This window comes from Pseudomonas aegrilactucae, from assembly GCF_019168305.1.
GTDB classification, from domain to species: domain Bacteria; phylum Pseudomonadota; class Gammaproteobacteria; order Pseudomonadales; family Pseudomonadaceae; genus Aquipseudomonas; species Aquipseudomonas aegrilactucae.
Map to the genome: position 1 here is coordinate 1 of NZ_JAHTBI010000052.1, position 41,052 is coordinate 41,052.

35 protein-coding genes and 1 pseudogene are annotated in these 41,052 nt (G+C 65.8%); 9 read left to right on the forward strand and 27 right to left on the reverse strand.

Features of this window, described 5'->3' with window-relative positions; translation table 11 throughout:
- Window positions 1–47 precede the first annotated feature (47 nt).
- From purT to KUO17_RS15290, 5 genes are all read right to left on the reverse strand, one after another.
- Complete coding sequence (gene purT / locus KUO17_RS15270; protein ID WP_217976380.1) at window positions 48–1,229, reverse strand: formate-dependent phosphoribosylglycinamide formyltransferase; 1,182 nt, start codon at window positions 1,227–1,229, stop codon at window positions 48–50.
- 71 nt (window positions 1,230–1,300) lie between these two features.
- Window positions 1,301–1,768: a 7-cyano-7-deazaguanine/7-aminomethyl-7-deazaguanine transporter gene (locus KUO17_RS15275; RefSeq protein WP_217976381.1), complete on the reverse strand. Its 468-nt coding sequence runs from the start codon at window positions 1,766–1,768 to the stop codon at window positions 1,301–1,303.
- A gap of 64 nt (window positions 1,769–1,832) precedes the next feature.
- Window positions 1,833–2,045: a DUF1289 domain-containing protein gene (locus tag KUO17_RS15280; protein WP_217976382.1), complete on the reverse strand. Its 213-nt coding sequence runs from the start codon at window positions 2,043–2,045 to the stop codon at window positions 1,833–1,835.
- A complete protein-coding gene (locus tag KUO17_RS15285) occupies window positions 2,045–2,569 on the reverse strand; it encodes a gamma carbonic anhydrase family protein (RefSeq protein WP_217976383.1) in 525 nt (174 codons plus the stop codon). The genes KUO17_RS15280 and KUO17_RS15285 overlap by 1 nt, the downstream gene beginning before the upstream one ends.
- A gap of 40 nt (window positions 2,570–2,609) precedes the next feature.
- Window positions 2,610–3,209 carry a CoA pyrophosphatase gene (locus tag KUO17_RS15290; RefSeq protein WP_217976384.1) on the reverse strand — a complete coding sequence of 200 codons (600 nt, stop codon included), beginning with the start codon at window positions 3,207–3,209 and terminating at the stop codon, window positions 2,610–2,612.
- 131 nt (window positions 3,210–3,340) lie between these two features.
- Here KUO17_RS15290 and KUO17_RS15295 point away from each other — a divergent pair, with 131 nt between their 5' ends.
- Window positions 3,341–3,895 carry an NUDIX hydrolase gene (locus tag KUO17_RS15295; protein ID WP_217976385.1) on the forward strand — a complete coding sequence of 185 codons (555 nt, stop codon included), beginning with the start codon at window positions 3,341–3,343 and terminating at the stop codon, window positions 3,893–3,895.
- 28 nt (window positions 3,896–3,923) lie between these two features.
- Window positions 3,924–4,481 (forward strand): L,D-transpeptidase family protein, encoded by a 558-nt coding sequence (locus KUO17_RS15300; protein WP_217976386.1) that lies wholly within the window; start codon window positions 3,924–3,926, stop codon window positions 4,479–4,481.
- Window positions 4,482–4,514: 33 nt separating this feature from the next.
- Here the strand turns inward: KUO17_RS15300 and KUO17_RS15305 are convergent, their stop codons facing one another.
- The 12 genes and pseudogenes from KUO17_RS15305 to KUO17_RS15360 form a co-directional block, all read right to left on the reverse strand.
- On the reverse strand, window positions 4,515–5,162 hold the full coding sequence (locus tag KUO17_RS15305) for a general secretion pathway protein GspN (RefSeq protein WP_217976387.1): 648 nt from the start codon (window positions 5,160–5,162) through the stop codon (window positions 4,515–4,517).
- A complete protein-coding gene (gene gspM, locus KUO17_RS15310; RefSeq protein WP_255263602.1) occupies window positions 5,159–5,551 on the reverse strand; it encodes a type II secretion system protein GspM in 393 nt (130 codons plus the stop codon). Before gspM ends, KUO17_RS15305 begins: the two co-directional genes overlap by 4 nt.
- Window positions 5,548–6,648, reverse strand: a complete 1,101-nt coding sequence (locus tag KUO17_RS15315; RefSeq protein ID WP_217976388.1) for a type II secretion system protein GspL — start codon at window positions 6,646–6,648, stop codon at window positions 5,548–5,550. Before KUO17_RS15315 ends, gspM begins: the two co-directional genes overlap by 4 nt.
- Window positions 6,645–7,232: a prepilin-type N-terminal cleavage/methylation domain-containing protein gene (locus tag KUO17_RS15320; protein WP_217976389.1), complete on the reverse strand. Its 588-nt coding sequence runs from the start codon at window positions 7,230–7,232 to the stop codon at window positions 6,645–6,647. The genes KUO17_RS15315 and KUO17_RS15320 overlap by 4 nt, the downstream gene beginning before the upstream one ends.
- On the reverse strand, window positions 7,229–7,594 hold the full coding sequence (locus KUO17_RS15325) for a type II secretion system protein (RefSeq protein ID WP_217976390.1): 366 nt from the start codon (window positions 7,592–7,594) through the stop codon (window positions 7,229–7,231). The genes KUO17_RS15320 and KUO17_RS15325 overlap by 4 nt, the downstream gene beginning before the upstream one ends.
- Window positions 7,591–8,031, reverse strand: a complete 441-nt coding sequence (gspH, locus tag KUO17_RS15330; RefSeq protein WP_217976391.1) for a type II secretion system minor pseudopilin GspH — start codon at window positions 8,029–8,031, stop codon at window positions 7,591–7,593. The genes KUO17_RS15325 and gspH overlap by 4 nt, the downstream gene beginning before the upstream one ends.
- Window positions 8,032–8,033: 2 nt before the next feature.
- Window positions 8,034–8,468: a type II secretion system major pseudopilin GspG gene (gene gspG, locus KUO17_RS15335; protein ID WP_217976392.1), complete on the reverse strand. Its 435-nt coding sequence runs from the start codon at window positions 8,466–8,468 to the stop codon at window positions 8,034–8,036.
- Between the two features lie 13 nt (window positions 8,469–8,481).
- On the reverse strand, window positions 8,482–9,684 hold the full coding sequence (gene gspF / locus KUO17_RS15340; protein WP_217976393.1) for a type II secretion system inner membrane protein GspF: 1,203 nt from the start codon (window positions 9,682–9,684) through the stop codon (window positions 8,482–8,484).
- 3 nt (window positions 9,685–9,687) lie between these two features.
- On the reverse strand, window positions 9,688–11,136 hold the full coding sequence (locus tag KUO17_RS15345; protein WP_217976414.1) for a GspE/PulE family protein: 1,449 nt from the start codon (window positions 11,134–11,136) through the stop codon (window positions 9,688–9,690).
- 5 nt (window positions 11,137–11,141) lie between these two features.
- A pseudogene (gspD, locus tag KUO17_RS15350) lies at window positions 11,142–13,078 on the reverse strand (type II secretion system secretin GspD).
- A gap of 22 nt (window positions 13,079–13,100) precedes the next feature.
- Window positions 13,101–13,526 carry a pilus assembly protein PilZ gene (locus KUO17_RS15355; RefSeq protein ID WP_217976394.1) on the reverse strand — a complete coding sequence of 142 codons (426 nt, stop codon included), beginning with the start codon at window positions 13,524–13,526 and terminating at the stop codon, window positions 13,101–13,103.
- Window positions 13,523–15,163 carry a bifunctional UDP-sugar hydrolase/5'-nucleotidase gene (locus tag KUO17_RS15360; RefSeq protein ID WP_217976395.1) on the reverse strand — a complete coding sequence of 547 codons (1,641 nt, stop codon included), beginning with the start codon at window positions 15,161–15,163 and terminating at the stop codon, window positions 13,523–13,525. The genes KUO17_RS15355 and KUO17_RS15360 overlap by 4 nt, the downstream gene beginning before the upstream one ends.
- Window positions 15,164–15,392: 229 nt before the next feature.
- On the opposite strand from KUO17_RS15360, the gene KUO17_RS15365 reads away from it, so the two are divergent.
- Window positions 15,393–17,459: a PhoX family protein gene (locus KUO17_RS15365; protein ID WP_217976396.1), complete on the forward strand. Its 2,067-nt coding sequence runs from the start codon at window positions 15,393–15,395 to the stop codon at window positions 17,457–17,459.
- 23 nt (window positions 17,460–17,482) lie between these two features.
- Here KUO17_RS15365 and gspK read toward each other — a convergent pair whose 3' ends face one another.
- On the reverse strand, window positions 17,483–18,448 hold the full coding sequence (gspK, locus tag KUO17_RS15370) for a type II secretion system minor pseudopilin GspK (protein WP_217976397.1): 966 nt from the start codon (window positions 18,446–18,448) through the stop codon (window positions 17,483–17,485).
- A gap of 142 nt (window positions 18,449–18,590) precedes the next feature.
- Between gspK and tatA the strand changes: the two genes are divergently transcribed.
- From tatA to tatC, 3 genes are read left to right on the forward strand one after another with little or no spacing between them, the layout of a single operon-like run.
- Window positions 18,591–18,803: a twin-arginine translocase TatA/TatE family subunit gene (tatA, locus tag KUO17_RS15375; RefSeq protein WP_217976398.1), complete on the forward strand. Its 213-nt coding sequence runs from the start codon at window positions 18,591–18,593 to the stop codon at window positions 18,801–18,803.
- Complete coding sequence (gene tatB, locus KUO17_RS15380; protein ID WP_217976399.1) at window positions 18,803–19,090, forward strand: Sec-independent protein translocase protein TatB; 288 nt, start codon at window positions 18,803–18,805, stop codon at window positions 19,088–19,090. Before tatA ends, tatB begins: the two co-directional genes overlap by 1 nt.
- Entirely contained in the window at window positions 19,087–19,830 is a 744-nt protein-coding gene (gene tatC, locus KUO17_RS15385) for a twin-arginine translocase subunit TatC (protein WP_217976400.1), read from the forward strand. The genes tatB and tatC overlap by 4 nt, the downstream gene beginning before the upstream one ends.
- A gap of 98 nt (window positions 19,831–19,928) precedes the next feature.
- On the opposite strand, the gene KUO17_RS15390 is transcribed toward tatC, so the two are convergent.
- Window positions 19,929–20,240, reverse strand: coding sequence for a YqfO family protein (locus tag KUO17_RS15390; protein WP_217976401.1), 312 nt, complete (start codon window positions 20,238–20,240; stop codon window positions 19,929–19,931).
- A gap of 4 nt (window positions 20,241–20,244) precedes the next feature.
- Window positions 20,245–24,144: a phosphoribosylformylglycinamidine synthase gene (gene purL / locus KUO17_RS15395; RefSeq protein ID WP_217976402.1), complete on the reverse strand. Its 3,900-nt coding sequence runs from the start codon at window positions 24,142–24,144 to the stop codon at window positions 20,245–20,247.
- Between the two features lie 236 nt (window positions 24,145–24,380).
- Between purL and mltF the strand changes: the two genes are divergently transcribed.
- Entirely contained in the window at window positions 24,381–25,841 is a 1,461-nt protein-coding gene (gene mltF / locus KUO17_RS15400) for a membrane-bound lytic murein transglycosylase MltF (RefSeq protein ID WP_217976403.1), read from the forward strand.
- Between the two features lie 108 nt (window positions 25,842–25,949).
- Here the strand turns inward: mltF and tadA are convergent, their stop codons facing one another.
- Both tadA and KUO17_RS15410 read right to left on the reverse strand, forming a co-directional pair.
- Complete coding sequence (gene tadA, locus KUO17_RS15405; protein ID WP_217976404.1) at window positions 25,950–26,432, reverse strand: tRNA adenosine(34) deaminase TadA; 483 nt, start codon at window positions 26,430–26,432, stop codon at window positions 25,950–25,952.
- Window positions 26,432–27,814 (reverse strand): multicopper oxidase family protein, encoded by a 1,383-nt coding sequence (locus KUO17_RS15410; protein WP_217976405.1) that lies wholly within the window; start codon window positions 27,812–27,814, stop codon window positions 26,432–26,434. Before KUO17_RS15410 ends, tadA begins: the two co-directional genes overlap by 1 nt.
- Before the next feature lie 216 nt (window positions 27,815–28,030).
- Between KUO17_RS15410 and KUO17_RS15415 the strand changes: the two genes are divergently transcribed.
- A complete protein-coding gene (locus KUO17_RS15415) occupies window positions 28,031–30,937 on the forward strand; it encodes a membrane-targeted effector domain-containing toxin (protein ID WP_217976406.1) in 2,907 nt (968 codons plus the stop codon).
- A gap of 122 nt (window positions 30,938–31,059) precedes the next feature.
- The gene (locus KUO17_RS15420; RefSeq protein WP_217976407.1) at window positions 31,060–33,990 is read left to right on the forward strand and encodes a membrane-targeted effector domain-containing toxin; all 2,931 of its coding nucleotides are present in this window, start codon (window positions 31,060–31,062) and stop codon (window positions 33,988–33,990) included.
- Between the two features lie 133 nt (window positions 33,991–34,123).
- On the opposite strand, the gene KUO17_RS15425 is transcribed toward KUO17_RS15420, so the two are convergent.
- The 5 genes from KUO17_RS15425 to KUO17_RS15445 form a co-directional block, all read right to left on the reverse strand.
- The gene (locus KUO17_RS15425) at window positions 34,124–35,548 is read right to left on the reverse strand and encodes a gamma-aminobutyraldehyde dehydrogenase (RefSeq protein ID WP_217976408.1); all 1,425 of its coding nucleotides are present in this window, start codon (window positions 35,546–35,548) and stop codon (window positions 34,124–34,126) included.
- Window positions 35,549–35,675: 127 nt separating this feature from the next.
- Window positions 35,676–37,007, reverse strand: coding sequence for an APC family permease (locus KUO17_RS15430; protein WP_217976409.1), 1,332 nt, complete (start codon window positions 37,005–37,007; stop codon window positions 35,676–35,678).
- A 10-nt stretch (window positions 37,008–37,017) separates the two neighbouring features.
- On the reverse strand, window positions 37,018–38,175 hold the full coding sequence (locus tag KUO17_RS15435; protein WP_217976410.1) for an iron-containing alcohol dehydrogenase: 1,158 nt from the start codon (window positions 38,173–38,175) through the stop codon (window positions 37,018–37,020).
- Between the two features lie 248 nt (window positions 38,176–38,423).
- Window positions 38,424–39,881 (reverse strand): gamma-aminobutyraldehyde dehydrogenase, encoded by a 1,458-nt coding sequence (locus tag KUO17_RS15440; protein WP_217976411.1) that lies wholly within the window; start codon window positions 39,879–39,881, stop codon window positions 38,424–38,426.
- Window positions 39,882–39,918: 37 nt separating this feature from the next.
- Window positions 39,919–40,833 carry a LysR family transcriptional regulator gene (locus KUO17_RS15445; protein WP_217976412.1) on the reverse strand — a complete coding sequence of 305 codons (915 nt, stop codon included), beginning with the start codon at window positions 40,831–40,833 and terminating at the stop codon, window positions 39,919–39,921.
- Window positions 40,834–41,052 lie beyond the last annotated feature (219 nt).

Consider the following 41,052-nt stretch of genomic DNA (forward strand, 5'->3'; position numbering starts at 1 on the left):
GCATAACCCTGTGGGAGCTGGCTTGCCAGCGAAGGGGCCAGTGAAATCTACAGCTCTACGTTGACTGCCTGCGACGCCCGGGTCGCCTTGGCCCGCGCTGCTTCGACCGACTCGTCGCGCGCCAGGCACACGCCCATGCGACGCTGACCATTGACCTCAGGCTTGCCGAACAGGCGCAGGGCCGTATCCGGCTCGCTCAGCGCTGCGCCCAGGTTGGCGAACGCAGTCTGCTGCGAGGTGCCTTCCACCAGAATCACCGCCGACGCCGAAGGCCCGAACTGGCGAATCAGCGGGATCGGCAAGCCCAGGATCGCCCGCGCATGCAGCGCGAACTGCGACAGGTCCTGGGAAATCAGGGTCACCAGGCCAGTGTCATGCGGGCGCGGCGAGACTTCGCTGAACCACACCTGATCGCCCTTCACGAACAGCTCGACGCCAAACATCCCGCGACCGCCCAGTGCTTCGGTGACCGCCTTGGCCACCCGCTCCGACTCGGCCAGCGCCTTGAGGCTCATGGCCTGCGGCTGCCACGACTCCTGATAGTCACCCTTCTCCTGGCGATGCCCGACCGGCGCGCAGTAGGTGGTGCCACCGACATGACGCACGGTCAGCAGGGTGATCTCGTAGTCGAAGTCGATGAAACCCTCGATGATCACGCGGCCCTTGCCGGCACGCCCGCCTTCCTGGGCGTAGTCCCAGGCGTGCTGGATGTCATCGACACTCTTGAGCAGGCTCTGGCCCTTGCCCGACGAACTCATGACCGGCTTGACCACGCACGGGAAGCCCAGGTCTTCGACGGCCTTGCGGTAGTCTTCGAAGGTGTCGGCAAAGTGGTACGGCGAGGTCGGCAGGTCCAGCTCTTCGGCGGCCAGGCGACGGATGCCTTCGCGGTTCATGGTCAGCTGCGCGGCGCGAGCGGTCGGCACCACCGTGAAGCCTTCGGCCTCCAGTTCCACCAGGGTGGCGGTGGCGATGGCTTCGATCTCCGGCACGATGTAGTGCGGCTTCTCGGCTTCGATCACCGCGCGCAGCGCAGCACCGTCGAGCATGTTGATGACATGGCTGCGGTGCGCCACCTGCATGGCCGGGGCATCGGCGTAACGGTCCACGGCAATCACTTCAACGCCCAGGCGTTGCAGCTCGATCACCACTTCCTTGCCCAGCTCGCCACAGCCACACAGCAGTACACGGGTCGCGGTCGGCGACAAGGGGGTTCCGATACGGGTCATCTCAGGTCCTCAGAGGGAAGGAATCCAGGGCCGCCCCAGCACGGTGCAACCCGGTGAAAAGAAGCGCCATTTTACATGGCGCAGGCGTTCTTGCGTGCACGCCAGGCCATGGCCAGCCACACCACGGTGACGCCGGCAAACTTCGAGCCCAGCGCCGTGCCGACCACCGCCGGTGTCAGCGCGCCGATCATGCCGAAGAAAATGAAGGTGTCCAGCGGGATGCTCAATGCCGAACTCAGCCACAGACGGTCGTGCAGCGGTCGCCGGGTAATGCTGAACACCAGCCAGTCGATCAACTCCGACACGGCGAAGGCGGTGGCACTGGCCAGGGCGATGGCCGGCTCCGAAGTCACGTACGAGAGCACCAGCGCGCCCAGCATCGCCAGCAGCGCGCCATGCCCGAAGCGGGTCTGCACCATGTCGCGCAGGATGAACACCAGCCCGCCCCAGGCGGACCAGATCACGTCCAGGTGCGGCGCGCTGGAAAAGGCGTAGTTGATCAGCACCACGCTGGCGATGTAAGCAATCAGAAAGAACATAGAAGCACCGATGGGCAAGCCGTACAGGGTACTTGAGTGCCCCGGCACGGCCAAGCCCGAGCTATCAGCCGGCGGCCTTGCCGACCGACAGCACCAGCCCGGCGGCCACCGCGCGTTCATGGCACAGCACCAGCACCTGGCGCCGCTCGCTGTTGTCCATGCGGCCCCAGCGGGTGATTTCAGTGGCGCTGCGCTGGCAGCCGGTGCAGATGTCCTGCTCGTCCAGCGCGCAGATGTTCACGCAGGGCGAGGACACGGGGCGTTCAGGCTGGCTCATCAATCCTCCTGCGGGGCCAGGTCGCGGGCATAACGCTGGGCGTTGTGCACGTAGTGGGCGGCGCTGGCCTCGAGCAGTTGCTGCTGCGCCGGGGTCAGCTCGCGCACGACCTTGCCGGGCGAACCGACCACCAGCGAACCGTCGGGGATCTCCCGGCCCTCGGGCACCAGCGCATTGGCGCCGATGATGCAATGCTTGCCGATGCGTGCGCCATTGAGGATCACCGCACCAATGCCGATCAGGCTGTAGTCACCGACCGTACAGCCATGCAGCATGGCGTTGTGACCAACGGTCACGCCCGTGCCCAGGGTCAGCGGCCAGCCCATGTCGGTGTGCATTACCGCGCCATCCTGCACGTTGCTGTTCTCGCCAATGTCGATCAGCTCGTTGTCGCCGCGCAGCACCGCGCCAAACCAGACACTGGCACCGGCCTGCAAGCGGACCTTGCCGATCAAGGTGGCAGTGGGTGCCACCCAGCTCTGTGGGTGGGTCTCGACCCGCAGGTCGCCCAGACGATACTTCATGCGTGGTTCCTCACGGTCAGGCAATGGCGGGTGGGCCCGCTCAGGTTCTTGTGCTGCGCTCAGGCGGCTGATGCAGGCTGATGCGCGCATCGTAAAGCACGTTGACCAGTTCGACGATCATGATCGCCGACAACCCCCAGATCTTGTACTCGCCGAAGCGATAGCTGGGCACATACCAGCTACGCCCCTGGTAGTCGATGCGGTGGGTATGGTCGCGCGGGTCCTGGCGGAAGAATTCCAGCGGCACGCTGAACACCGCGGCGATCTCGGCATCGTTGGCGTGATACTCGACATAGTCGGGGATCAGCCCGACAAACGGCGTGACCTTAAGCCCATGCAGCGATACCAGCGGGCTCAACGGGCCGATGATCTCCACCAGGCCTGGCGGCAGGCCGATCTCTTCCTCGGCCTCGCGCAGCGCGGTGAACACCAGGTCAGGGTCTTCCGGGTCGCGGCGCCCGCCGGGGAACGCCACTTCGCCACCGTGGGTCGAGAGCCCCTTGGCGCGCAGGGTCAGCACCAGCTCGGGCGCTTCGCTGCGGGTGATGGGCAACAATACGGCAGCCTCGGGGAAACGTCGATCGGTCTCCAGGGTGGCCGGCGTATGACTGCTCATTCGGCGAAGTAACTCGTCCAGCATGGTCTCTCTCGTTCTGTCAGCTTTCTGCATCATGCACCAAAGGCGCAGCCCGCCCAAGCCCCCGCGACGATCACGCTTGCGGGGCTGCGCACAGTGGCGCGAAGATAGGCGCAGTCATCAGGAAGATAAGCATGAAATACTGCAGTGCGTGCGGCAACCCGGTCATTGAGCGCATTCCCGAAGGCGACAACCGCCCGCGCCATGTCTGCGATCATTGCCAGACCATCCATTACCAGAACCCCAACATCGTTGCCGGTGCGCTGCCCAGCCATGGCAGCCAGGTGCTGCTGTGCCGGCGCGCCATCGAGCCGCGCCGCGGCTACTGGACCTTGCCCGCCGGCTTCATGGAAAACGGCGAGACCCTGGAACAGGCGGCACGTCGCGAAACCGACGAAGAGGCCTGCGCACGCCTGGGCGCGATGAGCCTGTACCAGCTGTTCGACCTGCCGCACATCAATCAGGTGCACGTGTTCTTTCGTGCCGAACTTGCCGACCTGGCGTTTGCCGTGGGCGTCGAGAGCCTGGAGGTGCGCCTGTTCGAGGAACATGAAATCCCATGGGATGAGCTGGCTTTCAGGACCGTCAGTCGTGCCCTAGAATGCTACTATCTGGACCGCCAGGTGCAGCACTATCCGGTACGCACCGAGTGCCTGTCGCCGATGGCCGAGTCACCCACTTCAACGTAGACGTCGCTACTTTCAGGGATACCGTTTCATGCGCTGGTTGCTTGCCCTCTTCTGCCTCGGTGTGGCCTCGGTGTCCCAGGCGGCGTTTACCGAAACCATCCTCCGCAAGCCGGCCAGCCAGGTGGCGCCTGCCTCCCTGACGCCGGCGCCGGCCAGCGCATCGCTGATCGACAAGGTGCTGGTGCTCAAGTCCGAGCGACGCCTGCAACTGATGAGCGGCACCACCTCGATGAAGAGCTACCGTATCTCCCTGGGCAAGCAACCCAAGGGCGCCAAGTTGCGCGAGGGTGACAAGCGCACGCCCGAGGGCCTGTACTGGCTGGACTGGCGCCAGGTGTCGGACCGCTACAACCTGGCCATCCATGTGTCCTACCCCAATGTCAGCGATTCGGCCCGGGCGCGGCGCGAGGGCGTGCCGCCGGGCGGCATGATCATGATTCACGGCACCCCCGACAGCGAGGAATACCCCGAGGCGCTGTTCCATACCCTGGACTGGACCGAGGGCTGCATCGCCATGACCAACCGCGACATGCGCGAGGTGTGGAGCCTGGTCAATGACGGCACGTTGATCGAGATCCGGCCCTGACCCATCAGTGGCGAAGGGGCCCTGAGGGTCCCCTCACCATCTGAAGGTTCTGCGCAATTGCTCACTCCCCTGTGCCAGCCACTGCCCCCCCACCAGCACCGGGTACACCGCCGCCCCCTGCTCTACTTGCCCCTCCAGCGTCGCACCCGCAATACCCGCCTGCAGCGTGACCTGATGCTGCCCCGCCAGCCCCAGTTGCGCCAGCACCTTCAGGCCCTCACTGCACTCGACGCGTACCTCGCCACGCCCCAGTGCCAACGACCAGGGCGCCACCAGCGCCAGATCATCGGCCCACACCTGCCCCGCCGCCGTGCGGCAACGCCGGCCAGCACCGCGCACCTGCAACTGCCCTTGCCATTCACCGCTCAAGCGATAGCCCACTGCCACGCTGCGGGTCGGTCCCGAAGGTATCAACGTGGCCTGCCACGCCCACGGCCAGCCGGCCAGCTCGATGCTCCAGCGCTGTGCCTGATACCCCGCCTGCACCTGTGCGGCCCACGGGCGCACGCGCCAGCTCAGCGGCCCGACGGCCCCCACCCGCACGGCCTGGCCCCGCCACACGCTACCCGACACGCCTTCGACCGGCCACGGCACCGCCTTGGACACCCAGCGCGCCGGCAACCCCGCCAGCAACGTCAGGCCGAACACCAGCGCCATCCAGGCCACGCCCCTGACGCTCATCGCGCCAGCACCAGGTCGAAGCTCAAGCCCTCCTCGGCCTGCTCCAACCCCCATTGCAATGGCCGCGCACCGTCCCGCTGCAAGGCCTGCAACCAGTCCTGCAGCACGCGCTCGTCAGCTACCCGCCCCTGCACCTGCCAACCCGCCTCGGCCGGCTGTACCTCGCGCACCACGATCTGGCGCGCCGCCGCCGACTGCTGCAACGGCTCGACGCCGAGTGCCACACCGGCCTGCAACTGCGCCGCCGAGGCGGCCAGCGCCTGCCACTGCGTATGTTCGCGCCACTGCGCCAGCCCTTCGCGCAGCGCCAGGCTCAACACCAGCAGCGCAACGCTGACCCAGGCTGCCGGCATCAGCCAGCGCCGCTGCCTGTCTACGTCTACGTTCATGCGCCTGCTCCCAGTTCAAACACCAACCGCAGTTCATCCGTCGCCGGCTCAACCGTTACCTGTGCCCCCGCATTCGCGGCCATCGCCGCCCACGGCGTATCCGCCGGCATCGGCAGGCCGTGCAAATGCAGGCGCCAGCGCACCCCGTCAAACCGCGCCAGGCGCAGACGCCAACCGGGCCGGGCCTGCAGCCACTGCGCCATGGCCGCTTGCAACTGGTCGAGCTGGCGCAGCCGCAGGGTGTGTTCGTCCTGCACCTGGCGCTGGCGCTTGAGTACCTGCGCCGCAGCACGCGCCGAACTCACCGGCCCGGCAACGGCGGCCACCTGCGCCTGATACAGCGCACTCTGGCGCCATTGCAGGCCCAGCCACAGGCCGCCCCACAGCAATGCGAGCACTGCGCACCCCGCCAGCAGACGCTGCTGCCCACGTGCCAGGCGAGGACGCAGGCGCGGTGCTCGACGCAGTTCCAGCAGGCTGGCCAGGCGCTCCAAGGGTGCCAGCCGCGCAGGCCAGGGCCCCTCCAGTGTTTCGATCGCAAGGTCGCGCCAGGGCATCGGCAGGCTCGCCCCCAGCGCCGTCGGCCAGGCCAGCCACAGCTGGCGCGCATCCGCCGTGCTGCCCTTGTACAGGCTCAACTCCGGCGCCCGGCGCCAGCACCAGGCGCTACCCGGCGCGGCGTCGGGCAGCAACTGGAACTCCGCCCAGCAACGTTCGACCTTCAACCCCCAGCCCTGGCAGTGCGCCAGCCACTGCGCCAACGGCTCGCGCCCGACGCTCACCAGTTCCAGGCGGCCCTGCTGACGCGACACACACCCGGTGTGGATGGCCTCTGGCGCCTGCAACACGCGGTCCTCGAGCAGCAGCGGCCACTCTTCACGCTTGAGCCCAGGGGGTGCCGGCAGGTGGAAGTGAGCGCAGTCGCTACCCGGCAGAATCAGCGCCACGCGCGCGCCCTGCACCTGCGGTGGCCGGCCATCGCCCGAGCGCAGCACCTCGCCATCACAGGCCAGCAACCAGCGCCAGCCGTGGGCATCGGGACGCACCAGCAACCAGTGCCGTGGCGGGCGTCGGCGCCAGCGTCGAAGATCAGTCATTGACCCTCCGGCAAGACGAACGTACAGACATAGGGGTCTCCATCACGCTGGAATTCAAGACGCACGCCGCGATCCGGCTGGGACCGTTCGGCAGAAGGCCAGGCCAGCCAGCGGCTGCCCTGGCGAAAAGTGAACACCGGTGCCGACACGCCGGCCAACTGCTCGCGCAACACCCACTCGGTACGCGCAACCGCATACAGGTCGGCCGATGTCTCCAGCAGCAACTGTGAAGTCCGCCGGTCGTAACGCAGGCGCTGACGCTGCAGGCGCGACCCTCCTTCAGCCGCAGGCCAGGCTGCCAGCGCCACCCACTGCAACTGCAGATCGGCAGGCTGCCAGTCCAGCCAGGCCAGCGTCAGCGGCAAGCGCTGCTCATGCAACTGACGCAGCACCGTGGCGTCGAAACGTCGCTCCAACGCCAGGCAAAAGCTCAGCACCGACGTTGCCTGCGGCCCCTGGTCGAGGCGCTCGCGCACCGTCAGCCAGCCATTCACCAGCGCGGCCAGCAGCACCCCGAGCACGGCGGTCAGGGCCAGCGCCACCAGCAGCTCGAGCAAGGTCAGGCCCTGTTGCCGACGCCTCATGGGCGTACCAGAAAGATACGGTACTGGCCCAGCGACTCGCGCCCATCGCGGTCGGCAAACAGCAGCAGCTCGCCGCGGCGCAGGTTGCGCACGCCGGTCGCACCCAGTTGCAAATGCCAGTGGCAGGTACCCGGACCCTGGCGCAGTTCGCCACGACTCTGGGCGTGCGCAGGCCAGTACTGCTCCACCGCAAAGCGTGCTTCCAGCTCGCGGGCGCACAGGGTGCCGAGGCGATGCTGCTGTACGGTCTGCTGCACCGCCAGGCGCTGGCGCAGCACCTGGCTGGTGATGATCGCCATGGTCGCGGCGATGCCCAGGGCCACGGTCACTTCAAGCAGGGTGAACCCGCGCTGGGCCTTCATGGCACGACCGAGATGTGCAGGCCGGCCTCGCGCTGCCACTGCCAGCGCTGCGCGCCCTCAGCCCAGCGCCAGTTCAGTAACGCGGGTGCGGCCAGGCCCGAAGGCGTGAAGATCACCCGCGGCGCAGGGCTGGCCGGCCAATCCGCACGCAGCCCGGCGGGCCAGTCGCCCAGGGCTACAGGATCAACGCGCCACTGGCCGCCTTCGACCTGTTGCACGAACTCGGGCCGCTGGCCATTCCAGCGCAGGCCACGCACCTGCCCACTGTGCAGCGCCAGCCCGGCCTGCGCGCGTGCCGCCGCAGCCAGGCGCTCAAGGGCTTGCTGCATGGGCGCCTTGACACTGTCGAGCGAGGCCACCGCCAGCCCGGTCATCAGCCCGGCAATGGCAATCACCACCAGCAACTCCAGCAAGGTAAAACCGCGCTGAGCCGGCATGCCTACAGGTCCCAGTTACCGATGTCGGCGTCGATGCCCTCACCGCCTTCCACGCCGTCGGCGCCCAGCGAGTAGATGTCGATGCGCCCGTGCTGCCCCGGCACACGGTACTGGTAGGGCGAGGCCCACGGGTCCTGCGGCAGGCGCCGGATGTAGCCGTCTGCACGCCAGCTGCGTGGTATCGGCTCCGCCTGCGGCTTGCTCACCAGTGCCGACAGGCCCTGCTCGGCGGTGGGAAAGCGCAGGTTGTCGAGGCGATACATGTCCAGCGCCTGCTCCAGGCTCGACAGGTCGGCCATCACTTTCTGCTTCATGGCCTTGTCCTGGCTGCCCAGCACGCTGGGCGCCACCAGTGCGATCAACAGGCCGATGATGAAGATCACCACCATGATTTCCATGAGGGTGAAGCCGCGCTGGCGGGAACGTCGGGTATGCATGGTAAGGCTCCTTTTAAAGTGTCAGGCCCTGATTGAGCTGCATGATCGGCAACAGCACCGCCAGCACGATGAACAGCACTACCGCGCCCATGACCAGGATCATCAGCGGTTCGAACAGTGCCATCACCGTGTCGACCTGGCGGGCAAAGGCGCGCTCCTGGTTGTCCGCCACGCGTTCAAGCATGTCGGGCAAGGTGCCGCTGGCCTCGCCACTGGCCACCATGTTCAACAGCATCGGCGGGAACTGGCCGCTGGCATCCAGCGCACGGTGCAGGCTGACGCCGCTTTGCACATCGCTGCCGACCTTTTCCAGGGCCAGGCGAATACGCCGGTTTTCGAGGGTGGCCGTGGCCACCTGCAGGGCTTCGAGCAACGGCACGCCACTGCCGGCCAGAATCGCCAGGCTGCGTGACAGCCGCGCGCTTTCCAGCACCCGCAACAGCGCGCCGATACGCGGCAGGCGCAATAACAGGTCATCGCGGCGCAGGCACCAGCGTGGCTGGCGCAACAGGCGCGCGGCCAACAGCGCCAGCAGCGCGCCGGCGCCCAGCAGCCAGGGCCCGACCAGCACCAGCGACTCACTGGTGCCGATCAGCAGCCGGGTCACCAGCGGCAAGCTTTGCCCTGAATGGGCGAACTGCTCGGTAAGCCTGGGCACCACAAAACTCATCAGGCCGACCACCACCGCCAGCGACACGCCCATCAGTACGCACGGGTAGATCAGGGCGGTACGCGCCTTGTGCTGCTGGCGCTGCACCTGCTCCAGGTGCTCAGCCAGGCGTTCGAGCACCTGGGCCAGGCGCCCGGAGCGCTCGCCGGCCTCGACCAACGCGCAGTACAGCCCGGTGAACAGCCCGCCCTGGCGTGCCAGGCTGCGGGCCAGCCCCAGGCCTTCGGCCAGCGCGCCGCGCACCCCCACCAGCAGGTTGCGCAAGGCGGGCTCCACCAGTTGGCGCTCCAGCGTGGCCAGGGCATCCACCAGCGCAATGCCGGCGCCGGTCAGGGTCGCCAGTTGACGGGTCAACTCGCATAACTGGGCGCGGCTCACGCGCTGGCGCCGCGGCTGTACGCCAGCGCCGTGCTGCGCCTGCAACTGACGCGCGAACAGGCCCTGCTCGCGCAGCAACTGGCGCGCATGGCGTTCGCTTTCGGCCTGCAGGCTGGCCTTGTGGGTACGCCCGGCCAGGTCCACGGCCTGGTATCGATAGGTCGGCATGGGTCAGCCCTGCACCGCGCGAAGGACTTCGGCAAGGCTGGTCTCGCCCCGCTGCAGGCAGCCGCTGGCCATGCCGGCCAGGCTCAGGCGCCGGCCTTGCAGATGCGCCTGCATCGCCACTTCGCTGGCGCCGTCGTACAGCAGGCCGATCAGCCCCGCATCCAGCTCGATGAACTCGTACAACCCCAGCCGGCCGCGATAGCCACTGCCCTGGCACTGCGCACAGCCCACCGCGTGATAACTCTGCTCCAGCGCCGCCAGCTCCGGCCACAGTGCCCGCTCGGCAGGTTGCAACGGCTGCGCCGTGGCACAACTGCACAGCCGCCGCACCAGGCGCTGGGCCATCACCCCGCGCAGGCACGAGGCAATCAGAAACGGCTCCACGCCCATGTCGCGCAGGCGCGTCACCGCGCCCACCGCGCTGTTGGTGTGCAGCGTCGAGAGCACCAGGTGCCCGGTCAGGCTGGCCTGCACGGCAATCTGCGCAGTCTCGCGGTCACGGATTTCGCCCAGCATGATCACGTCCGGGTCCTGGCGCAGGATCGCGCGCAAGCCACTGGCGAAGGTCAGGCCGGCACGCGGGTTGATCGCGGTCTGGCCGATGCCGGTGATGGCGTACTCCACCGGGTCTTCGACGGTGAGGATATTGCGGCTGCCATCGTTCAGGCTGTTGAGGCTGGCGTACAGCGTGGTGGTCTTGCCGGAGCCTGTGGGGCCGGTGCTCAGCACGATGCCGTTGGGCCGCGCAAGGCAGGCGCGCAAGCCGGTCTCGACGTCGCTCGGCATGCCCAGGTTACCCAGCGACAGCAGGCTGGCCTGCTTGTCGAGCACACGCATCACCACGCGCTCGCCATGAATGCCGGGCAGGGTCGAGACCCGCACGTCCACCTCGCGGCCACCCGAGCGCAGGGTGATGCGACCGTCCTGCGGCTGACGTTTTTCGGCGATGTCCAGGCGTGCCATGACCTTGATCCGTGATACCAGCATGGCCGACAGCGCACGCGGCGGGCGCAGCACTTCACGCAGGTGACCATCGACGCGCAGGCGCACCACCAGGCTCTGTTCGAAGGTTTCGATGTGGATGTCCGAGGCCTGCAAGCGCAGGGCCTCGCCGAACAGGCCATTGATCAGGCGGATCACCGGGGCCTCGTCGTCGCTTTCGAGCAGGTCCTCGACCCGGGGCAGTTCACCGATCAGGCTGTCCAGGTCGACCTGCTCGCCGATGCCTTCGATCAACGCCGCCGTGGCGCTCTCGCCGGCCTGGTACAGCTGGCCCAGGCGGTTGTCGAAACTGGCGCTGTCCAGCTGGCATACCTCCTGCGGCTGGCCATGCACGCGCAGCAGCTCGTGCAACTGGTCGCTGTCGGCGTCCTCGCGCAGCCACAGGTTCCAGCCATCGGCGCCCGGCGCCATGGCCAGGCCGCTCTGGCGGGCCAGGCGGTAGGGCAGCAACGGCATCACCAGGTGCCCTCGTCCAGGCGCTGGCGGCTGGCCGGGAACACCCGCAGCAATTCGCCGCCGTCGGCAAGGTCGGGCAAGGCCAGCGGTGTGCCCTGTTGCAGGTTGCGGTACTTCTCGCTGCTGAGGCTGGCCAGGCTTGCGCCGTCACGCATGATCTTCGGGCGGATGAACACCATCAGGTTCTGCTTCACGCCCTGGCTGCCGGACGAGCGGAACAGCCGGCCGATGCCTGGAAGGTCCCCCAGGAACGGCACCTTCTGATTGCTCTCGGTCACCTGGTCGCTGATCAGCCCGCCGAGGATCACCAGGCCGTTGTCCTCGACCATGACCTTGGTCTTGATCTCGCGCTTGTTGGTGATCACGTCGCTGGCCGAGGCGGTGTCGGCGATCGACGACACCTCCTGCACGATGTCCAGGCGCACGGTGTTGTCGCTGTTGATCTGCGGCTTGATGCGCAGCTTGACGCCCACTTCCTTGCGCTCGATGGTCTGGTAGGGGTTGGTGTTGTCCTGGGTCACGGAGCCGGTGACGAACGGCACTTCCTGGCCGACCAGGATCGACGCCTCGGCGTTGTCCAGGGTCAGCAGGGTGGGCGTGGACAGCAGGTTGAAGCCGCTGTTGCTCTTGAGTGCATTGACCAGCATGGCGAAGTTGAACCCGCCACCGAAGTTGCCGATGCCGGCGGTCACGCCGTTGACCCCGGACAGCAGCTTGCCCAGCGCGGCGTTGTCGTCACCGGCGACCGCGCCGGCAATGCCGGTGATGCTGGCGCCACCGGTACCGAAGTTGACCGCGCCGGCGCCGAATTTCTCGCCGGCGAACAGCCACTGCACACCCAGCTCTTCGGCACGCGAATCGGACACCTCGGCGATGATCGCCTCGACCACCACCTGGGCACGGCGGATGTCCAGTTGCTCGACGATGTTGCGGTAGGCCGCCAGTTCGCTGTCGGGGCCGACCATGACTACCGCGTTGGTGCCCTCTTCGTACTCCAGGCGAATACCCGACAGGTTGACCGGGGCCGGCGCCTTGGCGCCCTTGTCGCCTTCGGCCACTGGCGCTGCCGCCTCCTGGCTGAGGCTGCGCAGCACCTTGACCACCTCGGCGGCGTTGGCATGGCGCAGGTAGATCACCTGGGTGTTGGAACTGCGCAACGCATCGCCCGGACGATCCAGTTGCGCCAGCAACGCACGCACCCGTTCGCGGCTGTCGGCACTGCCGCGCACCAGCAAGGCGTTGCTGCGCGGGTCGGCGACCACCTGGGCGCTGTCGGCGCCCTGCTCGCGGGCCAGCAGGCGGCTGATCAACTGGCTGGTGTCGCTGGCGCTGGCATGCTGCAGCGGCATCACCTGCAACGGCTCTTCGCTGACCTGATCGAGCTGGCGCAGCAGGCTGTCGATACGCTCCAGGTTGCTGCGCCAGTCGGTGACCACCAACAGGTTGGCGGCCGGGTACGGAGTGATCACGCCGACACGCGGGTCGATCAGCGGCTTGAGGATCGCCAGCATCTGCTCGCTGGCGGCATTGCGCACATTGAACACACGGGTGGCGATGCCGTCGCTGCCGGCCTGGGCCTTGCGCCCGTCCTCGACCGGTACCGGCTCCAGGCGCGCGGCCTGGTCGGGCACGATCTTCACGCTGCCGTTGGGCAGGTCGACGGCAGCAAAGCCCTGGGCGCGCAACTGGGCCAGAAAGATGTCGTAAATGGCCTCGCTGTCATGCCGATCGACGTGCGCACGGTGACCTTGCCCTTGACCCGCGGGTCGACGATGAAGGTGGTACCGGTGATGCGCGACACACTGTCGATGAACTCGCCCAGTTCGGTGTCGACAAAATTGACCTCGTACAGCGGCGTGTCGTTTTCATCCAGCGCCAGCGGCTCGGGCTCCTCGGCCCAGGCCAGGTTGAGCCCCAGGGCCAGCACGCCGGCCATGCAGAGTCTTGCGATCATCACTTCATCCTTGGCGCTTGAAACCGGTCACGGCAGGCCGTGGCGGCCAGGGCAGGCGCTCGCGCCGCCCCTGGTTGTCGAAAATCAGGCCTTCTTCATCGATGTCCTGCAGCACGATACCGGGCGCCAAGCGCTGGCCGCGCGCGAAGGTACGCACCGCCTGGCCATAACGCAGCACCACCACCGTGGCGCTTGCCGGCACGGCCTTGAGCCCGCCCAGGTACTGCACCGGCAACCCGGTCAGCGGCAGCGCGCCGCTGGCGGGCGGCGCCTGCCAGTGGCCCGGCAGCAGCCCGGGCACGGCCTGCGTGGCAACCTGCTCGGCCGGCGCCGGCAGCGGCGCACGGCTGGCCAGCAGCACACACTGCGCAGCCAGCCAGCCGGCCAGGCTCAACAGCACGGCGGTGAACACCCGCGACGGCGTGATCAACTCGGCAGCCCGCGCGGGTGCCAGCCGGGATGGCCTTGCACGTAGCGCACTTCGGGCAAGGCCATCGGCGGCAACTGCCAGCCCTGCGCCTGCCGTGCCAGCCAGGCTTCGACCCGCTGCCACAATGGCTCGCCGGACTCGTTGCTGAACTGCAGGCCGAACGTGCGGCACTGCCCCTCCAGCGCGGCCACCCCGGACACACGCTTGCCCGAAGGGCTGTAGCTGACCTGCCAGGGTTCGCCGAACCAGCGTGGCAGGTCCTGGCTGTTGTCCAGCAGCAGGGGGGCACCGAACAGTTGCTCGGCGGCGTTTTCCAGCACCTGCTGAATCTGGCGAGCCGGCACCTGCACCACCGGTGCCGGGTAGCTGCCGGTAAGGCTGATCAGGTGCTCGCGGGTGATCGGTTGCCCCGCCGCCAACGGGCTGTCGTAACGTAACCCCGGCAGCAGCACTGGCGCCGAACTGCCCTCGGCCAGCGCCTGCTGCAGCAGGTTGTCCCAACTGCCGCCACGCGTATCGCGCCGCCACAACGCTTGCGGGGCACGCGCCAGCGGCTGGTCGAGCCAGGCCGCATGCCCGGCGCGTTGCTGCTGCAACTGGCTGCGCAGTTGCCCCGCACGGGCCTGACCGCTGGCGCTCAGGGCGTGCTCGAACGCCGGGTGAAAACGCGCGATGAACTGCCAGCGCCCGTCATGGCGCTGGCAGTTCAGCTGGAACACGCCGCTGGCGCGGCTACCGGCCAGCAGCACCGGCACCTGCCTGCCACTGGCCTGCAGCACATTGATCGGCGCAGGCCACAGGTCCTGGCCGCGGGCGCACAGCACCAGGTCGGCGTCGCTCAGGCGTTCGGCCAGCCACAGGCCGGGGCCGGTGCCGACATCGGCCAGGGCCACCACCAGGTCGGCCTCGCGTCGTGCCTGCTCGAAGGCCGGCAGCAGCGATTGATACCACTGTTTGAGCGAGGCTTTCTGGTCCTGGGCGTAGGGGTCGGTCACCCCCACCACCGCCACCTTGATGCCGGCGCGGCGCACCACCGTAAAGGCCGGCGTGCCCAGCGCCTGGGCCTGTGCCGGGGCGAGGCCGGCGCCGAGCACGGCCTGGCCGTACTGGCGATAGAGGCCCGCACACTGCTGCGGCCACAGCACGCGCTCATCACTGCTGACACGCACTTCGCTGCCGAGCAGGTGGCTGCCCTGCACACCGCTGGCGCCCTGGGTCAGGTAGGCCAGGCCGCTGCCGTTCCAGCCCTGGCCGTTTTCCAGGGTCAGGCAATTGTCGTGGCCCGCCGCTTCGCGCAGTTGCTCGAGCAAGGCACCGAGCACCGCGTAACCGCCGGTGTGCACGCCCTCGCTCAGGCTCGCATCGAGCAAGGGGTTGAGTTCGGCGCGCGGTTGCCGGGCGCTCGCCCCGCTCATCCACGGCGCCTGGCCCAGGTGGCTGACCGGCCCCAGTCGGGTGGCGGGCACTACCGGCGTACCGGGCTGACGCGCATCCAGGGTGTCGCCGAAGTACAGCAGGTCGACCCCGGCACTGTGCCCGGCAGACGGCATGCCCAGGCTGGAACAGGCCGTCAGCAAGGGCGCCACGGCGCCGACGCCCATCCACCCCAACACCTCTCGTCTGCGCATGCTCGCCATCTGCTCCGTGGTCCTCGGGCTTGTCTGTTGTCGGACCCGGATAGTGCGGCGGCGGGATTACAGTTTGATGGCAGTTATTCGACAGGACCTGCAAAACCCCATTCAAATCAATTGGTAAGCAATAGCGGTGTGACAGGTCTTTTCACAAAACTGCCAATCAATCATCACACTTGGGCTCTAGAGTGCCGGTTTCCGTAGAAGCCACTTCACTTAACAAGGATATGAAGAGATGAGTCGAGACACCGGCGACAATCTGGACCGCAACACCAGTGGCAACCTGCCAATGGCGTCTGTCCTGGATGCCTACCTGAGCCGCCGCAGCGTGGTACGCGGCAGCCTCGGTGCCGCGATCGCGATGATTGCAGGGACAGGCCTGAGCGGCTGCTTCGACAGCGGCGGCGGGTCGGACAACGATTCCAAGCCACCGGTCACCCCCGAACCGGTCACCCCCGAAGAGCCGAAGCTGAAACTGGGCTTCAACTCCATCCCTGGCTCGCGCACCGACGCCTGTGTCGTCGCCGCCGGCTACAGCGCCTACGTGCTGGCCCCCTGGGGCACCCCGCTGAACAGCCTGGCCAACCCGTGGAAAAGCGACGGCACCAATACCTCCACCGACCAGGCCAACTCGATGGGCATGCACCACGACGGCATGCACTTCTTCCCTATCAACGGCAGCTCCGATGACGGCCTGCTGGCGATCAACTTCGAATACATCGACGCCGACGCACTGCACCCGGCCGGTCCCACCGTGGACGGCAGCGGCAATCGCCCGGTCGAGGAAGTGCGCAAGGAAATCAACGCCCACGGCGCTGGCGTGGTGCGCCTGAGCAAGGTCAGCGGGCGCTGGCAGGTGGTCGACAACGACCCGCTCAACCGCCGCTTCACCACCGCCACCGTGATGGACCTGGCCGGCCCGCTGCGCGGCAGCGACCACGTCAAGACGGTGTTTTCCACCGCCGGCACCGAGGCCCGCGGCACCAACAACAACTGCGGCAACGGCTACACCCCGTGGGGCACCTACCTGACCTGCGAAGAGAACTGGCCGGGAATTTTCGTCAACACCAGCGCTAGCGTACCGGACGATCAGCGCCGCATCGGCGTGAGCACCAGCGCGGGCAACTACAAATGGGAAACGGCGGCGAACGATCCCAGCGAAGTGGACGGCGAGTTCACCCGCTTCATCCTCAACCCCACCGGTGCCAGCGCCACCGATGACTACCGCAACGAAGCCAGCACCTACGGCTACATCGTCGAGATCGACCCGTACGACGCCAGCACCCGCGCCACCAAGCGCACCGCACTCGGGCGTTTTCGCCACGAAGGCTGCTGCCCGGCGCTGCCGGTGGCCGGCAAGCCGGTGGTGTTCTACATGGGCGACGACTCCAAGAACGAATACCTCTACAAGTTCGTCTCTACCGCCCTGTGGGACAGCGCCGACGCCACCCCGAGCAACCGCCTGGCCACCGGTGCCAAGTACATGGACGACGGCAAGCTGTACGTGGCGCGCTTCGACGCCGACGGCAGCGGCCACTGGCTGCTGCTCGACGTGGCCACCAGCACCACCGGCGGCTCGACCCTCGGCGCGCTGTACACTGACTTGCCGGGCATCATCCTCAACACCCGCGGCGCCGCCGACGCAGTGGGCGCCACCCCGATGGACCGCCCGGAATGGACCACGGTCAACCCGCTCAACGGCGACGTGTACCTGACCCTCACCAACAACGACTCGCGTACTGCAGCCAACGTCGATGCTGCCAACCCGCGCGGGCCGAACAAGCACGGGCACATCATCCGCTGGCACGACAGTGACGATCACCTGACCTTCACCTGGGACATCTTCGTGTTCGGCGCCAACGCCGCAGCCACCGCCGATATCAACCGCTCGGGCCTGAGCGAACTCAACCAGTTCGCCAGCCCCGACGGCATGAGCTTCGATAGCCGCGGGATTCTGTGGTTCCAGACCGACAACGGCGAGTCGACCCTGACCAGCTACACCAACGACCAGATGCTGGCGGTGATCCCCACCGACCTGGTAGACGCCAATGGCAAGCAGGTGCCGGTCAACGCGCAGAACCAGGTGGACCTGCGTCGTTTCTTCGTCGGCCCGAACGGCTGCGAGGTCACCGGGATCGCGTTTACCCCGGACAACAAATCGATCTTCGTGAACATCCAGCACCCGGAAAACTGGCCGTCCACCGATGTCGCCACGGCGGTCACGCCAGCCGGCACCCCGGTGCGCCCACGCGCATCGACCGTGGTCATCCAGCGCAACGATGGCGGTGAAATCGGCGTGTAAGCTGCCCCGATGAACCGTTGCCCTTACCAGGGCAGCGGTTCACGCCGGGTCACCCGCACCTGCTGGGCCGGCACCCGCGCATGCCATTGCACCACACCGCGGGCGTGCACCTGGTACTGGCTGCGCAGCACACGAGCGTCCTGCTCGATCTCCAGCTGCAACAGAAAATGCCCGCTGTTGAGCAGCAACCCCTCACTCAAACGTTCGAACGTCGCATCATCCAGCGCCCCCAGCGCCTGGCGCAATGCGCCGGCATCGCGGTAGCCATCCGCCGGCCGCGCGCTGACGATGCGCGTCAACAGGGCACGACTCAGCCCCCCTTCGTAGAGTGCCTCGAGCAACGGCAGTTGATCGAGCGTCAGCGCGTTGGCATTGAGCCGCCAGCCGGTGGTCTCGGGCAGCGCACACAGCTGCGGGTAGCGCGCCTGGCGCTGCGGGTCGGGCTGCAGCAGCAGGTTCAGTTCGCTCATGTCGAGCATCAGCTGATTGGCCGCCAGGCGCGGGGGGGCCTGGCGCAGGTAGTGATCATTTTCAGCGCCGTTCAGGCGCGCCTGGTGATCGCTGTCGATCCAGTCGGCCAGGGCGTGGGTCATCTGCACTGCGGCCATGTCGCCACCGAGCAGGTACTGCAGTTGGCGTTCGGCTCGCTCGGCGTCGTCGCCGGCCAGGCTGTTGACGTTGAAGCAGGTGTGCAGGTCGCGAATGCGCAAACGGGCCGAACCACCGATAAAGGCATAGGGCAGCGGCTGCCCGCGCAAGGCTTGCCAGAACAGCGGGCTGGCACGCCAGGCCGGGTCTTGCAGGGCCTGTTCGGCAAACGCCAGTGCGGCCCGCTCCATCGCCCGCGCCTGCACGCGCTGCTGCACCAGGCGCACCCCGTCGACCTGCGCGCGGCCCTCCTGCACCAGCCAGGCCAGGCCACCGGCGAGCATCGCCAGCACCACCAGTACCATCAGCAATGCCGCGCCTTGCTGTCGCTTGCCGCCCATCGTTGCCTCACCTTGTGCCAAAGAGGGGCCAGTCAACACGGCGGATGTTTCAGGCACATGGCAAACGCGCTCGGCGTCACCGTTGCGTCATAAAGCGCAGGCAGGATAAAGCCTTCTTTTTCATAACCTTGGAGTGCTCCACATGGGCGGTATCGGAATCTGGCAACTGGTGATTGTGCTGCTGATCGTGTTCTTGCTGTTCGGCACCAAGCGCCTCAAGGGGCTGGGCTCGGATGTGGGCGAGGCGATCCAGGGCTTTCGCAAATCCATGGGCAACGGCTCCGAGGCAGAGGCCCAAGACAACCCCGTGCCAGTACAGCAGGTGCAGCAGGCCCACCAGGAGCCGCGTAGCTGATGTTTGAAATCGGCTTCACCGAGCTGTTGCTGGTGGGCGTGGTGGCGCTGCTGGTGCTCGGCCCCGAACGCCTGCCGGTGGCAATGCGCACCGTTGGCCGCGGGCTGGGCCAGGCCAGGCGTGCGATGGGCGCGCTGCGCGCCCAGGTCGAGCGCGAGCTGGACACCCAGGCACTGAGCCAGGAACTCGACGCCCAGCCGCTGCGCCAGCTGGAACAGGAGCTGCGCCAGGGCGTCAGCCTGCACGCGCCGGCCGCACCCTCCCCCACCCATGGACCGTCCTCATGAGTGTCGCTGAAACCGGCATGCCGCTGACCGCCCACCTGACCGACCTGCGTCGGCGCCTGGTGCGCTGCCTGCTGGCGATCGCCCTGGTGTTCCTGGGGCTGTTCCCGTTTGCCCAGGTGATCTATACCGCCGTGTCCGAGCCGTTGCGGCGTTACCTGCCCGAAGGCGCGAGCATGATCGCCACCAGCGTGACTTCGCCGTTCCTGGCGCCGTTCAAGCTGACGTTGATGGCCGCGCTGTTCATCGCCATGCCGGTGCTGCTGCACCAGGTGTGGGGGTTCGTGGCGCCGGGCATGTACCGCAGGGAGCGGCGCATTGCCTTGCCGTTGCTGGTGTCGAGCATCGTGCTGTTCTACGCGGGCATGGCCTTTGCGTTCTTCGTGGTGTTCCCGATGATGTTCGGCTTTTTTGCCAGCGTGACCCCGGACGGGGTGGCGATGATGACCGATATCAGCCTGTATCTGGACTTCATCCTGGCGTTGTTCCTGGCGTTCGGGCTGGCGTTCGAGATACCGGTGGCGACGTTTATCGTGGTGTGGGCGGGGGTCACGGATGTGGCGACATTGCGCAAGAGCCGGCCGTACGTGATCGTCGGCTGCTTTGTGGTGGGGATGCTGCTGACGCCGCCGGATGTGTTTTCACAGACGCTGCTGGCGGTACCGATGTGGATTCTGTTTGAAGTGGGCTTGCTGGCGTGTGTGGGGGTGCAGCGCAAGCGGGAAGAAACTGTTGTGGCCTGATTGGCCCCTTCGCTGGCAAGCCAGCTCCCACAGGGTTTTGCATCGCACATAGAACCCTGTGGGAGCTGGCTTGCCAGCGAAGAGCACAGCCCTGCCAATCAGAAATCAGCGAGCTGCCAGACCTCGTACGCCGGGGTCTGGTAGGGGTGGCTCGCCTTCAGGGCCGCAACCACCGGCCCCACCAGCGCATCCTCCACCACCAGCTCGACCCGCCATTCCTCGACCTGCTCGACCACGCCATGCTGCCCGATGAACGGCTGGCTGCCGCTCAACGGACGGAACTGGCCCTGGCCTAGCACCTGCCACGCACAGCTGTCATAAGCGCCGATGCGTCCGCCACCCGCGGCGAACACAGCGCTCTTGACCTGCTCCACGTGGCTGGGCGGCACGAAGAAGGCGAGCTTGAACACGCCCTCAGTTCACCCACGCCCGCGCATTGCGGAACATGCGCATCCAGGCGGCATCTTCGTTCCAGTCATCCGGGCGCCACGAGTTCTGCACGGCGCGGAACACACGCTCAGGGTGCGGCATCATGATGGTGACGCGACCGTCGCGGCTGGTGAGGCCGGTGATCCCGCGCGGCGAACCGTTCGGGTTGGCCGGGTAGGTCTCGGTAACCTTGCCGTGGTTGTCGACGAAACGCAGCGCCACGCAACCGGACAGATCGGCTTCGAGCAGTGCATCTTCGCTGGCGAACTCGGCATGGCCTTCGCCGTGGGCGATGGCGATCGGCATGCGCGAACCGGCCATGCCCTGCAGGAAGATCGAGTTCGACTCCTGCACCTGCACCATGGCCACCCGCGCCTCGAACTGCTCGGAACGGTTGCGCACGAAGTGCGGCCAGAACTCGCTGCCCGGGATCAGTTCGTGCAGGTTGGACATCATCTGGCAACCGTTGCACACGCCCAGGGTGAAGCTGTCGGCACGCTCGAAGAAGCCCTGGAAGGCGTCCCGTGCGCGGCTGTTGAACAGTGCCGACTTGGCCCAGCCTTCACCGGCGCCCAGCACGTCACCGTACGAGAAGCCGCCACAGGCCACCAGGCCCTTGAACGCATCGAGGTCGACGCGACCGGCGAGGATGTCGCTCATGTGCACGTCGATGGCATTGAAGCCGGCACGGTCGAACGCCGCGGCCATTTCCACCTGGCCGTTGACGCCCTGCTCGCGCAGGACCGCCACCTGCGGGCGCACGCCCTTCTTGATGTACGGCGCGGCGATGTCCTGGTTGACGTCGAAGGCGAGCTTGACGCTCAGGCCCGGGTTGTCTTCCTCGAGCAGCGCGTCGAACTCCTGAGCGGCGCAGTCGGCGTTGTCACGCAGACGCTGGATCTGGTAGCTGGTCTCGGCCCACTGGCGTTGCAGCAGGCGACGGTCGCCCTTGAACAGCACTTCGCCGTTGAGGCTGATGGCCACGTCGGCGCTGTTGACCGGCTTGCCGATCACTGCCACGCAGTCTTCGCCAAGGCCGGCAGCGCTGAACTGGGCCAGCACGTCCGGGGTAGCGTCCTGGCGCACCTGGATCACCGCACCCAGCTCTTCGTTGAAGAGGATGGCCGCAGCTTTTTCACGCTTGCCGGTCAGGGTGTCGAGTTCCAGGTTCAGCCCGCAGTGGCCGGCGAACGCCATTTCCAGTGCGGTGGTCAGCAGACCGCCGTCGGAACGGTCGTGGTAGGCCAGCAGGTGACCGTCGGCGTTCAGGCCCTGGATCACCGCGAAGAAGGCCTTGAGGTCTTCGGCGTCGTCGACGTCCGGTGCCTGGCTGGCCAGCTTGCCGTGGGTCTGGGCCAGGATCGAGGCACCCATGCGGTTCTGGCCGCGGCCCAGGTCGATCAGGATCAGGTCGGTCTCGCCCTTGTCCATGCGCAGTTGCGGGGTCAGGGTCTTGCGGATGTCGGTGACCGGGGCAAAGCCGGTCACGATCAGCGACATCGGCGAGGTCACGGTTTTTTCGCGACCTTCATCTTCCCAGCGGGTTTTCATGGACATCGAGTCCTTGCCCACCGGAATGGTCAGGCCCAGCTCCGGGCACAGTTCCATGCCCACGGCCTTGACGGCGTCGTACAGACGCGCGTCTTCGCCCGGGTGGCCGGCAGCCGACATCCAGTTGGCCGACAGCTTGATGTCGGACAGTTTTTCGATGCGCGAGGCCGCCATGTTGGTCAGGGTCTCGCCGATCGCCATGCGCCCGGACGCCTGGGCGTCGAGCAGGGCCAGCGGCGTACGCTCGCCCATGGCCATGGCTTCACCGCTGTACACGTCGAAGCTGGTGGCGGTGACGGCCACGTCGGCCACCGGTACCTGCCACGGGCCGACCATCTGGTCGCGGGCAACCAGGCCGGTGATGGTGCGGTCACCGATGGTGATCAGGAAGCTCTTGCTGGCCACGGCCGGGTGGCGCAGCACGCGCTCGACCGAGTCGCTGAGGTCCAGCGCGCTCGGGTCGAAATCATCGCCCAGTTCCGCTTCGCGGGTCACCGAACGGTGCATGCGCGGGGCCTTGCCCAGCAGCACTTCGAGCGGCATGTCCACCGGGCTGTTGCCGAAGTGGCTGTCGGTCACGGTCAGTTGCGGCTCGGCCGTGGCCTCGCCGACCACGGCGAACGGGCAGCGCTCGCGTTCGCAGATGGCGCTGAAGCGCTCCAGGTCCTGGGCGTCGACCGCCAGTACGTAGCGTTCCTGGGATTCGTTGCTCCAGATTTCCAGCGGCGCCATGCCCGGTTCGTCGTTGGGCACGTTGCGCAGCTCGAAGCGACCGCCACGGCCGCCGTCGTTGACCAGTTCCGGGAAGGCGTTGGACAGGCCGCCTGCGCCGACGTCGTGGATGAACGCGATCGGGTTGGCGTCGCCCAGTTGCCAGCAACGGTCGATGACCTCCTGGCAACGGCGTTCCATTTCCGGGTTCTCGCGCTGCACGGAGGCAAAGTCGAGGTCGGCAGAGCTGGCACCGGTGGCCATCGAAGAGGCCGCACCGCCACCCAGGCCGATCAGCATGGCCGGGCCGCCGAGCACGATCAGCTTGGCGCCGACGGTGATCTCGCCCTTCTGCACATGGCCTTCACGGATGTTGCCCATGCCGCCGGCGAGCATGATCGGCTTGTGGTAGCCGCGCACTTCGTCGCCGTGCGGGGTGCTGATCGATTGCTCGAAGGTACGGAAGTAGCCGGTCAGTGCCGGACGGCCGAATTCGTTGTTGAACGCGGCACCGCCCAGTGGGCCTTCGATCATGATGTCCAGTGCGGTGACGATGCGTTCCGGCTTGCCGTACGGCTTTTCCCAGGGCTGTTCGAAGCCCGGGATCTGCAGGTTGGACACGGTGAAGCCGGTGAGGCCCGCCTTGGGCTTGGCGCCACGACCGGTGGCACCTTCGTCGCGGATCTCGCCGCCGGAGCCGGTGGAGGCCCCCGGGAACGGCGCGATGGCGGTCGGGTGGTTGTGCGTCTCGACCTTCATCAGGATGTGCACCGGCTCCTGCACCGCGCCGTACTGGCGGGTTTCAGGGTTCGGGAAGAAGCGCCCGGCCACGGAACCGACGATCACCGAGGCGTTGTCCTTGTAAGCGGACAACACGCCTTCGCTGTGCATCTGGTAGGTGTTCTTGATCATGCCGAACAGGCTTTTTTCCTGGCTCTGGCCGTCAATGTCCCAACTGGCGTTGAAGATCTTGTGGCGGCAGTGCTCGGAGTTGGCCTGGGCGAACATCATCAGTTCGATGTCGTGCGGGTTGCGCTTGAGCCCCTGGAAGCTGGTGACCAGGTAGTCGATCTCGTCTTCGGCCAGGGCCAGGCCCAGCTCGACGTTGGCCTTCTCCAGCGCAGCGCGGCCACCACCGAGGATGTCGATGGCGGTCAGCGGCTTGGGCTGGGCGTGGCTGAACAGACCGGCGGCCTCTTCGAGCTTGCCCAGCACGATCTGGGTCATGCGGTCGTGCAGCAGTTCGGCGACTGCGGCCACATCGGCAGCGCTCAGTTCACCGCTGACATAGAAAGCCGTACCACGCTCCAGGCGCTGTACGTTCTCCAGGCCGCAGTTGTGGGCGATGTCGCTGGCCTTGCTGGACCAGGGCGAGATGGTGCCGAAACGTGGCATGACCAGGAACAGGCGGCCGCTTGGCTCCTGTACCGGTACGCTCGGGCCGTACTTGAGCAGGCGCGCGAGCACGTGCTGTTGGTCGGCGCTCAGGTCGCCGTCAACCTCGGCGAAATGAGCGAATTCAGCGTACAAACCACTAACAGCGGGGACTTTCTGGCTCAGTTGCTCGAGTAATTTACCGTGGCGAAAGGCAGAAAGGGCAGGAGCGCCGCGCAGGATCAACATCGTCGGGACAGCCTCAGGAAGGGGGTGTGCTTAGAGGCCGTGCATTCTAGCCTAAACCGCCGCCGACAGCACCCGAAACCCAGCATCGCCGACAGGCCGAATGTCGGCCGGCCGGCAAGAGTGCTTCAGAACATGACAAAAACCCGCCTCACCGCCGTTTTTCGGGGGTGTGCTAGCAGACAAGCCAGCCGTTGTCGAGATATGGCGCGGCAGGTCCTTTGCGTATACTGCATCCTATGTTTGCCCAGACTGCTTTGCGCCAGCGTTGCGCCAAATGGCTCCTCGCAACCGGACTCTTCCTGATGCTCGGTGCCTGTGTTGAAAAACCCAGCACCCTGGAGCGCATCAAGGAGGACGGCGTGCTGCGCGTGGTCACCCGCAACAGCCCGGCCACCTACTTCCAGGACCGCAACGGCGAAACCGGTTTCGAGTACGAGCTGGTCAAGCGTTTCGCCGACGATCTGGGCGTAACGCTGCAGATCGAGACCGCCGACAACCTCGACGACCTGTTCAACCAGCTTGGCCAGCCCAATGGCCCGGTGCTGGCGGCAGCGGGCCTGGTCAGCAGCGAACAGCGCAAGCAGCAGGCGCGCTTCTCGCACCCCTACCTGGAAGTCACCCCGCAGATCATCTACCGCAACGGCAAGTCGCGCCCCACCGATGCCGCCGACCTGGTCGGCAAGCGCATCCTGGTGCTCAAGGGCAGCAGCCATGCCGAGCAGCTGGCGGAGCTGAAAAAGCAGTACCCGGCGCTGCAATACGACGAATCCGACCAGGTCGAAGTGGTCGACCTGCTGCGCATGGTCGACGAAGGGCAGATCGACCTTACCCTGGTCGACTCCAACGAAGTGGCGATGAACCAGGTGTACTTCCCCAACGTGCGGGTGGCCTTCGACCTGGGCGACGGGCGTGACCAGCGCTGGGCGGTGGCGGCCGGCGACGACAACAGCCTGCTCAACGAGATCAACGAATTCATCGACAAGGTGCACAAGAACGGCACCTTGCAACGGCTAAAGGACCGCTATTACGGGCATGTCGACGTACTCGGCTACGTCGGTGCCTACACCTTCGCCCAGCACCTTCAGCAGCGCCTGCCGCGCTACGAAAAGCACTTCAAGGTGTCGGCCAAGAAGGAACAGGTCGACTGGCGCCTGCTGGCGGCGATCGGCTACCAGGAATCGATGTGGCAGGCCGAGGTCACCTCCAAGACCGGTGTGCGCGGGCTGATGATGCTGACCCAGCGCACCGCCCAGGCCATGGGCGTGTCCAACCGGCTCGACCCGCGCCAGAGCATCGAGGGCGGCGCCAAGTACTTCATGTATGTGAAACGCGAGCTGGATGACGACATCCAGGAGCCGGACCGTACCTGGTTCGCCCTGGCGGCCTACAACGTGGGGGGCGGCCACCTGGACGATGCACGCAAGCTGGCCAAGCGCGAGGGGCTCAACCCCAACAAGTGGCTGGACGTGAAGAAGATGCTGCCGCGCCTGTCGCAGAAGCAGTGGTACAGCAAGACCCGCTATGGCTATGCGCGCGGTGGCGAGCCGGTGCATTTCGTGGCCAACATCCGGCGTTACTACGACATCCTGACCTGGGTGACCCAGCCACAGCTGGAGGGCAGCCAGGTGGCCGAGGGCAATCTGCATGTGCCGGCGGTGAACAAGACCAAGCCTGCCGAGGCTTCGCCGCCGCTCTAGACCGCAGCGCGCCCTTCGCTGGCAAGCCAGCTCCCACAGGGATTGCACCAGCCCTGAGAGCAGCGCTGTACCTGTGGGAGCTGGCTTGCCAGCGAAGAGGCCCTCGAGTCAGCCCTTGGCCCTGCGTGCCCTGAAGAACTCGGTCAGGATCGCCCCGCACTCCTCGGCCAGCACCCCGCCCTCGAACAGCACCCGGTGGTTGAGAAACCCCTGGGTAAAGAACTGACCCTGGCTCTGAACAATCCCGGCCTTGGGCTCCAGCGCGCCATACACCACCCGGCTGACCCGCGAATGCACGATCAGCCCGGCACACATGCTGCACGGCTCCAGCGTCACGTACAGCGTGCTGCCCGGCAGCCGGTAGTTGCTGGCCGCCTGCGCCGCCGCGCGAATGGCCACCATCTCGGCATGCGCACTCGGGTCGCTACCGCTGATCGGGCAATTGAAGCCCTGGCCGATCACCTCGCCGTGCTGCACCAGCACCGCACCCACCGGCACCTCGCCCAGCGCCGCCCCTTGCGCCGCCAGCTCCAGCGCCAGGCGCATGAAATCCTGATCGCGGCTGCGATCGATGATCTGTGGCTGACGCATCAGGCCACCTCGATCGCGGCCATCAGGCCGGTTTCCATGTGGTCGATCACATGGCAGTGGAACATCCAGGTACCCGGGTTATCGGCCACCAGCGCCACCTGCGCCCGCTCGTTCTTGCCCAGCAGGTAGGTGTCGGTGAAGTACTGCTCCGGGATCTTGTGGCGGTTGGAACTGAGCACCTTGAAGCTCATGCCGTGCAAATGGATCGGGTGCTGGTACTGGGTCATGTTCCTCAGTTCGAAGATGTAGCTCTTGCCCTTCTTCAGGGTCGCGATCGGCCGGTCGGAGCAGGTCTTGTCGGTAATGTCCCAGGCCTGCCCGTTGATCTGCCACAGGCTCGGCGGCTTGCCGTTCTCGGTATTTACCGACACCGACCCCACCCATTCGAAATTGAAGTTGAGCTTCTCGGCATTGGCCAGGTCCGGCTCGGCAATCGGGTTGGCCGGCAACGCCGGCGGCCAGTCACCCGGCGCCTCGCTGCTGGCCACCGAACGCAGGGTGCCCAGGCGCACCGGGCCGTCACGCAGGGACAGCTCTTCGCCGGCCGCCGGCATCCTGATCGCCAGGCAGATGCGCATGCCCGGCCCCAGCCAGTAATCCTTGCCCAGCGGGCGCGGCGTGATCGGGTTGCCGTCCAGCGCGTAGAGGCGCGCCTCGAAGTTGCCCTTGAGGTTGATGCGGTAAGTCAGGGTGTTGTCCAGGTTCAGCAGGCGCACGCGCACGATCTGCCCGGCGGGCATTTCCACCACGGCGTCGGGCTGGCCGTTGATGGTGATAAGGCGCCCCGCCGTGCCGCCACGGGCGGCTTCACGCGGGATGCTGAAGTCGACGAAGTCGCCCTGCTCGTCCACGTGCCAGTTCTTCAGGCTCAGCGTGCGCTCGTGCCTGAAGCCGGTGGGTTCGCGCTCCTCGACGATCAGCGGGCCGACCAGGCCGCGACCCAGCTCTTCGCTGCTGTTCACGTGGGGGTGGTACCAGTAGCTGCCGGCATCCGGCACACGGAACCTGTAGTCGAAATACTCGCCCGGCAGCACCGGCAGTTGCGAAACATACGGCACGCCATCCATTTCCAGCGGCAGGCGGATACCGTGCCAATGAATGGTGGTGGCCACCGGCAGGCGGTTGATGAAGCGCACCCGCAGCCACTGGCCCTGGCGCACGCGCAGCTCGGTGCCCGGGGCCGAGGGACCGAACGCCCAGGCCTGGGTCTTGTGCCCGGCCACCAGCTCGACGTCCAGGGGCGCCGCGATCAGTTCGTAGTCGTGCCCGGCCTGCTCGTCTTCGACTTTACCCAGCCAGTAACGTGCGGCGCCCCCGGCGCCCAGGCCCACCACCACCAGGCCAGTCAGCCCCTTGAGCATTTGTCGACGGGTAAAGGACATCGGAACAGGCACCTCGTATCGCGAAAACAGCCTGCCAGCCGTGACCGGGCTGGCGGTGAAGGGCGAATACGATACACCTGCATTTGCGAAACTTTAAGTGAAGAGTTGCCTGGGCCATGGCACGCGATGCCGCCCCGGCGCCACAGCAGTATCTACCGCACCTGCACCGCGGGCCCGGCTCATCCTCGCGTTGCCCTAGACCAAGGAAGAGCAGCCATGCCCCAGAATTCTCACGCACACCGCGAGCCGCTTGAAGCCATTGCGCGCCAACTCGTCATGAACTGCCCGGATATGCGCCAGATGGCCCGTGAACTGGCCATAAAGGCCCTGAAGCGGTTCGCCAACAGCAGCCTCGATCCGGACACCGTGTACCTGCACCGCTTCAAGGCTGCGCAGGCCAACCCCGAGAGCTTCAGCGGCTGGGAGCACCGGGAACTGCCCTACCAGTCGCTGACGCTGCCGCAACTGGTGATGCACCGTTTCGATGTCAGCGACCAGGACAATGCCGACCTGCTGAGCTACCGCACCGGCTTCTACCGCGAGGGTGCGCAGGCCGGGGTGTTCGACCAGCACAACGAAGTCCGCATGGCGCCGGCCGATGTCCTGCGCGACTTCTGGGAGGTCGACTTCAGCTCAGCTTTCAGGCAGCAGATGCAGGCGTTCTGGGACCACAATGCGCAGTCGTTTCGCAGCATGGCCAAAGCCAACTTCCTGAGCAAGGTGGTAGAAGCCTGCGAAAACGAAGAGGTGCCCGAACAGCGCAAACGCTATCGCCTGCTGGCCCGTGCACTGGCCGGCACAACCGACTGGCCGCCCACACTCGAGCAACTGCAACAAACCCACCTTCCCGATCAAGGGGTTCGCCTGCATGCCTTCGACCTGGGCGGCTATGTCGCCAGCGATATCCTGCGCGCGGTCCTGCCCGACGGCTACCAGATGCTCTACCTTCCCGGCGAAGTCACGGCCCTGCACCTGTTTGCCAACCCTGCCGAACTGTACTGGTGGCTATTGCAGAACACCAATGAGGCAGGCAACCGCGCCCGCTTCATGGCCCATTTCGAACTTGCCAGCCATACCGAACAATCCGCCAAGGTAGGGCTCAACCACCTGATCGATCTGCTGTTCTACAACTGGGGAGGCAGCCATCACGCTGCCATCAACCTGCTGGACAAACCCCTTGAGCGGGATGCGTTCAGCTACCTGCGCGATGCGGCACGTCAACGAATGAACGACGATGCCCACTTTTGCCTGCGCTCCAACGCCGACTTGCGCAAACAGATGTGGGTCGAGGACCTGCATGCCTTTGCCCGATTCGCCGGGGCAATGGCCGCGCTTGACTGGCCGGTAGCGTTGGCCGCCGTAGGTGCAGGGCTTGGCGAGACAGGCCTGTCCATCGAACAGGCGATCAACGGTCATACCACTGCCGAACGCCAGGCTGGCGTTGTCGGCGCCGTGCTGGCATCCATCGACACGCTGTTCAACGCGAGCCTGCTCGGCGGTGTCGGCGACGCAGCCGCCGCACTGGAGGACGCCGAACTGCCCCTCGCCGGCAAACCCTACGTGGAGGCCGAGGACGAGCCTCTGGCCAGTGTCGAAGAACTCGATACCCATGTGCCGGCCCCCCTGCGACCGACGGAAATTTCACAGCGGCTGGCCTCCTTCGAGACCAACGCCCTGCTCGACGGAGAGACGCCCGGGCGCGGCAAGATGCATGGCATCTATACCCTGGCCGATGGCTTCTATGTGTCAATCGACGATTTCGCCTACCAGGTGCGTTATGTCGGTGAACTGAAGCGCTGGGTGGTCATCGATCCGCAAACCCCCTTTTCGTTCTATCGCAACGTGCCCATCGAGCTCAACGCCCAACAGCAATGGGCCCCCGTCGCGCAGGGCCGACTGATGGGCGGCACCCCCCGCTTGCGGCTGAAATTGTGGGGACGCAGCGATTACGCCCAGGCACCGAGCGAACGCATCCCCACGCCCTATGAAGTGCTCCCGGACCTGCAGGCACAACTGCGCTCGGTAGATGACGAACAGCTCAGCGGAATTACCTACCGGGCCAATCAGCCGCACCTTGAAAACGCCTGCGACCAGTTTCGAACGCTGCGCAGCCAGTTGCTGTCCGACGCAAGGGAGTTCCTGAGCACCGTGGAGCTGCCGCCGCGCCCGCAAATCCCCCTGTTCCAGAGCAATCCGGCGCCCAAGCAGATCCTTCGTGGTTGCTACGCCCGCTGCGACGGCCTGGTGATCGGCGAATGCCACGCGCACCTGGGCAGTAAACGGTTTCTGATCGACAACATGGCGCAATTGCGCAAGCAGAAGGTCAAGGTGCTGTACCTGGAACACCTGCTGACGGACTTTCACCAGGCCGACCTCGACGTCTTCAACCGCACCGGCCAGATGAGCGCCAACCTGCGCGACTATGTGACCGATCTTGACCGGGGCCAGGCCACCGACCGCAGCGGGCGCTACACCTTCATGCAAGTGATGCACGCGGCCCAGGCCAATCAGGTGCGCATCCAGGCAATCGACTGCATGGCCAGCTATCGCCAGTCCTGGCTGGCCACACCGCCCGGCCCAATCAGGCAGCAGATGATGAATTTCTTTGCGCATCGCGTCATTGCTGCGGACCAGGTACTGCACGGCAGCAGCAAGTGGGTCGCATTCGTGGGCAATACCCACGCCAATCTCTTTGACGGTGTGCCCGGGCTGGCCGAGCTCCAAGGCGCCATAGGGCTACGCATCGAGGATATCGAGATCGGGCAGCCGGATCGGTTCGGCATCGACCCAGGCATCCAGCCCGACGAAACGGCCAACCTTGCAGCGGTCAAATGCGACCTGCTGTTGCAGGTTCCAATAGCGCCCGTGCACGGCGCGGCGCTCACGCTGGAAGAAAAGCTGCGGGCCATCGGCTCATTCGGTTTTACCCAGGTGGATGCGCAACTGAACCTGGTTCATCGCAGCAAGGATTCGACCCTGCACTACACCCCCATCCACAGGGACGGCCGCTTCTACTACATCGAACGGGCAAGCTGGCCGCGCGTCGATAAGCGTCGCATGCCAAGCCTGGCGCAGCTATCGATCCTGGTGTCGTCCAACGGCCTGAAGCACGTGTCATTGTAAACCGGCGTGCCCAGGCAGCCTGCTTGCCTGGGCGACACGGCCCACCCCACTATTTACTTACCGCACCTGCCCCCTCGCGCCCGGCCACGCTGTGCCTTCGCCCAGACAACGGAAGGACCGCCATGCCCTTGACCACCCAGCAGACCCAGGACCACGAGCAACTGCAGAAACTGGCCAGGCAACTGGTCAAGCACTGCCCGGACATGCGCCAGATGGCCCGCGAGGTTGCCAGCCATATCCTGAAGAAACACACCCGCGGCACGTTCGACCCCGACAACGTCTACCTGCACCGCTTCAAGGCAGCACAAAGCAGCCCGCGCACCTTCAGCGGCTGGGAGCACCGCGAGGTGCCCTATCAATCGCTGACCCTGCCACAACTGGTGATGCAGCGCCTGGATGTCAACGACCAGGACAATGCCGACCTCCTGAGCTACCGCACCGGCTTCTACAGCGACGGCGCGCACAAGGGCGTGTTCGATGAGCACAACGAAATCCCCATGGCCCCGCGCGACGTGCTCAACGAGCTGTGGAACATCGACTTCTGCAGCGCCTTTCATCAGAACCTGGAAACCTTCTGGGCCCGCCATGCGGACAACTTCCGTACCCTGGCCAAGGCCAACTTCCTGAGCAAGGTGCTGGAAACCTGCGAACACGAAAGCGACCCCACCCGCCTGGCACGCTACAGGCGAGTCGCCACCGCCCTGGCCGGCGACGCCGGCTGGCCACCCTCGCTGAGCCAACTGCAACAGCAGGCAAAACCGGTAACAGGCGTACGCCTGTGCACCTTCGATATCGGCGGCCATACCGCTACCGATATCCTGCGGGTAGAACTGGATGACGGCTACCAGTTGCTCTACACCCCGGGTGACGTGGATGCCCTGCACCTGTTCGCCAGCCACAGCGAGCTGTACTGGTGGGTACTGCACAACACCAATGCAGCACAGAATCGGGCACGCTTCATGACCCACTTCGCCAGCGCGGACCATGGCGAAAAAACCAGCGCGGTCGGGCTCAACCACCTGATCGACGTGCTGTTCTACAACTGGGGAGGGACTGCTCACGATGCACTCAACCAGTCGAACGCGACCCTGCATGCCGATGCGTTCACCCACCTGCGCGATGCCGCGCGCCAACGCATGAGCGACGACGCCCACTTCTCGCTGCGCTCCAACGCCGACCTGCGCAAACAACTGTGGATCGGCTACCTCAAGGCCTTCGGCACGTTCGCCACGGCCATGGCCGCAGTGGACTGGCCGGTGGCGCTGGCCGCCGTAGGGGCAGGCCTGGCCGATACCGGTCTGAACATCGACCAGGCCGTCAACGGACACACCACCGCACAACGCAAGGCTGGCGTGATCGGCGCCGTACTGGCCGCCATCGACACACTGTTCAATGCCACCCTGCTTGGCGGCCCGGCGGTCACCGGTGAAATCGCAGAAGTCGACCTCCACGCCGAGGGCGGGCCGGATCTCACCCCTGTCGAAACTGAAGAACCGGCAGCGGCCACCCCGACGCAACTGGCCGAATGGGTACCCGCGCCCCTGGTGCCGGCCGAACGCGCGCACGTGCTGGCCCCGTTCGAAACCAACGTGCTGCTTGACGGCCAAACCGCAGGCAGCGGCAGGTTCCAGGGGATCTATACCCTGGATGACGGTTTCTATGCCCAGATCGATGGCTTCCCCTACCACGTACGCTACATCGGCGAGCTGCGCTCATGGGCGGTGGTCGACCCGCAGAACCCTTTCTCGTTCTACCGCAACGTGCCCATTCGCCTGAACGATGAAGGGTTGTGGCAGCCACTGGAACAAGGCCTCAGGGGCGGCACCCCGCAGTTTCGCCTGAAGCTCTGGGGACGCGGTGCCTCGGCCACACCAGTGGCCGAGCTGGTACCCACCGCCTATGAAGTCGACGAAGCGCTGCGGCCAACGCTACTCAAGGCCTCCAATGGCGGTGACGGACCTAACTTGAGCGGCCTCACCTACAACCCCAACAACCGCCCCCTGGAAGAGGCGTATGCCAGGTTTCGCAGCCTGCGCGACCTGCTGGCCGACGACGCACAGGCGTACTTCGCCAACGAGACACTGCCGGCACGCGCACAGATCCCCACCCTGCAGGCCAATGCCAGTGCCAAACAGATCATTCGCAGCGTGTATGAAAACAGCGAGGGGCTGGTGATTGGCGAGTCGCACACGCAGCTGGGCAGCAAGCAGTTGCTGATAGACAACATGGCGCAACTGAAGAAACAGAACGTTCGAGTGCTGTACATGGAACACCTGATGACCGACTTTCAGCAGGCTGACCTGAACCTGTTCAATCAGACCGGCAGGATGCCCGAAGCACTCAAGACCTATGTGACTGACCTCGATCGAGGCTGGGGCACCGACCCCGCCCAGCGCTACACCTTCATTGAGGTGCTGCGCAGCGCGCAGAAACACGGCATCCGGGTCCAGGCCATCGATTGCATGGCCAGTTACCGCCAGGCATGGGTGGGCAATCGGCCGGCGGCGATCCGCCAGAAGATGATGAACTTCTTTGCCCACCGCATCATCGCCGCCGACCAGGCTGCACGCGGTGCCAGCAAGTGGGTGGCACTGATGGGCAACACCCATTCCAATACCTTCGAGGGCGTGCCAGGGGTGAGCGAATTGCAAGGTGCCATCGGCTTGCGCGTAGAGGATATCGAGATCGGTCGCCCTGGCAGCGTGACGGCCGATCCGGGCCGGGCCGTACTGGACGAGGGCATTCGCGAAACCCATATACGGGGCGACCTGCGTCTGCAGGTGCCGATCGCCCAGCCACTGTCGGCGTCACAGACAGTGGAAGGCATACTGGCCAACCCCGGCACATTCGGCTTCAAGGATGTCGAAGGCCAGATGAACCTGGTACACCGCAGCAAGGACCTGTCGCTGCAATACACGCCCATCCGCAAGGACGGCGAATTCGTCTACGTCGAACGCGCCAGTTGGCCATGGCTCGACAAGCGACGCTTGCCGAACCTGCAGGAAATGACCTTTCAGCTGTCCCGACACGGCTTGAAGTACCTGCCGCTGTAACGCCAGCCGAACGGCGATGAAAAAAGGGCAAGGCGCCTGGCCTTACCCTTTTTCGCCTTGATCAGCCGGGCCGTGCGACCCGGGTTTGCACGAAAAGTCGCCGAGCGGCGATCAGGCACTTTTCATCCAACGCCTAGTGTTTGAACATCACATGGCGCACGGTGGTGTAGTCCTCCAGGCCGTACATGGACATGTCCTTGCCATAGCCCGACAGCTTGGCGCCGCCATGCGGCATCTCGCTCACCAGCATGAAGTGCGTGTTGACCCAGGTGCAGCCATATTGCAGGCGCGCAGCCAGGCGGTGGGCACGTCCCACATCGCGGGTCCACACCGAGGACGCCAGGCCGTAGTCGGAGTCGTTGGCCCACGCCAGGGCCTGGGCTTCGTCGTCGAATTCGGTCACCGTCACCACCGGGCCGAAGATTTCATGGCGCACCACTTCGTCATCCTGGCGGGCGCCGGCGAGCACGGTCGGCTCGAAGAAGAAACCAGCCCCCGCGACACGCTGCCCGCCGGTCACCACTTCGATGTGCGGCTGTTCACGGGCGCGTTGCACAAAGCCTTCGACGCGTTCCAGGTGCTGCTGGGTAATCAATGGCCCGAGTTCGGTGTCAGGATCGTCCTGCAGGCCGTGGCGAATGCTGGCCACCGCTTCGCCAAGCTTCTTCACCAACGCCGGGTAGACGCCCTTCTGCACATACAGGCGGCAGGCGGCCGTGCAGTCCTGGCCGGCGTTGTAGAAGCCGAAGCTGCGCACGCCTTCGACCACCGCGTCGATATCGGCGTCATCGAACACGATCACCGGGGCCTTGCCGCCCAGCTCCATGTGCAGGCGTTTCACGCTGTCGGCGGTACCGGCAATGATCCGGCTGCCGGTGGCCACCGAGCCGGTCAACGACACCATGCGCACCTTGGGGTGGTCGGTCAGCGGCTTGCCGACGCTCGGGCCACGGCCGAAGACCACGTTGACCACGCCCGCCGGGAAGATCTGCGCCATCAGTTGCGCCAGCTTCAGCGTGCTCAACGGCGTTTGCTCGGACGGCTTGAGCACCACGGTATTGCCGGCCGCCAGGGCCGGGGCGAGTTTCCACGCGGCCATCATCAGCGGGTAGTTCCAGGGGGCGATGGAGGCCACCACGCCAACCGGGTCGCGGCGAATCATCGAGGTATGGCCCTCCAGGTACTCACCGGCGGCACTGCCTTGCAGGCAGCGGCTGGCACCGGCGAAGAAGCGAAACACGTCGGCGACACCCGGCAGCTCATCGTTCAGCGCGGCCAGGTAGGGTTTGCCACAGTTGTCCGACTCCAGCCGTGCCAGCTCGCTGGCGTGGGCATCGATGGCGTCAGCCAGTTGCAGCAACAGCAGCGAGCGGTCCTTGGGCGTGGTCTGTGACCAGCCCTGGAAAGCGGCATCGGCAGCGCAGACGGCGGCATCGACCTGGGCCAGGCTGGCCTCGGCAATCTCCACCAGGGTAGCCCCCAGTGAGGGGTTGAGGACCGGCAATTTTTCGCCGTCACCGGCGATGAGTTGACCATTGATCAGCAGGCAGGTTTGCATGGGTTCTCCCGTGCGGCGGGGTTGGCCGCCAGCGTAAAAAAGTCGCACGCGTCCCCGCATGCGCCACAGGCATGTGTACAGGGGACGATGACAGGGGGTGGAATACGGGCGCCAGGCGCCCGTGGGGTCAGAGCGCCGCTTCAGGCACGGCGGTGCTGAACAGGCGCGTACGGCAGGCCAGATACACCAGGCCCAGTAGCACCCAGCAGCAGCCCAGCATCAGCGCATCGGCGTCCAGGCTGATCAGCATCCAGCCGGAGGTGAAGGCACCGGCCAGGGGGAATATCACCCCGCGCACCACGCCGGCCTTGTCGCTCACGGCGCGGTCGAAGGTCAGTTTCAGCGCACACAGGTTGACCGCGGTAAAGGCCAGGAAGGCGCCGAAGTTGACCAGCGAGGTCGCGGTGGCAATGGTCAGGCCAAAGCCGACGAGGCCAAACGCGCCGCACAGTACGATGTTGAGCACCGGGGTCTTGTAGCGCGGGTGCAGCACGCCGAACAGTTTTTGCGGCAGTTGATTGTCACGCCCCAGGGCGTACAGCAGACGCCCGACACTGGCCTGGAACGACAGGCCGGCAGCAAAGTGGGCAATGATGATGCCGGTCAGCACCACGCCGAAGAACAGGTCGCCGCCGATGGTCTTGGCGATTTCGAACGCTGCACCGTCGATGTTCTCGAACAGCCCCGCCGGGTGCGCCAGGTACATGAAGTAGGACGAGCCGATGTACAGGCTGCCGCCGATCAACGCCACCAGCAGGATTGCCCTGGGGATGGTGCGCTCCGGCTCCACGGTTTCTTCGCTGAGCGTCGACAGTGCATCGAAGCCGAGGAACGAATAGGCGGCGATGGCGGCACCGGCCATGGTGGCCGAGAACGGCACGTCGGCATTGAAGAACGGCTTGACCGACAGCAGCCCGCCCGGGCCGTTGATCGCGGCCACGTAGTGCCAGCACAGGGCGATGAACACCGCGATGATCGTCAACTGGATCAGCATCAGGATGATGTTGAAGCGGTTGGCGACCTGGATGCCGAGGATGTTCAGCGCCGTGGTCGAGACGATGAAGCCGGTGATCCAGCACCACTGCGGCACATCGGGGAACGCCAGGCTCAGGTAGCTCGCACCCAGCAGCCAGATCAGCATCGGGATGAAGAAATAATCGAGCAGTGCGGCCCAACCGACCATGAAGCCGAGGCTGGGGTTGAACATCTTGCGGGTGTAGGTGTACGCCGAACCGGCTGTGGGGAACACCCGCACCAGCCGCCCGTAGCTCAAGGCGGTGAAGATCACCCCGATGGATGCCACCACATAGGACAGCGCCACGGTGTTCTGGCTGGCCTGGGCAATCACGCCATAGGTGCCGAACACGATCAGCGGGGCGATAAACGCCAGGCCGAACAGCAGCACGGAAACCGGGCCGAGGGTACGACGCAGGTGCGCATTAGTAGTCGATGCACTCATGGATAAGGCCTCAAGCTGCGTAGTTGAAGGCGGCGCGGATCACATCGAGGTAGCTCTCGACGGTCATGGCCTTGGTGTTGCTCGCATCGGAAATGTTGCTCTTGGACTTCTGCGCGATGGCCAGGAAGTCTTCCTCGCGCACCCCGGCCACGTCGGCGAAACGCGGGATACCGAGTTCGCGGTTCATGCGGAACAACTGCTCCACCGCAGCTTCGGCGGCGGCACTTGCGCCCAGGTTGGGGTCGATGCCCAAGGCGTAGGCAACATCGGCATGGCGGCGCAGGTCGGCGTCGCGGTTATGACTGAACACGAACGGCAGGAAGATCGCGTTGCCGACCCCGTGCGGGGTGTCGTACAGGCCGCCAATGGCTTCGGAAATGCAGTGCACGCTGGCGATGTCGGCATTGCCGAAGGCCATGCCGGCAATCAGGCTGGCAATCAGCATCTGTTCGCGGGCCTCGCGGTTGTCCGGCTCCTGTACGGCGGGCTTGAGGTACTGCGCGATCAGCCGGATCGCGTGCAGGGCCAGGCCGTCACTGATCGGGTTGGCCGGCTTGCCGGTGTAGGCCTCGATGGCGTGGGTCAGCGCGTCCATCCCGGTGGCGGCAGCGATGTGCGGCGGCAGCGTGGCGGTGATGTCCGAGTCGAGCAGGGCCAGCACCGGGCCGATCCGGTAGTCGAGCAGGCTCATCTTGAACTGGCGGCGGGTGTCGGTGATGACCGAGAAGAAGGTCACCTCGCTGCCGGTGCCTGCCGTGCTCGGGATCGCCACGATCGGCAGTACCGGGCCCTTGAGGGTGAAGGCGCCTTCGTAGTCCTCGACCTTGCCGTCATGGGTCAGCAGCACGCTGATGGCCTTGGCTGCGTCCATCGCGCTGCCGCCACCGACCGCCAGCAGGCCGTCGATGCCCGTGCCACGATACTGTTCGGCGGCGCGGTTGACGTCTTCGCTGCGCGGGTTGGGCTTGACGTCGGCGATCTCGTCATAGCGGATACCGGCCTGTTCCAGGCTGGCATAGATGCTGTCGAGCAAACCGGCACGCTTGACCCCCGGGTCGGTGACCAGCAGCACGTGGCGCAAGCCCAGCTCGGCCAGGTGTTCGCCGGTACGCTGGCGCAGGCCAGGCTCCATGACGATCTTGGTGGGTAACAGAAACTGGAAGTGCATCGGTAGGTTCCTCTCGCTCTGTGGCGCACGGCAATGTTGTAGTTATGGCAGACGAGTCAGGTGGGCCGCCTGGGCGGCTGGGTAGCGGTTTCTTGTTGTCGAGCGCCAGGCGTTGGCGCCTCCCTTGCTGCGCAGCGAGCACAGGCCGGTATGGATCGAAACACTAAGACACGGGTAACAGATCGACAATTACTAAAAACTCAAGGGAGCATTCGATTAAATCGAATGCTCCCTTGCGCGGGCCCTGCCTACAGGTGCTGGCCGTGGCGCGCCATGATGTGCCGCACCACGCTGTAGTCCTGCAACGAATCGCTGGACAGGTCCTTGCCGTAGCCCGAGCGCTTGAGGCCGCCGTGGGGCATCTCGCTGACCAGCATGAAATGGCTGTTGATCCAGGTGCAGCCGTACTGCAGGCGCGCCGCCACCTGCATGGCCTTGTCCAGGTTCTGGGTCCAGATCGACGAGGCCAGGCCGTACTCGGAGTCGTTGGCCCAGTCCACCGCCTGGGCCAGCTCATCGAAGCGGGTCACGGTGACCACCGGCCCGAACACTTCGCGCTGGACGATCTCGTCGCTCTGCCTGCAGCCCGCCAGCAGCGTCGGCTGGTAATAGAAGCCGGCACCCGAGTGCACCGCAGCCCCGGTGACGCATTCGACATGGGGCTGGCCAAGGGCACGCTCGACGAAGCTGGATACACGGTCGCGCTGGCGGGTGCTGATCAGCGGACCTATCTCGTTGTCGGCGTCGTGCGCGCCGGCAAAACGAATGCTGCTGACCGCGGCCCCCAAATCGGCTACCAGCCGCTCGTAAATGCCCGACTGCGCATACACCCGGCAGGCCGACGTGCAGTCCTGGCCGGCGTTGTAATAGCCGTACGTCCGCACCCCGTCGACCACTGCCTGGATATCGGCATCGTCGCAGACAATCACCGGTGCCTTGCCGCCGAGTTCGAGGTGGGTGCGCTTGAGGGTCTTGGCGGCGGTCGACAGGATTTTCTGCCCGGTGACGATATCGCCGGTCAGCGAAACCATGCGCACTTTCGGGTGGCTGACCAGATAGCCACCGACGTTTTCACCGCCGCCGCAGATGATGTTGATGACCCCGCGCGGCAGGATCTGGGCCAGGGTTGGCGTCAGCGCCAGAATCGACAGCGGCGTGTGCTCGGAAGGCTTGAACACCAGGGTATTGCCCGCCGCCAGGGCGGGGGCAATTTTCCACGCGGCCATCATGATCGGGTAGTTCCACGGGGCAATCGACGCCACCACCCCGATCGGGTCGCGGCGCACCATGCTGGTGTAGCCGGGCACGTACTCGCCGCTGAGCTGGCCGGTCTGGCAGCGCACGGCGCCGGCGAAGAAGCGGAACACATCCACCGTAGCGCTCAAGTCGTCCTTGCGTGCCAGATGCAACGGCTTGCCGCAATTCAGCGATTCGAGCCGGGCGAGCACGTCGGCGTTGTTCTCGATTGCGCTGGCGATCTCCAGCAGCAGGTTCGAGCGTTGTTGCGGCGTGGTGCGTGCCCACCCGGCAAACGCACGATGGGCGGCGAGGATCGCGGCTTCTGTCTGCTCGGCGCTGGCTTCGGCGATGTGCGTCAGCACCGCCCCGGTCGCGGGGTTGAGGATGGGCTCGACGACGCCCTGCCCTGCGACGAGCTCACCATCGATCAGGAGTGCGGTGGACAACGGGGTCTGCGCGGCTGACATGTAGAGGCTTCCTGTTTCGTGTGTGGCGCGGATACGCCTAAAGGGATGACTTGCGCCCGCCGTGAGGCTGCTCACGGGCAACCGCCAGAAACGGGTCGACCAGCGCCGGGCGCGCCGTGCCCCGCCGCCAGGCCAGGCCGACATCGAGGGTCTGGGTAAGGTCGGCGATCGGGCGCGCTTCGATGATGTCGCCTTCCAGCGACCAGGGGCGATAGGTCATGTCGGGCTGGATCGATACGCCCAGGCCTGCCGCCACCAGGCTGCGCACCGCTTCGGTCGAGGCGGTGCGCAAGGTGATGCGGGGCTGCAGGCCGGCGTGCGACCACAGGCGCTGGGCATTGCTGTCCATCTCGTCGACATTCAGCTGGATCAGCGACTCGCGGGCCACGTCGGCCAGGTTGATGCTGTCGTGCTCCAGCAGCGGGTGCTGCGCCGGCAGCCACAGCCGATGGGGCGAGTGGGTCAGCACTTCGGACTGCAGGGCGTGGCGGTCTTCCAGGTTGGAAAGGATCAGCACACCGACATCGATCTCGCCGCTGACCAGCAGATGCTCGATATAGGGTCGTTCGTCTTCCATCACACGCAGTTCCACGTTGGGGTAGGCACGCTGGAAACGGGTGAGCAGATCGGCAAGGTAATAGCCGGCGACCAGGCTGGTCACCCCGACCACCAACTGCCCCGCCACCTGGTCGGTGCTTTGCTGCAGGCTGCGCTTGGCATTGTCGACGGTAGCCAGGATCAAGTGCGCCTGGCGCAAAAACTGGTGGCCCTGATGGGTCAGGTGCATGCCCTTGGCGTGGCGATTGAACAGGCTGACGCCGATCTCCTGCTCCAATTGCTGGATGGCCAGGGTGAGGGTCGACTGGGAAATGTACACCGCCTGGGCGGCGGCCGAGATCGACCCGGTCTCGGCCACGGCAATGAAGTGGCGGATCTGGCGCAGCGTCATCATGGGGTGGGTACCCAGCAGTCTGGTTTTTTAGATTTTTCCGAGTGTATATCTTTTTTATCGATGGCTGGGTAACCGACTGGCTGGCAGGCGGCCCGGTGTAAGCGCCAGAAAGCCCGCAATCAAGGTATCCGATCTACGCTCCTTGTTCGCGACGCATCTCACACAACTTTCGGAAGTTTCTCCATAGCAGGGAAATCCTCCCCCTAGTATCATTTTGCC

Excerpts from the sequence above, each read along its gene's own strand:
- KUO17_RS15275 (WP_217976381.1), bottom strand. The coding sequence starts at position 1,768 with ATGTTCTTTCTGATTGCTTACATCGCCAGCGTGGTGCTGATCAACTAC.
- KUO17_RS15285 (WP_217976383.1), bottom strand. The coding sequence starts at position 2,569 with ATGAAGTATCGTCTGGGCGACCTGCGGGTCGAGACCCACCCACAGAGC.
- purT (WP_217976380.1), bottom strand. The coding sequence starts at position 1,229 with ATGACCCGTATCGGAACCCCCTTGTCGCCGACCGCGACCCGTGTACTG.
- KUO17_RS15325 (WP_217976390.1), bottom strand. The coding sequence starts at position 7,594 with ATGAAGGCCCAGCGCGGGTTCACCCTGCTTGAAGTGACCGTGGCCCTG.
- KUO17_RS15435 (WP_217976410.1), bottom strand. The coding sequence starts at position 38,175 with ATGCACTTCCAGTTTCTGTTACCCACCAAGATCGTCATGGAGCCTGGC.
- KUO17_RS15295 (WP_217976385.1), top strand. The coding sequence starts at position 3,341 with ATGAAATACTGCAGTGCGTGCGGCAACCCGGTCATTGAGCGCATTCCC.
- KUO17_RS15365 (WP_217976396.1), top strand. The coding sequence starts at position 15,393 with ATGAGTCGAGACACCGGCGACAATCTGGACCGCAACACCAGTGGCAAC.
- purL (WP_217976402.1), bottom strand. The coding sequence starts at position 24,144 with ATGTTGATCCTGCGCGGCGCTCCTGCCCTTTCTGCCTTTCGCCACGGT.
- KUO17_RS15360 (WP_217976395.1), bottom strand. The coding sequence starts at position 15,163 with ATGGCGAGCATGCGCAGACGAGAGGTGTTGGGGTGGATGGGCGTCGGC.
- tatA (WP_217976398.1), top strand. The coding sequence starts at position 18,591 with ATGGGCGGTATCGGAATCTGGCAACTGGTGATTGTGCTGCTGATCGTG.
- KUO17_RS15280 (WP_217976382.1), bottom strand. The coding sequence starts at position 2,045 with ATGAGCCAGCCTGAACGCCCCGTGTCCTCGCCCTGCGTGAACATCTGC.
- gspM (WP_255263602.1), bottom strand. The coding sequence starts at position 5,551 with ATGAACGTAGACGTAGACAGGCAGCGGCGCTGGCTGATGCCGGCAGCC.
- tadA (WP_217976404.1), bottom strand. The coding sequence starts at position 26,432 with ATGCGTCAGCCACAGATCATCGATCGCAGCCGCGATCAGGATTTCATG.
- tatB (WP_217976399.1), top strand. The coding sequence starts at position 18,803 with ATGTTTGAAATCGGCTTCACCGAGCTGTTGCTGGTGGGCGTGGTGGCG.
- KUO17_RS15315 (WP_217976388.1), bottom strand. The coding sequence starts at position 6,648 with ATGACTGATCTTCGACGCTGGCGCCGACGCCCGCCACGGCACTGGTTG.
- tatC (WP_217976400.1), top strand. The coding sequence starts at position 19,087 with ATGAGTGTCGCTGAAACCGGCATGCCGCTGACCGCCCACCTGACCGAC.
- gspK (WP_217976397.1), bottom strand. The coding sequence starts at position 18,448 with ATGGGCGGCAAGCGACAGCAAGGCGCGGCATTGCTGATGGTACTGGTG.
- KUO17_RS15440 (WP_217976411.1), bottom strand. The coding sequence starts at position 39,881 with ATGTCAGCCGCGCAGACCCCGTTGTCCACCGCACTCCTGATCGATGGT.
- KUO17_RS15290 (WP_217976384.1), bottom strand. The coding sequence starts at position 3,209 with ATGCTGGACGAGTTACTTCGCCGAATGAGCAGTCATACGCCGGCCACC.
- KUO17_RS15415 (WP_217976406.1), top strand. The coding sequence starts at position 28,031 with ATGCCCCAGAATTCTCACGCACACCGCGAGCCGCTTGAAGCCATTGCG.
- mltF (WP_217976403.1), top strand. The coding sequence starts at position 24,381 with ATGTTTGCCCAGACTGCTTTGCGCCAGCGTTGCGCCAAATGGCTCCTC.
- KUO17_RS15410 (WP_217976405.1), bottom strand. The coding sequence starts at position 27,814 with ATGTCCTTTACCCGTCGACAAATGCTCAAGGGGCTGACTGGCCTGGTG.
- KUO17_RS15305 (WP_217976387.1), bottom strand. The coding sequence starts at position 5,162 with ATGAGCGTCAGGGGCGTGGCCTGGATGGCGCTGGTGTTCGGCCTGACG.
- gspH (WP_217976391.1), bottom strand. The coding sequence starts at position 8,031 with ATGCCGGCTCAGCGCGGTTTTACCTTGCTGGAGTTGCTGGTGGTGATT.
- gspF (WP_217976393.1), bottom strand. The coding sequence starts at position 9,684 with ATGCCGACCTATCGATACCAGGCCGTGGACCTGGCCGGGCGTACCCAC.
- gspG (WP_217976392.1), bottom strand. The coding sequence starts at position 8,468 with ATGCATACCCGACGTTCCCGCCAGCGCGGCTTCACCCTCATGGAAATC.
- KUO17_RS15420 (WP_217976407.1), top strand. The coding sequence starts at position 31,060 with ATGCCCTTGACCACCCAGCAGACCCAGGACCACGAGCAACTGCAGAAA.
- KUO17_RS15320 (WP_217976389.1), bottom strand. The coding sequence starts at position 7,232 with ATGAGGCGTCGGCAACAGGGCCTGACCTTGCTCGAGCTGCTGGTGGCG.
- KUO17_RS15300 (WP_217976386.1), top strand. The coding sequence starts at position 3,924 with ATGCGCTGGTTGCTTGCCCTCTTCTGCCTCGGTGTGGCCTCGGTGTCC.
- KUO17_RS15430 (WP_217976409.1), bottom strand. The coding sequence starts at position 37,007 with ATGAGTGCATCGACTACTAATGCGCACCTGCGTCGTACCCTCGGCCCG.
- KUO17_RS15425 (WP_217976408.1), bottom strand. The coding sequence starts at position 35,548 with ATGCAAACCTGCCTGCTGATCAATGGTCAACTCATCGCCGGTGACGGC.
- KUO17_RS15445 (WP_217976412.1), bottom strand. The coding sequence starts at position 40,833 with ATGATGACGCTGCGCCAGATCCGCCACTTCATTGCCGTGGCCGAGACC.